Annotated in this window: 53 protein-coding genes, 1 tRNA gene and 1 pseudogene (1 of these 55 cut by a window edge); 15 read left to right on the top strand and 40 right to left on the bottom strand. The window is 70.6% G+C overall.

Translation table 11 applies throughout. The features are described 5' to 3' along the window. From IF55_RS32775 to IF55_RS32715, 13 genes are all read right to left on the bottom strand, one after another. Positions 1–120, bottom strand: the 5' end (the start) of a protein-coding gene (locus IF55_RS32775; protein WP_211270076.1) for a response regulator. It extends 579 nt beyond the left edge of the window; 120 of the gene's 699 nt are visible here — the first part of the coding sequence; it begins with the start codon at positions 118–120; its stop codon lies off the left edge, out of view. A 32-nt stretch (positions 121–152) separates the two neighbouring features. Next, a complete protein-coding gene (locus IF55_RS32770) occupies positions 153–1,478 on the bottom strand; it encodes a histidine kinase (RefSeq protein ID WP_030889062.1) in 1,326 nt (441 codons plus the stop codon). A 75-nt stretch (positions 1,479–1,553) separates the two neighbouring features. Continuing rightward, positions 1,554–2,456, bottom strand: a complete 903-nt coding sequence (locus tag IF55_RS32765; protein ID WP_048832961.1) for an alpha/beta hydrolase — start codon at positions 2,454–2,456, stop codon at positions 1,554–1,556. 2 nt (positions 2,457–2,458) lie between these two features. Continuing rightward, the gene (locus tag IF55_RS32760) at positions 2,459–3,757 is read right to left on the bottom strand and encodes a kynureninase (protein ID WP_078645654.1); all 1,299 of its coding nucleotides are present in this window, start codon (positions 3,755–3,757) and stop codon (positions 2,459–2,461) included. Between the two features lie 53 nt (positions 3,758–3,810). Then, positions 3,811–4,785 (bottom strand): tryptophan 2,3-dioxygenase family protein, encoded by a 975-nt coding sequence (locus IF55_RS32755; RefSeq protein WP_030889075.1) that lies wholly within the window; start codon positions 4,783–4,785, stop codon positions 3,811–3,813. A 224-nt stretch (positions 4,786–5,009) separates the two neighbouring features. Next, entirely contained in the window at positions 5,010–5,423 is a 414-nt protein-coding gene (locus IF55_RS32750) for a DUF3151 domain-containing protein (RefSeq protein ID WP_030889078.1), read from the bottom strand. A gap of 171 nt (positions 5,424–5,594) precedes the next feature. After that, positions 5,595–7,187, bottom strand: coding sequence for a DHA2 family efflux MFS transporter permease subunit (locus tag IF55_RS32745; protein ID WP_030889081.1), 1,593 nt, complete (start codon positions 7,185–7,187; stop codon positions 5,595–5,597). Between the two features lie 160 nt (positions 7,188–7,347). Continuing rightward, complete coding sequence (gene fbaA, locus IF55_RS32740; RefSeq protein WP_030889085.1) at positions 7,348–8,370, bottom strand: class II fructose-bisphosphate aldolase; 1,023 nt, start codon at positions 8,368–8,370, stop codon at positions 7,348–7,350. A gap of 218 nt (positions 8,371–8,588) precedes the next feature. Further along, the gene (pyrE, locus tag IF55_RS32735; protein WP_030889087.1) at positions 8,589–9,128 is read right to left on the bottom strand and encodes an orotate phosphoribosyltransferase; all 540 of its coding nucleotides are present in this window, start codon (positions 9,126–9,128) and stop codon (positions 8,589–8,591) included. Positions 9,129–9,185: 57 nt separating this feature from the next. Then, positions 9,186–10,007, bottom strand: a complete 822-nt coding sequence (locus tag IF55_RS32730) for an aldose epimerase family protein (protein WP_030889091.1) — start codon at positions 10,005–10,007, stop codon at positions 9,186–9,188. Positions 10,008–10,302: 295 nt separating this feature from the next. Next, a complete protein-coding gene (locus IF55_RS32725) occupies positions 10,303–11,160 on the bottom strand; it encodes an SRPBCC family protein (protein WP_342668364.1) in 858 nt (285 codons plus the stop codon). A gap of 142 nt (positions 11,161–11,302) precedes the next feature. Beyond that, the gene (locus tag IF55_RS32720; RefSeq protein ID WP_030889097.1) at positions 11,303–11,953 is read right to left on the bottom strand and encodes an NAD(P)-dependent oxidoreductase; all 651 of its coding nucleotides are present in this window, start codon (positions 11,951–11,953) and stop codon (positions 11,303–11,305) included. An 80-nt stretch (positions 11,954–12,033) separates the two neighbouring features. After that, on the bottom strand, positions 12,034–12,693 hold the full coding sequence (locus IF55_RS32715; RefSeq protein ID WP_048832960.1) for a DsbA family protein: 660 nt from the start codon (positions 12,691–12,693) through the stop codon (positions 12,034–12,036). A gap of 73 nt (positions 12,694–12,766) precedes the next feature. On the opposite strand from IF55_RS32715, the gene IF55_RS32710 reads away from it, so the two are divergent. Further along, a complete protein-coding gene (locus IF55_RS32710) occupies positions 12,767–13,720 on the top strand; it encodes an AraC family transcriptional regulator (protein WP_030889104.1) in 954 nt (317 codons plus the stop codon). Positions 13,721–13,871: 151 nt separating this feature from the next. Here IF55_RS32710 and IF55_RS41540 read toward each other — a convergent pair whose 3' ends face one another. The 3 genes from IF55_RS41540 to IF55_RS32695 all read right to left on the bottom strand — a co-directional run bounded on the left by IF55_RS41540 (position 13,872) and on the right by IF55_RS32695 (position 16,970). Continuing rightward, entirely contained in the window at positions 13,872–14,180 is a 309-nt protein-coding gene (locus IF55_RS41540) for a chaplin family protein (protein WP_398245544.1), read from the bottom strand. Positions 14,181–14,421: 241 nt separating this feature from the next. Next, the gene (locus IF55_RS32700) at positions 14,422–14,940 is read right to left on the bottom strand and encodes a DUF2617 family protein (RefSeq protein ID WP_030889112.1); all 519 of its coding nucleotides are present in this window, start codon (positions 14,938–14,940) and stop codon (positions 14,422–14,424) included. Positions 14,941–15,755: 815 nt separating this feature from the next. After that, the gene (locus tag IF55_RS32695) at positions 15,756–16,970 is read right to left on the bottom strand and encodes an aminotransferase class I/II-fold pyridoxal phosphate-dependent enzyme (protein ID WP_078645650.1); all 1,215 of its coding nucleotides are present in this window, start codon (positions 16,968–16,970) and stop codon (positions 15,756–15,758) included. A 515-nt stretch (positions 16,971–17,485) separates the two neighbouring features. Between IF55_RS32695 and IF55_RS32690 the strand changes: the two genes are divergently transcribed. Further along, positions 17,486–18,691, top strand: a complete 1,206-nt coding sequence (locus IF55_RS32690) for a hypothetical protein (protein WP_030889117.1) — start codon at positions 17,486–17,488, stop codon at positions 18,689–18,691. A gap of 55 nt (positions 18,692–18,746) precedes the next feature. Here IF55_RS32690 and IF55_RS32685 read toward each other — a convergent pair whose 3' ends face one another. Beyond that, positions 18,747–19,289: a YbjN domain-containing protein gene (locus tag IF55_RS32685; protein ID WP_030889123.1), complete on the bottom strand. Its 543-nt coding sequence runs from the start codon at positions 19,287–19,289 to the stop codon at positions 18,747–18,749. A gap of 96 nt (positions 19,290–19,385) precedes the next feature. After that, complete coding sequence (gene clpB, locus IF55_RS32680) at positions 19,386–22,028, bottom strand: ATP-dependent chaperone ClpB (RefSeq protein WP_030889126.1); 2,643 nt, start codon at positions 22,026–22,028, stop codon at positions 19,386–19,388. Between the two features lie 202 nt (positions 22,029–22,230). Here clpB and IF55_RS32675 point away from each other — a divergent pair, with 202 nt between their 5' ends. Further along, entirely contained in the window at positions 22,231–22,812 is a 582-nt protein-coding gene (locus IF55_RS32675; RefSeq protein WP_030889129.1) for a Uma2 family endonuclease, read from the top strand. A 25-nt stretch (positions 22,813–22,837) separates the two neighbouring features. Further along, positions 22,838–23,242, top strand: coding sequence for a pyridoxamine 5'-phosphate oxidase family protein (locus IF55_RS32670; RefSeq protein ID WP_030889132.1), 405 nt, complete (start codon positions 22,838–22,840; stop codon positions 23,240–23,242). 65 nt (positions 23,243–23,307) lie between these two features. On the opposite strand, the gene IF55_RS32665 is transcribed toward IF55_RS32670, so the two are convergent. Genes IF55_RS32665 through dnaK form a run of 4 tightly spaced genes read right to left on the bottom strand, consistent with a single transcriptional unit; the run spans position 23,308 to position 27,543 of the window. Then, positions 23,308–23,775: a heat shock protein transcriptional repressor HspR gene (locus IF55_RS32665; RefSeq protein ID WP_030889135.1), complete on the bottom strand. Its 468-nt coding sequence runs from the start codon at positions 23,773–23,775 to the stop codon at positions 23,308–23,310. 1 nt (position 23,776) lies between these two features. Further along, positions 23,777–24,967: a molecular chaperone DnaJ gene (dnaJ, locus tag IF55_RS32660; protein WP_030889138.1), complete on the bottom strand. Its 1,191-nt coding sequence runs from the start codon at positions 24,965–24,967 to the stop codon at positions 23,777–23,779. Between the two features lie 42 nt (positions 24,968–25,009). Beyond that, positions 25,010–25,684 carry a nucleotide exchange factor GrpE gene (gene grpE / locus IF55_RS32655; RefSeq protein WP_030889141.1) on the bottom strand — a complete coding sequence of 225 codons (675 nt, stop codon included), beginning with the start codon at positions 25,682–25,684 and terminating at the stop codon, positions 25,010–25,012. After that, the gene (gene dnaK, locus IF55_RS32650) at positions 25,681–27,543 is read right to left on the bottom strand and encodes a molecular chaperone DnaK (RefSeq protein ID WP_030889144.1); all 1,863 of its coding nucleotides are present in this window, start codon (positions 27,541–27,543) and stop codon (positions 25,681–25,683) included. The genes grpE and dnaK overlap by 4 nt, the downstream gene beginning before the upstream one ends. A 399-nt stretch (positions 27,544–27,942) precedes the next feature. Here dnaK and IF55_RS32645 point away from each other — a divergent pair, with 399 nt between their 5' ends. The 3 genes from IF55_RS32645 to IF55_RS32635 all read left to right on the top strand — a co-directional run bounded on the left by IF55_RS32645 (position 27,943) and on the right by IF55_RS32635 (position 31,543). After that, positions 27,943–30,219 (top strand): (Fe-S)-binding protein, encoded by a 2,277-nt coding sequence (locus tag IF55_RS32645; protein WP_030889147.1) that lies wholly within the window; start codon positions 27,943–27,945, stop codon positions 30,217–30,219. A 132-nt stretch (positions 30,220–30,351) separates the two neighbouring features. Then, a complete protein-coding gene (locus IF55_RS32640) occupies positions 30,352–30,936 on the top strand; it encodes a Uma2 family endonuclease (RefSeq protein WP_030889150.1) in 585 nt (194 codons plus the stop codon). 109 nt (positions 30,937–31,045) lie between these two features. Beyond that, positions 31,046–31,543, top strand: coding sequence for a MarR family winged helix-turn-helix transcriptional regulator (locus IF55_RS32635; protein ID WP_030889152.1), 498 nt, complete (start codon positions 31,046–31,048; stop codon positions 31,541–31,543). An 88-nt stretch (positions 31,544–31,631) separates the two neighbouring features. Here the strand turns inward: IF55_RS32635 and IF55_RS32630 are convergent, their stop codons facing one another. Both IF55_RS32630 and IF55_RS32625 read right to left on the bottom strand, forming a co-directional pair. Then, on the bottom strand, positions 31,632–32,522 hold the full coding sequence (locus IF55_RS32630; RefSeq protein WP_211270074.1) for a hypothetical protein: 891 nt from the start codon (positions 32,520–32,522) through the stop codon (positions 31,632–31,634). A 264-nt stretch (positions 32,523–32,786) separates the two neighbouring features. Next, positions 32,787–33,500 carry a tRNA-dependent cyclodipeptide synthase gene (locus IF55_RS32625; protein WP_030889157.1) on the bottom strand — a complete coding sequence of 238 codons (714 nt, stop codon included), beginning with the start codon at positions 33,498–33,500 and terminating at the stop codon, positions 32,787–32,789. Positions 33,501–33,986: 486 nt separating this feature from the next. Between IF55_RS32625 and IF55_RS32620 the strand changes: the two genes are divergently transcribed. Both IF55_RS32620 and IF55_RS41015 read left to right on the top strand, forming a co-directional pair. After that, the gene (locus IF55_RS32620) at positions 33,987–34,547 is read left to right on the top strand and encodes a hypothetical protein (protein WP_030889160.1); all 561 of its coding nucleotides are present in this window, start codon (positions 33,987–33,989) and stop codon (positions 34,545–34,547) included. A 303-nt stretch (positions 34,548–34,850) separates the two neighbouring features. Continuing rightward, positions 34,851–34,991 (top strand): annotated as a pseudogene (locus IF55_RS41015) (helix-turn-helix domain-containing protein); the annotation flags it as partial. A 231-nt stretch (positions 34,992–35,222) separates the two neighbouring features. On the opposite strand, the gene IF55_RS38975 reads toward IF55_RS41015, so the two are convergent. The 6 genes from IF55_RS38975 to IF55_RS32610 form a co-directional block, all read right to left on the bottom strand. Further along, complete coding sequence (locus IF55_RS38975) at positions 35,223–35,360, bottom strand: lasso RiPP family leader peptide-containing protein (protein ID WP_106980521.1); 138 nt, start codon at positions 35,358–35,360, stop codon at positions 35,223–35,225. A gap of 740 nt (positions 35,361–36,100) precedes the next feature. Continuing rightward, entirely contained in the window at positions 36,101–36,244 is a 144-nt protein-coding gene (locus IF55_RS38970) for a lasso RiPP family leader peptide-containing protein (RefSeq protein ID WP_106980520.1), read from the bottom strand. Positions 36,245–36,588: 344 nt separating this feature from the next. Further along, the gene (locus tag IF55_RS38965) at positions 36,589–36,732 is read right to left on the bottom strand and encodes a lasso RiPP family leader peptide-containing protein (RefSeq protein ID WP_157854533.1); all 144 of its coding nucleotides are present in this window, start codon (positions 36,730–36,732) and stop codon (positions 36,589–36,591) included. A 215-nt stretch (positions 36,733–36,947) separates the two neighbouring features. After that, a complete protein-coding gene (locus tag IF55_RS32615; protein ID WP_030889163.1) occupies positions 36,948–37,154 on the bottom strand; it encodes a DUF397 domain-containing protein in 207 nt (68 codons plus the stop codon). A 27-nt stretch (positions 37,155–37,181) separates the two neighbouring features. After that, complete coding sequence (locus IF55_RS37895) at positions 37,182–37,382, bottom strand: DUF397 domain-containing protein (protein WP_078645647.1); 201 nt, start codon at positions 37,380–37,382, stop codon at positions 37,182–37,184. Positions 37,383–37,393: 11 nt separating this feature from the next. Then, entirely contained in the window at positions 37,394–38,245 is an 852-nt protein-coding gene (locus IF55_RS32610; protein ID WP_030889166.1) for a helix-turn-helix domain-containing protein, read from the bottom strand. 239 nt (positions 38,246–38,484) lie between these two features. Between IF55_RS32610 and IF55_RS32605 the strand changes: the two genes are divergently transcribed. Together IF55_RS32605 and IF55_RS37890 are read left to right on the top strand one after the other, a co-directional pair. Beyond that, positions 38,485–38,973, top strand: a complete 489-nt coding sequence (locus IF55_RS32605; RefSeq protein ID WP_037966618.1) for an ATP-binding protein — start codon at positions 38,485–38,487, stop codon at positions 38,971–38,973. Positions 38,974–39,077: 104 nt separating this feature from the next. Continuing rightward, positions 39,078–40,244: a Yip1 family protein gene (locus IF55_RS37890; RefSeq protein WP_245661598.1), complete on the top strand. Its 1,167-nt coding sequence runs from the start codon at positions 39,078–39,080 to the stop codon at positions 40,242–40,244. Positions 40,245–40,469: 225 nt separating this feature from the next. On the opposite strand, the gene IF55_RS32595 is transcribed toward IF55_RS37890, so the two are convergent. The 4 genes from IF55_RS32595 to dcd all read right to left on the bottom strand — a co-directional run bounded on the left by IF55_RS32595 (position 40,470) and on the right by dcd (position 43,487). Further along, positions 40,470–40,892, bottom strand: coding sequence for an SRPBCC family protein (locus IF55_RS32595; protein WP_030889173.1), 423 nt, complete (start codon positions 40,890–40,892; stop codon positions 40,470–40,472). An 82-nt stretch (positions 40,893–40,974) separates the two neighbouring features. Continuing rightward, positions 40,975–41,985, bottom strand: a complete 1,011-nt coding sequence (locus tag IF55_RS32590; RefSeq protein WP_048832959.1) for an aldo/keto reductase — start codon at positions 41,983–41,985, stop codon at positions 40,975–40,977. A gap of 341 nt (positions 41,986–42,326) precedes the next feature. Next, on the bottom strand, positions 42,327–42,836 hold the full coding sequence (locus IF55_RS32585; protein WP_030893155.1) for a phosphoribosyltransferase: 510 nt from the start codon (positions 42,834–42,836) through the stop codon (positions 42,327–42,329). A 75-nt stretch (positions 42,837–42,911) separates the two neighbouring features. Next, entirely contained in the window at positions 42,912–43,487 is a 576-nt protein-coding gene (gene dcd, locus IF55_RS32580) for a dCTP deaminase (protein WP_030893157.1), read from the bottom strand. Between the two features lie 603 nt (positions 43,488–44,090). Between dcd and IF55_RS32575 the strand changes: the two genes are divergently transcribed. Beyond that, positions 44,091–44,164 (top strand) — tRNA-Gly (locus tag IF55_RS32575). A gap of 179 nt (positions 44,165–44,343) precedes the next feature. Here the strand turns inward: IF55_RS32575 and IF55_RS32570 are convergent. After that, on the bottom strand, positions 44,344–44,823 hold the full coding sequence (locus IF55_RS32570) for an ASCH domain-containing protein (RefSeq protein ID WP_245661596.1): 480 nt from the start codon (positions 44,821–44,823) through the stop codon (positions 44,344–44,346). After that, positions 44,820–46,892, bottom strand: coding sequence for a GNAT family N-acetyltransferase (locus IF55_RS32565; RefSeq protein WP_030893162.1), 2,073 nt, complete (start codon positions 46,890–46,892; stop codon positions 44,820–44,822). Before IF55_RS32565 ends, IF55_RS32570 begins: the two co-directional genes overlap by 4 nt. Positions 46,893–47,201: 309 nt before the next feature. Between IF55_RS32565 and IF55_RS32560 the strand changes: the two genes are divergently transcribed. Continuing rightward, positions 47,202–47,879, top strand: a complete 678-nt coding sequence (locus tag IF55_RS32560; protein ID WP_030893164.1) for a hypothetical protein — start codon at positions 47,202–47,204, stop codon at positions 47,877–47,879. 235 nt (positions 47,880–48,114) lie between these two features. Then, positions 48,115–49,347, top strand: a complete 1,233-nt coding sequence (locus IF55_RS32555; RefSeq protein ID WP_030893165.1) for a DUF4365 domain-containing protein — start codon at positions 48,115–48,117, stop codon at positions 49,345–49,347. A gap of 146 nt (positions 49,348–49,493) precedes the next feature. Here the strand turns inward: IF55_RS32555 and nhaC are convergent, their stop codons facing one another. From nhaC to IF55_RS32540, 3 genes are all read right to left on the bottom strand, one after another. Next, positions 49,494–50,975 carry a Na+/H+ antiporter NhaC gene (nhaC, locus tag IF55_RS32550; RefSeq protein WP_048832958.1) on the bottom strand — a complete coding sequence of 494 codons (1,482 nt, stop codon included), beginning with the start codon at positions 50,973–50,975 and terminating at the stop codon, positions 49,494–49,496. Between the two features lie 202 nt (positions 50,976–51,177). Then, entirely contained in the window at positions 51,178–52,356 is a 1,179-nt protein-coding gene (locus IF55_RS32545; protein ID WP_030893169.1) for a DmpA family aminopeptidase, read from the bottom strand. Beyond that, positions 52,353–53,099 carry a GntR family transcriptional regulator gene (locus IF55_RS32540; RefSeq protein WP_063764080.1) on the bottom strand — a complete coding sequence of 249 codons (747 nt, stop codon included), beginning with the start codon at positions 53,097–53,099 and terminating at the stop codon, positions 52,353–52,355. Before IF55_RS32540 ends, IF55_RS32545 begins: the two co-directional genes overlap by 4 nt. A gap of 523 nt (positions 53,100–53,622) precedes the next feature. On the opposite strand from IF55_RS32540, the gene IF55_RS32535 reads away from it, so the two are divergent. Beyond that, positions 53,623–54,669, top strand: a complete 1,047-nt coding sequence (locus tag IF55_RS32535; RefSeq protein WP_078645645.1) for an asparaginase — start codon at positions 53,623–53,625, stop codon at positions 54,667–54,669. 138 nt (positions 54,670–54,807) lie between these two features. Here the strand turns inward: IF55_RS32535 and IF55_RS32530 are convergent, their stop codons facing one another. After that, positions 54,808–56,019 (bottom strand): Shedu anti-phage system protein SduA domain-containing protein, encoded by a 1,212-nt coding sequence (locus IF55_RS32530; protein WP_078645643.1) that lies wholly within the window; start codon positions 56,017–56,019, stop codon positions 54,808–54,810. Positions 56,020–56,164: the final 145 nt, after the last annotated feature.

Here is a 56,164-nt window from a genome sequence, read left to right as displayed (position 1 = left end):
GTCCGGCTGGGCGTTCAGCAGCACGGAGAACCCCTCGCGGACCATCATCTGGTCGTCGACGATGAGCACCCGGATGATGCCGTCCGTGCTGCCGCCGTTCCCGCCGCTCGTCCCGACCATGTCTCTTTCCCCGCCCATGACACCCATGCCGTTCACTCCGGTTCCGCCGCGGCCTCGACGGGGATGAACGCCACGACCTCGAAGCCGCCGTCCTCCGTCGCCCCCGCCGTCATCTCGCCGCTGAGCATGGTCACCCGCTCCCGCATGCCGAGCATCCCGTGGCCCGAGCCCGGCGAGGGCTTGGCCAGCCGGTTCGCCGGACCGTTGACGATACGCAGCCCGAGCCCGCTCATCACGTACGACACCTCGACGCGCGCCTCGGCGCCCGGCGCGTGCCGCAGCGTGTTGCTCAGCGCCTCCTGCACGATGCGGTACGCGGACAGCTCCACGCCCTGCGGCAGGGTGCGCACCGCGCCCGTCGTGACGTGCTCGACCGTCAGCCCGGCCGCCCGCACATTGTCGATCAGCGAGCCGAGGGCGGCGAGCGTCGGCTGCGGGGCCTCGGGGTCGACCTCGCCGAACGCCTCCGGATTCTCCGACCGTACGACGCCGAGCACGCGGCGCAGCTCGGTGAGGGCCGAGACGGCGTTCTCGCGGATCGTGGCGAACGCGGCGGCCAGCTCGGGCGGGGTCTCCTCGACCCGGTACGGCGCGGCCTCCGCCTGGATGGCGACCACCGACATGTGGTGCGCGACCACGTCGTGCAGCTCGCGGGCGATCGTGGTCCGCTCCTCCAGTACAGTGCGGCGCGACCGCTCCACCTCGGTGACGGCGGCCTGCACGGCGACCTGCTGCTTGGACTCGCGTACGCCGCGCAGCCCCACCACGATCAGGAGCATGGCGCCGAGGACGATCAGGAGGGCCAGGGTGTCCGGCGACCACCTGCTGCCGTGGAACGGGATGCCGACCGCGACGATGACCGCGAGGGTGATCAGCCACATCTCCCCGGCCGCCCGGGGCCGGAGGCGGCACGCGACGATCAGCATCACGGCCCCGTAGGAGATGATGCCGGCCGGGGTCCACGGCCAGAAGGACTGATAGCCCGACCACAGCGACATGGGGACGGCCGCGGCGAGCGCCAGCCACCACGCGCCGACGGGCCGGAGGAGCACGACGGCGAGCGGCACCCCCGTCAGGAACACGTTGAGCAGCCCGGAGAGCCCGGCGCCGAGGGCCAGGAACGGCATGAACGTCACCAGGAAGGCCGCCGCCAGGAACAGGGCGTGCGGCACCCAGCGCGCGTAGGCGACGGCCTTTCGCGGCACGTACCGCAGCAACGGGTGGTCGTCGGCGAGCGGCGGGACCGGGCGGTACGCGAACGCGTGCGTGACCAGGTCCTCGCGGATCGTGTGGAACATGCCCCGCACCACCCGGATCTCACTGGTCGCGCCGTTCGGCCGCTGATAGGTGTCGTTCACATCAACCAAGGTAGACAGGGCTCGCGATCGCCGTCGTCCCCGCTGGTGAGGATCTGTACGGGTCCGCCTCAAGTACTACGCGCCGCCCCCGACGCGCCCCGTGGGCCGCCCGCGAGCGTCCTGGAGGGCGGCCAGGAACAGCGCGAAGGCGTCCGTACCGGGCGTGACGGACGCGTAGTGGCCGACGCCGGGCAGCTCGTGGAGGACTACATCGCCGGCGCTGCCGGCCGCCGCGGCGGTGTAGCGGCGGGAGACGCCCACGGGCACGTCCGGGTCGGCCGTGCCGTGCAGGATGACGACGGGGGCGCGGGGCGGCAGCAGCCGCGCGGGATCGATCTCGGCCTGGGCCCCGCCAGCGGGGGTACGGGCGTCCGCACCCCTCAAGAGACCCGCCACCGCGTCGTCGCTGAGCCGCAGCTCCCGCGCGTAGGCCAGATCCGCTACGGGCGCCAGCGCGACGACCCGGTCGACGCGCGGGGCCCGGCCCGCCTCCCGCCAGCGGCTGCCCGCGGGGAGGCGGTGACGGGAGGCGGCCCAGAGGGCGAGGTGGCCGCCGGCGGAGTGCCCGGCCACGACATGGCGCGCGCCGCGGCCCCGATCGGCGCTCCGCGCCGCCTCCGCCGCGCCCGCCTCCACGGCCCCTACGACGTCGTCGAACGTCCCCGGCCGGCCGCCGCCACCGCCCACCCGCCGGTACTCGGCCAGCGCCACGGTCACGCCGTGGCGCGCGAGCGCGGCGGCGGCGGGCGAGAGGTGCGTACGGTCGTACGCCTGCCGCCAGAAGCCGCCGTGCAGCAGCGTCACCACCGTGCCCGGCCCGCCGCCGCGCGCCGGGCGGCCGTCGTAGACGTCGATGACCTGCGAGGGGTGCGTGCCGTAGCGGACCGTCCGGTCGGGCGGTACGGGCGCGAGCGCGAGCAGCGCGTCCTCTTCACCGAGGGCTGCCGCCCCGGCCTTCGGCCCCGGCTCGTCCGCCATGGTCAGCCCTCCGCCGCGCCGCCGGTCAGCACCTCCGCCAGTACGCGCGCGGCGCGCTCGGCGTCGGCGAAGCGCGTGTAGAGCGGGGTGAAGCCGAAACGCAGGACGTCGGGGCGGCGGTAGTCGCCGACGATGCCGCGCCGGATCAGCTCCGCCATGACCTCGCCCGCGTCCGGGCAGCGCAGCGCGACCTGGCTGCCGCGCTCGGCGTGCGCGGCCGGGGTGACCGATTCGACGAGGCCCGCCGGGACGTAGGCGGCGACGCAGCGCAGGAAGAAGTCGGTGAGCGCCAGGCTCTTGGCCCGTACGGACTCGATGGACACGCCGTCCCATACGTCGAGCGCCGCGTCCAGCGCGAGCATCGAGAGGATGTCGGGCGTGCCGACCCGGCCCCGCGCCGCGCCCTCGGCGGGCGCGTAGCCGCTCGCCATCGCGAACGGGTCCGCGTGCGAGTTCCAGCCGGGCAGCGGCGAGTCGAAGCGCGGCTGGAGGTCGCGGCGCACGTACAGGAACGCGGGCGAACCCGGCCCGCCGTTGAGGAACTTGTACGTGCACCCGACGGCCAGCCCCACCCCGTGCGCGTCCAGCTCCACAGGAAGTGCCCCGGCGCTGTGGCACAGATCCCACACCACCGGCACCCCCGCCGCGTGCGCGACCGCCGTCGTACCGCCCAGATCCCGCAACCGGCCCGTCCGATAGTCCACATGGTTGACGAGCACAGCCGCCGTCCGCGCCCCGACAGCACCCCCGATGTCCCCGGCGGGCACCGGCCGCACGACACAACCGGTCATCCGGGCGGCCGACTCGGCGATGTAGCCGTCGGTGGGAAACGTGGCGGCGTCCACAAGGATTTCGTCCCGGTCGGAGTCACCGCCGCGGGCGGGGCCGCCACCGGCCCCCGAGCCCCCGTCGAGGGCCGCGAGCCCCCCCGACCTGGCGATGCGTACGGCGGCGACGACCGCCTTGAACACGTTGACGCTCGTCGAGTCGCCGACGACCACCTGGCCCGGGGCCGCGCCGAGGAGCCGGCCGACGCGGTCGCCGACGCGTTCGGGGGCGCTCCACCAGCCGCTCTCGTCCCAGGAGCGGATGCGCAGCCGTCCCCACTCGTGCTCGACGACCTCCGCGAGCCGCCCGGGCACGGCGCGGTGCAGCGCGCCGAGGGAGTTCCCGTCGAGGTAGGCGACCTCGTCGAGACCGTACCCCGCGAACTCCGCGTGCTTGTCGCGCAGCACGTCGCTCTCATCCAGCTTCGCGGCCTCGGCCCGCAGCTCCATGGCGTCCGTCCCGGTCTCATGCATGGGGGCCCGCCCCGGTCTCGGGCATCACGCCCGTCCCGGCGTCGGGCTTGGTGTCAGACATAGCTGCGCGCCGTCCACAGCTCGGGGAAGACGTTCTTCGCGGCGCGCTTCTCCAGCCAGGCCACCCCGGCGGAACCGCCCGTGCCCGTCTTCGCGCCCATCGCGCGCCGCGTGGCGAGGAGATGGTCGTTGCGCCAGCGCCAGACCAGTTCGGCTATCTCGGTCAGGGCCTCCCCGAGCCGCACCAGCCCACCGGCCCCGGCGGGGCCCATGGCATCCAGGGCGGAGCCACCGGCGGAGCCACCAGCGGAGCCGCCGGCCGCCGAGTAGATCTCCTCCCAGACCCGTTCCACGGCCTCGTCCGGCTCGTAGCGGGCCGTCCGGTCCCGGTCGAGGACCGCCGCCGGGATGGCGAAGCCGCGCCGCGCGAGGTAGCGCAGCACCTCGTCGTACAGGCTCGGCTCGGCGATCGCCTTCTCCAGTTCGGCGAGTTCGCGCGGAGCGCCCTGGTGCGGGACGAGCATGGAGGCGGACTTCTCGCCGAGCAGGAATTCGAGCCGCCGGTACATCGCCGACTGGAACCCGGAGCCCTCGCCGAGCGCCGCCCGGTAGGAGTTGAACTGGCCGGGGGTCAGATGCGCGATCGGCTTCCAGGACGCGTTGAGCGATTCGAGTTCGTACGTGGAGCGCTTCAGCGCGGCCAGCGCGCCCGGCAGGTCGTCCTCGCGCAGCGCCTGGGCCGCGGTCTGCCACTCGTGGACGAGGACGGTGAACCACAACTCCATGACCTGGGTGGTCACCAGGAAGACCATCTCGCCGGGGTCGTCGGAGAGGGGCTGCTGGAGGTGGGTGAGGACGGACGCGTGCACGTAGTCCTCGTACGGGGTGGTGCTCTCGGCGCCGATGCTGAGGTCGGGCTCGAAGCGCGCGGCGGGATTCTCCGACACGGGCGGCGCGGAGGCGGGGCTCTCGGGCGCGTAGGCGGAGCTCTCAGGCGCGTAAGGGGACGCCTCGGATTCGCGTGACATCGCTGTCCCTTCGATGCTGCTGCCGGGTAGCGGTCCGCCCCTTTCCTGTCGTCCTCGGAGCCCCGGTCCCCTCTCGGCCCGGCGCACCGGGCCTCCGCGCATCATGCGTCGCCTCGTGCGATCCGGCAAGACCAGCAAGACCAGCAAGAGGTGACGGCGGTGGTGCGCCGGGCGCCCGGTGCCGCGGGCCGCCCGGCGCGTCCCCGTCGCGCGAGGGGCCGGTGTCAGCCCAGCGTGTCGGCGGCCGTCGGGGACGAGTCGCGCAGGAACGTCGAGCAGCGCTCGTACTCCTCCTGCTCGCCGATCGACTGCGCGGCCCGCGCCAGGGCGTGCAGCGCGCGCAGGAAGCCGCGGTTGGGCTCGTGCTCGAACGGCACGGGGCCGTGGCCCTTCCAGCCGGCGCGGCGCAGCGCGTCGAGGCCGCGGTGGTATCCGGTACGGGCGTACGCGTACGACTCGACGACACGGCCGGCCTCGAACGCCTCGTCGGCGAGCTGCGCCCACGCGAGCGAGGACGACGGGTACTTCGCGGCGACCTCGGAGGGGGCCGCGCCGGTGGCGAGCAGCTCGCGCGGTTCGGGGTCGTCGGGCAGATGGGTCGGGGGCGGTCCCCCGAGCAGGTTCTCGTGAATGGACATGAGCCCCAGTCTGCCTGGTGCGGGCGGCCACGGGGCGGTTGCGGGTCATGTCCGTACGACAGACCGGACCGCCGCCGCGCGCGTACGGCCGCCAGTCCCCGTACGTACGGGTCCGAGGGGCCGTACGAGCGCCCGCGACCGTACGATCCCCGCTCGCCACCGGCCCCGCCGTCAGTCGTCTTCGGTGCCGGGGTCGAGCGGCGGGGCGGTCACGCCGCAGTGGTACGTGCACTCCGGATGGCACATCCGGGGCTCGGCGGCCACCGGCTCGGCGGGCGCGGCCGGCTCACCGGCCGCCGCCCCCGCGGGTGCGGACTCGGCCTCGGGGGCTTCCTCGCCGCCCCCGAGCTCCTGCCGCACCGCGAACCAGCCGATCAGCGCGGCCACCACCAGCGCCCCCGCGCACATCGGCATCGCGCGCCGGAAGGTCGCCCCGAACTGCGCGGGGTCCCGGTAGGCGTCCGGGCCCATGCCCGCCAGGAGCGGCAGGGCCGCGACGGCGACGAGCCCCGCGGCTCGTGCGGCGGCGTTGTTGACGCCGCTGGCCAGCCCGGCGCGGCCGACGTCGACGGAGGCCAGCACGGTCGCGGTGAGCGGGGCGACGAGGACGACCATGCCCAGGCCGAGCACGATCAGCGCGGGCAGCACGTCGCGCCAGTACGCGGCCCCGGGCGTCACCCGCGTCATCAGCAGCATCCCGGCCGCGCACAGCAGCGGCCCGACGGTGAGGGGGACGCGCGGCCCGATGCGCTGGCCGAGTTCGCCGGAGCGTGCGGACAGCAGGAGCATCAGGACGGTCGTCGGGAGCAGCGCGGTCCCGGCGGCGAGCGCCGAGTATCCGGCCACGACCTGGAGTTGGAGCACGGAGAGGAAGAAGAAGCCGCCGAAGGCGGCGTAGACGCAGACGGTCACGGCGTTGACGGCCGTGAACTGGTGCGAGGAGAAGATGCTCAGCGGCAGCATCGGCTCGGCCCGCCGCCGCTCGACGTATCCGAAGGCGACGCCCAGCAGCACGCCGGCGATCGCCGGGCCGATCACCCAGGGCGAGGCGCCCTTGTCGGGCGCGGCGATCAGGGCGTACGTGACGGCGCCGAGCGCGAGGGCCCCCAGGACGGCGCCCAGCACGTCGAACCGGCCGCGCGCCCGCGGGTCCTTGGTCTCCGGTACGTGCCGCAGGGCGACCGGCACGCAGGCGGCGGCCAGCGGCAGGTTGATCAGGAACACCCAGCGCCAGCCGGCCCCGTCGACGAGCCAGCCGCCCACGAACGGCCCGACCGCCGAGGCCACGCCGCCCAGCCCCGACCAGGCGCCCACTCCCCTGGCCCGGTCGTCCGGGTGGAAGGTGGCCTGGATGAGGGCGAGGGAGCCGGGGGTGAGGAGGGCGCCGCCGATGCCCTGTAGCGCGCGGGCGGCGATCAGCACCCCGGCGTTGGGCGCGAGGCCGCACAGCAGCGAGGCGAGCGCGAACCACACCACGCCGACGACGAAGACCCGGCGCCGCCCGAACCGGTCGCCCAGCGCGCCGCCCAACAGGATCAGCCCGGCGAGCGTGAGCATGTAGGCGTTGACGGTCCACTGGAGCACGGCCAGATCGGCGTGGAGGTCGGCGCCGATCCGGGGCAGGGCCACATTGACGACGGTGCTGTCCAGCATCGCCATCCCGGACCCGAGCACCGCGGTGAGCAGCACCCAGCGCCCCGCGGGCGTGCCGAACCGTACGGCGCCGGGCCCTTCGGCCGCGGGCTCCCTCGGGGCATCGCTCATACAACGATCATCCTCGCCCCGCCCGGAGCGGGCCAGACCAGCGAAAGGGCCCGGTTCCGGCGATCTGCCGGAACCGGGCCCTCGGGCCGCGGGAGCGCGCGTACGGACTGACGGGCGTACGCGGCGCCCTGCCTCAGCTTCGGAGGCAGCTTCGGAGGCGCTACTTGAGCTTGGTGCCGGTGGAGCGCAGGTGGCCACAGGCCTCGGTGACGCGCTTGGCCATGCCGGCCTCGGCCGCCTTGCCCCAGGTGCGCGGGTCGTAGGTCTTCTTGTTGCCGACCTCGCCGTCGACCTTCAGGACGCCGTCGTAGTTGCGGAACATGTGGTCCGCGACCGGACGGGTGAAGGCGTACTGCGTGTCGGTGTCGAGGTTCATCTTGACGACGCCGTTGTCCAGGGCGGTGAGGATCTCCTCCTCCGTGGAGCCGGAGCCGCCGTGGAAGACAAAGTCGAACGGGTCGGCCTTGCCGTACTTCGCGGAGATGCCGTCCTGGAGGTCGCGGAGCAGTTCGGGGCGGAGCACGACGTTGCCGGGCTTGTAGACGCCGTGCACGTTGCCGAAGGACGCGGCCAGCAGGTAGCGGCCCTTCTCGCCCAGGCCCAGGGCCTCGGCGGTCCGCTCGACGTCGGAGACGGTGGTGTAGAGCGAGTCGTTGATCTCGTGGGAGACGCCGTCCTCCTCACCGCCGGTCGGGGTGATCTCGACCTCAAGGATGATCTTGGCCTTGACGGCGGCGGCGAGCAGTTCCTGGCCGATGGCGAGGTTGTCGTCCAGGTTCTCGGCGGACCCGTCCCACATGTGCGACTGGAACAGCGGGTTCTGGCCGGCGGACACGCGCTCCTGGGAGATGGCGATCAGCGGACGGACGTAGCCGTCGAGCTTGTCCTTCGGGCAGTGGTCGGTGTGCAGCGCGATGTTCACCGGGTACTTCTTGGCGACGACATGCGCGAACTCGGCGAGCGCGACCGCGCCCGAGACCATGTCCTTGTTGTACTGGCCGCCGAGGAACTCCGCGCCACCCGTGGAGATCTGGATGATGCCGTCGCTCTCCGCCTCCGCGAAGCCGCGCAGCGCCGCGTGCAGAGTCTGCGTCGAGGTCACGTTGATGGCCGGGTAGGCGAACTTGCCTGCCTTCGCCCGGTCGAGCATCTCGTTGTAGACCTCGGGGGTTGCGATGGGCATCTGTCCGCTCCTTGTGATGTGCGGGTGGGTTTCTGGCCCTGACCTAGGAGTTTGCTGGCAATTCCAGCGGGTGGGTGACGTCCTCGTCGGGGCCCATCTTTCCAGACTCCACCATTTGCTCCACACGGCGGACACTCCGGACGTACGAAACGGGCTGAGCGTTTCACGTGAAACGCTCAGCCCGCCCAAGAAGCCCCAGGTCAGCGCCTGGTGTCGGCTCAGCTCAGGCCGAGGTCGTCCAGGGTGTAGCCCGTCAAGTAGCGCAACCCGGCGCCCTCGATGGCCGACGCGGCGCTGCGCTCGACGATCGTCGCGACGGCGACGACCTCCGCGCCCGCCTCACGCGCCGCCTCGACGGCCGTCAGCGGGGAACCGCCGGTGGTGGAGGTGTCCTCGACCACCAGCACCCGGCGGCCCTTGATGTCCGGGCCCTCGATGCGGCGCTGCATGCCGTGCGTCTTCTGCGCCTTGCGCACCACGAAGGCGTCCAGCTTGCGGCCACGGGCGGCGGCCGCGTGCAGCATCGACGTGGCCACCGGGTCGGCGCCGAGGGTGAGCCCGCCGACCGCGTCGAAGTCCAGGTCGGCCGTCAGGTCCAGCATGAGCCGGCCGACCATCGGGGCGGCCTCGGCGTCCAGGGTGATCCGGCGCAGGTCGATGTAGTAGTCGGCCTCCAGACCGGAGGAGAGGGTCACCTTGCCGTGGACCACGGCCTTGTCCTTGATCTGCCGCAGCAGCTCGTCACGCACGTCGCTCATACCGATGAGCTTACGGTCCTGCGCCGGGCGCTCGCGCGTACGGCCGCTCGCTCTCGCTCAGGACAGCGTCCGCCAGGTCCACGTCGTGGAGATCTCCAACGGGTCGATGGGGGTGACCAGGCGCGGCAGGGTGTTCACCCCGTTCGGCGGCCCGGACTGCGGCTCGACGCAGATCGCCTCCTGCTGCTCGTCGTAGACGACGACCCACTCGGAACGGCTGGTCACCTTCAGCTCCAACTGCCCCGGCCAGGTGAGCGTGACATCGACGCCGTCGGACATGCCGAAGCAGTCGTCCCAGGGGCCGGGGAGCGGGTCGATGCGGCGCCCGGTCGGCAGATGGTCGTCGCCGCGCTCCTCCTGCCAGTCGGGGGCGAAGTCGATACGGGCGTCCTCGCCGCCGAGGTTCCGCAGGAACCAGGGGTGCCAGCCGGCTTGCGCCGGGAACGAGTCCTCGGTCGCCTCGACGCTCATGGTCAGCGTCACCGAGTCCTCCGCCAGCTCCACCAGTTGGGTGACGCGGCCGGGGTAGGGCCAGGGGTCGGCCAGGTCATAGGTGAAGGCGGCGCTGGACGCGTCCTTGCGGACCGTGCGCCAGGCGGTGTTACGGCCGGTGCCATGGATCGCGTGCGGCGGGGAGTTGACCGGGAGCTGGTGGCGCTCGCCGCCGTTGCGGAACTGGCCGAGGGCCGTGCGGCCGCACCAGGGGACCATGGGGAAGGAGCCGTATTTGGCGCCTTGCCGCAGGATTTCCGTGCCGTCGATGCGGAGGCTGCCGATGCGGCAGCCGTTGTCGGGGAGGACGGTCAGCTCGGCGCGGCCGGCTACCAGCTTGACGCCGGGCGCCTCCGGCGGGGTTTCCGTTGTGTTGTGGGTGCTCACACCTCGACCCTAGGCCAGGCTCAGGCGCCGCTGGGCTGTTCCCCTTGTCGCTTGCGTCGGATGTCGGCCGCGGGCTCGTTGCGGCTGGGCGCGCCATTGACTGGCCGTCGGCTGCGGGTCCGTTGTGGCTGAGCGCGCAGTTCCGTCGGCCGCCCGTTCATCGTGGCTGGGCGCGCAGTTCCCCGCGCCCCTGGGGGCCCGGACCCGACGTCGGCCGCCCGTTCGTTGGGGCTGGGCGCGCAGTTCCCCGCGCCCCTGGGGGGCTCGGCCTGGGTGGGGGCTCGGGGCGGTGGGGTTATTTTCGGCGGCGGAGGGCTCGGCCTACTACTACGGCGGAGGCGAGGACTACGGCGGCGGCGGGGGCGGCCCAGCGGAGGGTGGCGGTGGAGGCGAGGGTTTCGGGGGCGGGGACGGGGGCGTAGCGGCCGCGCGGCGGGGCGTGGTCGACCTCTTCCGCGCTGCGGCCGATCATCGTGCGGCGGGCGTGCGCGGCCTCGGCCGGCGGCTCGCCCGGCGCGGGCACGGCGACGGAGGCGATGATGCTCTCCTCCTCGTCGGCCCCCAGCGGGTCGTTCGGGCCCAGGACGTCATCGGCGTCGTCGGCCTCATCGACGTCGTCCGCGGCGTCCGCGTCCAGCGACGGCGGCGGGATCTCCGTCTCGAAGACGCTGGGCTTGCGGGCCGCCGCCTCGGCGGCCACGTCCTCCGCGAACGCGTCGCCCCACCGGTCCAGCAGCCGCCGCGCCGTCGTCTCGGCCGTCTTGGGGTCGATGTCGGCGAGCCTGCCGCCGCTGCGCACCGTTCCCTGGCACCGCAGCCGCGTACCGCCCGCGGCCGGCTCGGGGGTGAGCGTCAGCGTGAACGCGGCCTCGCCGGAGCCGCGGACCTCGGCGCCCTCGCCGGTGATCTCGTACGAGCCGGAGCGCTCGGCGAGGCGCAGCGTGCCGCGGTAGGTGATGGTGGAGCCGCCGATCCGCAGGCGCAGCCGCCCGGTGACGGGCCCGGCGGACGGTCCGCCGGACGCCCCACCGGCCTCGGCACCGGCCCCGGCCCCGGCATTGGCGTCCGGCTGGAAGCCCGGCAGGCAGCGCGCGAGCCGCGCCGGGTCCGAGAGCGCCCCCCGGACGGCCTCGGCGGAAAACGGAACGAACACCTCATGCTCCATAGCCACCGAGCCTACCCACCATGTCCGCGCCGGGTGCCCCGCCCGACGGAACTTTCCCGCCACACGCCTCCGACGGCGTACAACGGCCGTCGCGCCAGGCGCGGACCGGCGGGCGGCGGGCGGCGGGCGGTCAGTCCGCGACCGTGAAGCGCTCCCCGGTGTGCTGCGGCTTCTCGACCTCGTCGATGAGCGCGACGGCGTAGTCCTCGGCGGAGATCCGGCTGTTGCCGGACTCGTCGACGACGAGGTCGTCGAGGGCGGTGCGGTACGTACCGGTGCGCTCGCCCGGCTCGATCGTCGCGGCGGGGCTGACGTTCGTCCAGCGCACGTCTTCGACGGTCCGGTAGAAGTCCAGCGCGTCACCGTGGGCGTGCATGATCTGGAGCAGGAACTCCGGCAGCCCCTCCGCGTCCCAGACCTGCTTGCCGTCGGGGGTCCGCAGGGACCCGGCGCCGCCGACCGTGATCAGCCGGGGAGCGGCGTCGCCGAGCGTCCGCACGCCGGCGACCAGCGCCTTCGCGGCGGGTTCGATGGTCGCGAGGTGGCCGGGTCCGTCGCCGCCGCCGACCGCGCTGATCACCACGTCCTGCCCGGCGGCCACGTCGGCGACCGACGCCGGGTCGAGGACGTCGCCGGTGGCGACGGTGAGCCGCTCGTGCGTGTCGGTGATCTTCGCGGGGTCGCGGACGACGGCGGTGACCTGGTGGCCCCGGTTCAGCGCCTCGCGCAGGACGCGGCTGCCGATGGTGCCATTGGCTCCGAAGAGGGCGATCTTGGCCATGAGGGGTTCTCCTTAGTGATGGTGAGGGTGAGGGTCAGTGATTCGTGAGGGTGGGGGTGACGTCTCGTCGCCTGGCGGCGTCAGCGCTGGTCGAGAGCCTGGTCGAAGGCCCGGGCGAGGTCCCGCGCCGAGGACATGGGGCCGCCGATCCGCCGCACTCCGGCGGGGGTGTGGAGCAGCAGCGTCGGGAAGCCCTCGACGCCGAGCCGGCGCACCTGACGGAACTCCTCCTCCGCCGCCCGCCGCGTGGCCGGGTCCGCGTAGGCGGCGGTCGCCGCGTCGGCGTCCAGGCCGAGGGCGGTGGCGACGGCGGCCAGGGTGTCCGGTTCGGACAGCGAGCGCCCGTCGCGGTACCAGGCGGCCTGGAGGGCGCCCGCGATCTCCAGTGTCCGCTCGGGCGCCTGCCGCCGCAGCGCGACGAGCGCGGTGGCGGCGTCGGCGGAGTCCAGTACGGCCGTGCCGCGGGCGAACGCCTCGGCGTAGCCGTCGCCGAAGACCGCGCCGGTCAGCTCGGCTATCCGCGCGTCGGCCTCGGGGATGTACGGGTACGCGGCGACCGGCCGCGCCCGGGGCCCGGTGAAGAGCCCGCCGCTGAGTACGCGCAGCTCGATCCGTTCGGCGTTGGCCGCGGCGAATTCGCGGATGGCGGGGCCGAATCCGTAGCACCAGCCGCAGTAGGCGTCGAAGGCGTACGTGAGCTTCGCGCGCTCCATGGCTTCCTCTCCTCCAGTCGTTCTCATCGGACACTCCTTGTCCGTTACGACCACGCTACGAATGCCATACCTCGCCAGCCAGGTACGCTTGCGACCTGTCATGGTGAAAAAGCGACACGACGCTCCCGAGCCCCAGAACGCCGACATCATCGAGCTGGCCTACCAGGCCCCGCCCGGCACCCCCGCCGGCCTGGAGGTGATGACCTTCGCCGAGCTGCGCGCCCGCGCCCCCGAGGGGCTGCTGCGCCGGCCGCAGCGGCTCGACTTCCACCAGTTGCTGATCGTGCGGTCCGGCGCGGCCACGCACACCGTGGACTTCACCGGCTACGCGCTCGGCCCCGGCTCCGTTCTGTGGGTCCGACCCGGCCAGGTGCAGAGCTTCGACGCGGCGAGCAGCGGCGACGACAGAGGCGAAGCCGATGCCGCCCACGGCGACACCGTCAACGGATACGTCGTCCTCGCCCAGCCCGGTTTTCTGCCGTCCGGCACCGCCGCCGCGGCCAAGGCCGAGGACCCCTTCCGCCCCGTCCTGTGGCAGCCCGTCGGCCCGGACCTCGCGGCGGTGGACCGGGCCGTGGACCATCTGGCCGCCGAGTTCGGCTGCGGCCGCGGTCTGCCCGCCGAGGTGCACACGGAGGTGCTGCGGCACCTGTTCACGGTGCTGGTCCTGCGTCTCGCGCATCTGACGGCCCCGGTGGGCAGCAGCGTGCCCGCGCCCGGCGAGACGTTCGAGCGGTTCCGGGCCGCCGTGGAGCGGGGGTTCGCGACCAGCCACCGCGTCGCCGATTACGCCCGTACGCTCGGCTACTCCCCGCGCACCCTCTCCCACGCCTCCCTCGCGGCGGCGGGGGTGGGCGCCAAGGAGTTCATCGACCGCCGGGTGGTTCTGGAGGCCAAGCGGCTGCTCGCGCACAGCGAGCTGCCGGCCGCCAGGATCGCCGACCGGCTCGGCTTCGACGACGCGGCCAACTTCTCCAAGTTCTTCACGCACCGCGCGGGGCTGTCCCCCGGCGCGTTCCGCGCCTCCCTCAAGCCGGGCCCCTCGGGAGCCTGACGACACGGCGGCGGCGCCCACCGCGAGGAGCGGTGGGCGCCGCGGGGGCGCGCGGAGCGCGCTGCCGGCAGGGCGCTGCCGAGCCAGTCAGGCTCCGAGCCCGTCAGGCGTCAAGCCCGCCAGGTGTCGAGCCCGTAAGGCTCCGAGCCCGTCAGGCGCCGACGCAGGCGTTGCCGGAGGCCGGGTTGAGCAGGCCGACGATGTCGATGGTGTTGCCGCAGACGTTGACCGGCACGTCGACCGGCACCTGCACCACGTTGCCGGAGATCACGCCGGGCGAGCCGACGGCCGCGCCCTTGGCGCCGGCGCCGTTGTAGTGACGTCCGTGGTGGCGGCCGTACCCGTAGCCGTGGCCGTAGCCATGGCCGTGGTGATAGCCCTGACCGTGGCCGTACCCATGGCCGTACCCGTGACCGTGTCCGTGGTCGTGGGCCGAGGCCCCGCCAGCGGAGCCCACCATGGCGGCGGCCGCGGCGATGGTCAGGACAGCGGTCTTGACGATTCGCGACATGACACTGATTCCTTACGTAGCCGTACGTGGGGAGGGAGCACCGTTCTCCGGCGGGAGAACAGACAAAACCCGATACGACCAACTTTCTGCACGGGAACAGCGGATCGACGCGCACGCAAACGGGTGATCTCTGCACATCGGCTCAACCGACAATGTGCCGAACCCGTCGGCCGCCGGGCCGGCGCACGGCTCACGTCGGCACCGCCAGCCGCACCGCCACCCGTGTGCGCGTCGCGACGAGCCGCCCCTCCTGCGGATAGGCGTGCCACGTGCGCCAGCTCACCTGGCCCTCATGGCGCTGGGCGAGCATCGCGGTGAAGGCGTGCGGGCTGCCGGGGAAGGTGCCGGCGAGGCCGTGCGGATGGTCGGCGACCAGGGCCAGCAGCTCCTGGGCGCGCCCCGCGAAGGAGCCGCGCGACAGCGTCTCGACGCGCGCCGCGAATTCGTACTCCCAGTCGCCCACGCGCTTCGCCACCCCCAGCGGCAGCGGGGTGCTGCTGCCGGGCAGACAGGCCACGGTCTCCGAGCAGCTTCCCTCCGCGCCGTCGAGAAGTACCTGGTGGGAAGCGCCGAGCAGGCGCAACTGGACGGTGGCCCCGTCCAGTTGGAGGTCGAGGTCGGCCAGGGATGGCAGGGGGTCCTTGCCCAGGCACCACGCGAGGTCGGCGGCGCGGGTATCGGTATAGGGGGTACTGAGGGTGGTGAGCATGGGTCGGCTCCGCAAGCACGCAGTGGAAGGTGGGCCGGCCCGCCCCGGAGGAGGACCAGGGTGTTCGAGTACGCCGGCTCGTGCCCACGTGGGGTCCGTGGGGTCCGAGGACTGTGATTCCGAGGATTTGTACTCTCATCAAGAGGGAATCATGAAATGCACGGCGCCCACAGCGTTTTTACCCATCTTCGCCGGGTTTCCATCCCCGCGAGGGCTGCCCAGCTCAATTGTTCAACACCGATGCGCCCGGCGGACTTTGAGTCCACCGGGCGCGTTGACGGCCGGGCCGTCGCCTTCACGGAATCGGCTGCCCCGTGTCAGCCGTTCCCTCCCCCCTGTCAGCTACTTCCGCAACCGCCTCCCCCGCCGCACGAGGAGCTGCTGCCCCCGCCACACGAGGAGCTGCTGCCCCCGCCGCACGAGTGGTGGCTGCCACCGCAGGAGTGGTGCCCGCCCCCCGACCCGTGGTGGCTCCCGCCGTCAGAGCCCCCTCCGTCCAGCACTCCGCCGTCCGATCCCCCGCTGTCCCCGGCCCACCAGCTACCGCCCCCGGACGCAGCCCCCCGGCTGTACGTACGGCGGTGCGCCCCGCTCCGGCCCGGTGACCGGGTGCGGCCGGCCAGGACGCCGACCAGCGTCAGTCCCGCGATCGCGATCAGAGCCGCGATGAAGATCGCCATGACTGCCCCACTCCCTCCCGCTTCGAAGCGAGACCCCCCCGCTCCGTGCCTGCCGGGTTTGTGCCCGTACCCGCCTTACGGCAAAGCAGAGTTGAGCAAGACCAGAGGTTCACGGCGAACCAACATGACGGGGCGTCAGGGCGCCGCGGCGACGAGCTGCTTCACGGCCGTACGCAGGGAGTCCTCGCGCTTGCAGAAGGAGAACCGCACCAGCCAGGTCGGGGCGTCCGCGCCCACGTAGAAGGCGGCGGTCGGGATCGCCACCACCCCGGCGCGCGCGGGGAGTTCGCGGCAGAAGCGCACGCCGTCGCCGTGGCCCCACGGCCGTACGTCCGCCTGGACGAAATAGCCGGCGTCCGCGTGGAACGGGCGCAGCCCGGCCTGGGCCAGGCCCTCGCCCAGCAGATCGCGGTTGCGGCGCAGGGTGGAGCGCAGCCCGGCGGCCCACTCCTCCACGGAGCCGAGCGCCCGCGCCAGCGCCTCCTGGTACGGCGTGCCGGAGGCGTATGTGAGGAACTGCTTCGCCGCCCCGACCGCGCCGACCAGGGCGGCCGGGCCGCAGACCCAGCCGATCTTCCAGCCGGTGACGTTGAAGGTCTTGCCCGCCGAGGAGATCACGAGGGTCCGTTCCCGCATGCCGGGCAGCGCCGCGAGGGGCAGGTGGCGGGCGCCGTCGTCGTACACGAGGTGCTCGTACACCTCGTCCGTGACGGCGATCAGGGCGTGGTCGCGGCAGACCGCGGCGACGGCCTCCAGCTCGTCGGCGGTGAACACCTTGCCGGTCGGGTTGTGCGGGGTGTTCAGCAGCAGCACGCGGGTGCGGGGCGTCACCGCGGCGCGCAGGGCGTCGGCGTCGAGGACGAAGGCGTCCCCGTCGAGCGCCAGCGGCACGCCGACGAGCCGGGCGCCGGCCAGCCGGGCGTCCGCCGCGTACGCGTCGTAGCAGGGGTCGAAGGCGATGACCTCGTCCCCGGGGTCGCAGAGCGCGAGCAGGGTGGCGGCGAGCGCCTCGGTCGCGCCGGTGGTCACGAGCACCTCGCCCTGGGGCCGGTAGTCGAGCCCGTACCGCCGGAGCTGGTGCGCCGCGACGGCCTCGCGCAGCGCCGGCGCGCCGACGGCCGGCGGGTACTGGTTGCTGCCCGCGAGCACCGCCCGCGCCACGTCCTCCAGCAGCGCGGCCGGGCTGTCCAGCTCGGGCACGCCCTGCCCGAGGTTGACCGCGCCCGTGCTGCGGGCGAGTTCCGTCATCTCCGTGAACACCGACGTGCCCATCGCCCGCACCCGCTCCGCCGGGCTCCACCGCGCCGAGCCCACCGCGCCCCGCGCGCCGCCCTGCCCCCTGCTGTCCATACGGTCCCGCTTTCCCGAATCGTTCCCGAGTCGTTCCCGAGTCCTGTCCCTGTCCCGCCCGACGACCGGCCCCCGGCCCACCGGGCCCTGCTGCCCTCACGATAGGCGGGCACATGCGGGCTCCGGGACAGCGCGCGGACACGACCGGAGGCCGGTACGGGCCGGGGCCGGGCCGCCACCCGAGTCGGACGGGAGGCCGGTACGGGCCGGGGCGCGTACGAGCCGAGTGCTGCCGCCCGTACGGACCGGGGCCGCGTACGCCGCGCGAGGCCGGGCCCTCGTCCAGGCGAGGCCGCGCCCTCCTCCAGGCCGGACCCGGGACCCGGCACAGGTCGCACCCGTTGTCACGCCGCCACGCGGCCCCCCGCGGCCGAGTGGGTGCAGGAGCCCTACGGACGGCCGACACCGGTCGCGCGTCCGGCGGCGGAGCCGCAGAGTCGGGGTGCCGGGCGCGGTCGCCGTGGGGATGGGGGGCCGGCCCGTACTCGCAACCGCCCCCGCACCGGAGGTGAGCCGTGTCGGCCGACACCGCAATGCCCGTACGAGCCCCGGAACCGCAGCCGGCCGACGGCGCGAGGATGACCCGCCGGAGCGAGCGCGTCCGGGAGGCGCTGCGCCGGGCGGCGCCCGCGCTCGGGCTGTACGCCGCCGCGCGGCTGACGGGGCTGCTGACGATGGCGGCCTGGGCCTGGTGGATCGGCCGGCATCCGCGGACCACGCTCGGGCTGGCCTGGGACGGCACCTGGTACACCGGCATCGCCCGGAACGGCTACGGCCAGGTCCACCCGGGCGCCGGCTGGGCCGGGCTGCACTTCAGCGACGTGGCGTTCTTCCCGCTCTTCCCCGGCCTCATGCGCGGCGTGGCGACCGTCCTGCCGATCGGGCTGATCAACTCCGGACTGCTGGTCGCCTGGGCCTCGTCGGCGGCCGCGGCCTGGGGCCTGTACGCGGTCGGCGAGCGGCTGCACGGGCGCCGCGCGGGGACGCTGCTCGTCCTGCTCTGGGGGCTGCTGCCGCACGCGATCATCGAGACGATGTCGTACACCGAACCGCTGATGACGGCGCTGGCCGCCTGGTCGCTGTACGCGCTGCTGACCGGCCGCTGGGTCTGGGCCGGCGGCCTCTCCCTCCTCGCGGGCCTCTGCCGCCCCAATGGCATCGCGGTGGCGGCGGCCGTCTGCTGCGCGGCGGCGGTCGTGCTGTGGAAGGACCGCCGGGCCCGCCGGAACTGGCGGGTGTGGACCGGGGCCGCGCTCTCCCCGGTCGGCTGGCTCGGGTACGTGGCCTGGGTCGGCGCCCGGGAGGGCAGCCCGCTCGGCTACTTCGCGGTGCAGCGGGGCTGGGGCTCGCGCTTCGACTTCGGCTACGACGCGTTCATGTTCATCCGCCACCTGGTGATCGGGCTGAGCCGGCTCGGCTACTACGTCACCTTCGCGCTGATCGTCGCCGCGCTGCTGGCGCTCGTCTTCCTCGCGCTCGACCGGCCGCCGCTGCCGGTGTTCGTCTACACGCTGGTGCTGGTCGTCATCGCGCTGGGCGGCTCCAAGTACTTCGCGTCGAAGCCGCGCTTCCTGCTGCCCGCGTTCCCGCTGCTGTTCCCGGCGGCGCTGGCGATGGCGAGAGCCCGGCAGCGCACCGTCGTCGTGACGGCGGGTGCGCTGGCCGGGCTCTCGTTCGGCTATGGGGCGTATCTGCTGCTGGTGGCCCCGATGCCGATGTAGCCGTCCCGCGTGGAGTCTGTCCACAAGCCGGGCCCGCCAAGGCGTACGGGTCCGCTCAGGACTCCTCGTCGCCGGGCTTCGCCTCGCCGTCGCCGTCGCCGTCGATCTCGGCCTCCAGGCCGAGCTGCTCGACGAGCCACTTGTCGAACTCGATCGAGGCGCGCACCCAGCTCACCGTGGAGGACACGAAGTGCTCCAGGGAGACGCCCACGCCGATCAGCATCTGCGCCTCGCCGATGAGGCGGACGCTGCCGTCGTCGTTGGTGTGCGTGTAGACCTTCGGCCACAGGGTGCGGCGGTTCCAGTCGTCGATCGCTTCGAGGAGCTTGGGCTTCTCCTCAATGGCGTGCGGCCGGTCGTAGAAGGTGCGCACCGAGAAGACCTGCTGCTCCTCCTCGCCGCGGAACATGAAGTACGTGCGGAACTGCTCCCACGGCGCGGCGAGGTCGCCCTCGTCGTCGACGACGTACTTCAGCTCCATCTGTTCGAGGAGCTGCTTGACCAGGTCCTGGTCGGGGATGACGGGGCCAGTCGGGCCCGCCTCCTGGGGTTCGGGCTGGCCCCCGAAATTCGGAATCGAGGACGGGTCGATGCTCACCGTGGTTTTTCCCTTCATACGGTTGCCGCCATCCTCTCCCACACCCGCCCCGTCCTGGCAAGCCCGGACGGGGCGGGTGGTTCCGGAAGCGGCCGTTCAGGCCACGGCCGCGGCCGAGGTGACCGTCAGCCCCTCCGTGCCGGGCTCCCGGTCGACGCGGACCGTGTCGCCGTCGCGGACGTCGCCCGCGAGGATCGCGCGGGCGAGCTGGTCGCCGATGGCGGTCTGCACGAGGCGGCGCAGCGGCCGGGCGCCGTAGGTGAGGTCGACGGCGGCGTCGGCCTCGCCGGCGTCGTGGCCGAGGTTGGCGAGCCAGGTCAGCGCGGCGTCCGTGACCTCCAGGGTGAGCCGGCGGTCGGCGAGCCGGCGCTGGAGGTGGTCGATCTGGATGCGGGCGATGCGCTGGAGCTGGTCGGTGCCGAGGGCGTGGAAGACCACGAGGTCGTCCAGGCGGTTCAGGAACTCGGGGCGGAAGGAGGCCCGTACGGTCTCCAGCACCTTCTCCTTCTTCTCGTCCTCCTTGAGCAGTGGGTCGACGAGGAACATCGAGCCGAGGTTGGAGGTCAGGATGAGGATGGTGTTGCGGAAGTCGACGGTCCGTCCCTGGCCGTCGGTGAGCCGCCCGTCGTCGAGGACCTGGAGCAGGATGTCGAAGACCTCGTGGTGGGCCTTCTCCACCTCGTCCAGGAGCACGACGGTGTACGGGCGCCGGCGCACGGCCTCGGTGAGCTGGCCGCCCTCCTCGTACCCGACGTAGCCGGGCGGGGCGCCGACCAGCCGGGCGACGCTGTGCTTCTCGCTGTACTCGCTCATGTCGATGCGGACCATGGCCCGCTCGTCGTCGAAGAGGAAGTCGGCGAGCGCCTTGGCCAGCTCGGTCTTGCCGACGCCGGTGGGGCCGAGGAAGAGGAAGGAGCCGGTGGGCCGGTCGGGGTCGGCGACGCCGGCGCGGGTGCGGCGCACGGCGTCGGACACCGCCCGTACGGCCTCGTTCTGGCCGATCAGGCGCTTGCCCAGCTCGTCCTCCATGCGCAGCAGCTTCTGCGTCTCACCCTCCATGAGGCGGCCGGCGGGGATGCCGGTCCAGGAGGCGACGACGTCGGCGATGTCGTCGGAGCCGACCTCGTCCTTGACCATCGAGTCCTTGGCGGTGGCGGCGGCCTCCTGCTCGGCCTCGGCGGCCGCGGCCTCCTCCAGCTCGCGCTCAAGGCCGGGGATCTCGCCGTAGAGCAGCTTGGAGGCGGCGTCGAAGTCGCCGTCGCGCTGGGCGCGCTCGGCCTGACCGCGCAGCTCGTCCAGCTTCTCCTTCAGCTCGCCGACCCGGTTGAGGGACTGCTTCTCCTTCTCCCAGCGGGCGGTGAGGCCGCGCAGCTCCTCCTCCCGGTCCGCGAGGTCGCGGCGGAGCTTGTCCAGGCGCTCCTTGGAGGCGGGGTCGGACTCGTTCTTGAGGGCCAGCTCCTCCATCTTGAGCCGGTCCACGGAGCGCTGGAGCTCGTCGATCTCGACGGGCGAGGAGTCGATCTCCATGCGGAGCCGGGAGGCGGCCTCGTCGACGAGGTCGATGGCCTTGTCGGGGAGGAAGCGGGAGGTGATGTAGCGGTCGGAGAGGGTGGCGGCGGCGACCAGGGCGGAGTCGGCGATCTGCACCTTGTGGTGCGCCTCGTACCGGCCCTTGAGGCCGCGCAGGATGGCGATGGAGTCCTCGACGCTGGGCTCGGCGACCAGCACCTGCTGGAAGCGGCGCTCCAGGGCGGGGTCCTTCTCGATGCGCTCGCGGTACTCGTCGAGGGTGGTCGCGCCGACCATCCGCAGCTCGCCGCGGGCCAGCATGGGCTTGAGCATGTTGCCGGCGTCCATGGCGGAGTCGCCGCCGGCGCCCGCGCCGACGACGGTGTGCAGCTCGTCGATGAAGGTGATGATCTGGCCGTCGCTGGACTTGATCTCCGCGAGGACGGTCTTGAGCCGCTCCTCGAACTCGCCGCGGTACTTGGCGCCGGCCACCATCGCGCCGAGGTCGAGCGAGACGAGCCGCTTGTTCTTCAGCGACTCGGGAACGTCGCCCTTCACTATCCGCTGGGCCAGCCCCTCGACGACGGCGGTCTTGCCGACACCGGGCTCGCCGATGAGGACGGGGTTGTTCTTGGTGCGCCGGGAGAGGACCTGCACCACGCGGCGGATCTCCTGGTCCCGGCCGATGACCGGGTCGAGCTTGCCCTCGCGGGCGGCGGCCGTGAAGTCCGTACCGAACTTCTCCAGCGCCTTGTACGTGCCCTCCGGGTCCGGATTGGTCACCCGCTGCCCGCCCCTCGCGGTCTCGAACGCGTCCAGCAGCTTCTTGGCGGACGCCCCCTGCTGGTCCAGCAGCTCCCCGGTCTGGCCGCCCTTGGCGGCGAGGCCGATGAGCAGGTGCTCGGTGGAGATGTACGCGTCGCCCAGCTCCTTCGCCCGCTGCGAGGCGTCGGCGATGACGGCCAGCAGGTCCCGGTTGGGCTGCGGCGGCGCGACGGTGGAGCCCTGCACGCTCGGCAACGCCGCGAGCTGCCGGTCGGCCCCGGTCCGCAGCACCACGGCATCCGCCTCGACGGCCGCCAGCAGATCCAGGACGTTCTCGTTCTCCTGGCCGGTGAGCAGCGCGATGAGCAGATGCGCCGGCGTCATGTCCGCGTGCCCCGCGGACACAGCCCGGTCATTCGCGGCGCTCAGCGCCTCCCGGCTCTTGTTCGTCAGCTCGGCTTCCACGTCGGCGTACTCCTCCTCGTGCTCGACTCACATACCGTCCTGCCTACTACAGCATGCAGTAAGTTGAGTCTATTCCACTCAACCTCGAAATCCGGCACGTCCGAACAGATCCACGCTTCCCTTACGAGTGAACCGGTCGGATGATCCCCTCACCACCGCTGGCAGCGGGCCATGCTGGCCATCACTGACAAGGAGGTGCAGCATGACGGCTATGGCACATGCGCCGATGCCCACCGATGACGAGATCCTCCTGGACTACTTCCTCGCCCTGGAGCCCCCGCAGGGATTCCGGGCCGAGCTCATCGACGGGAGAATCTTCGTGTCCCCAGCTCCGGACGGAGACCATGAAGACGCCATCGACATGATCCTCTCGCAGGTCTACGAACTCTCGAAGACCAAGATGCAGGCGTCCGGCAACAAGGGTCTGGAGCTGGCCACCTGGGGGGCCTCCCCCAAGGACCGTGTCATCCCCGATATCACTTTCGCCCCTCGGGAATCACGGCTCTTCCGGGGCGCTTCCTCCTGGATGCCCAGCGACGGCGTCGCCATGGTCGCAGAGGTCACCTCCACGAAACCGGACGGCGACCGAAAGGCCAAGCGCCTCTCCTACGCCCGCGCCGGCATCCCGCTCTACCTGCTCGTGGACCGCGAGAAGTCCACGACCGTCCTCTTCAGCGAGCCGAAGGACGGCGACTACACCGAGACCCACCTGGTCCCCTTCGGGAAGCCCCTCCCCCTCCCCGCGCCGTTCTCCTTCGACCTGGACACGTCCGAATTCCTCTGACGGGCGTCCGCATACCCTTCCTCCCATGGCCCACGATCTTCGCGACCCCGCCCCCGAGTACCTCGAATTCTGGCGGGAACGCCATGTCTGCACGCTCACCACGCCGCGCCCGGACGGGAGCCCGCACGTGGTGCCCGTATGCGTGACGTACGACCACGAGGCCGGGATCGCGCGGATCATCACGCGCGGGGGCAGCGCGAAGGCGGCGAATGTGCGGGCGGCGGGGGCGGAGGGGGCCTTGGTCGCGGTGTGTCAGTTCGAGGGGAAGCGGTGGGCGACGCTGGAGGGGGTGGCGGTGGTGCGGACGGAGGCCGAACGGGTGGCGGAGGGCGTCGCGCGGCACAGTGCGCGATACGGCCGTACGCCCGCGCCCAACCCCGAGCGCGTCGTCATCGAGATCACCGTGACCCGGGCGCTGGGGCGGGTCTGAGCCCCCACACGCGCGTACGACGAAGGGGCCGAGGAGATCTCCTCGGCCCCTTCGTCACCACAGACTCACTCCGGGCGCTTCGGGCGCCAGACCACGAGCGCGCTGGTCTGCTGCACGTCCTGGTACGGGACCAGGTCGCGCCGGTACGAGGCGTGCACCTGCGCCTCGCGCTGCCGCATCGCCGCGGCGGCGCCGTCCACCGCCTGCGAGAGTTCGGCGACGCGCGCCTGGAGCGCGGCCACCTGGTTCTCCAGCTCGATGATCCGCTTGATCCCCGCCAGGTTGATGCCCTCGTCCTGGCTGAGCTGCTGCACCGTGCGCAGCAGCTCGATGTCGCGCGCCGAGTAGCGCCGTCCCCGGCCGGCCGTACGGTCCGGGGAGACCAGGCCGAGCCGGTCGTACTGGCGGAGCGTCTGCGGGTGCAGACCGGACAACTGCGCGGCCACCGAGATCACGTACACCGGCGACTCTTCGGTCAACTGATAAGGATTCGACATAGGAGTGCGCCGGCTGCGCCCGCCTCGGCCGTCCATCTCAAGCTCCCTTCGCGGCCTGGAACAGCTCTGCCCGCGGGTCCTCGTCCGCGGTCGCCTCGCGATAGGACTCCAGCGTGTCCCGCGCCTTGTCGTCAAGGTGCTTCGGCACCGTGACCTCCACGGTGACCAGCAGGTCGCCGCGGGTGCCGTCCTTGCGCACCGCGCCCTTGCCGCGGGCGCGCATCGTACGGCCGTTGGGCGTGCCCGCCGGGATCTTCAGGGTGACGGCGGGGCCCCCGAGGGTGGGGACCTTCACCTCGCCGCCGAGCGCCGCCTCCGGGAAGGTGACCGGCACGGTGACGGTGAGGTTGTCGCCCTTGCGCCCGAAGACGGGGTGCGCGTCGACGTGCACGACCACGTACAGATCGCCGTTGGGCCCGCCGCGCTCGCCCGGCGCGCCCTTGCCGCGCAGCCGGATGCGCTGCCCGTCCGAGACGCCCGCCGGGATGCGGACCTGCATGGTCCGCGACGAGGTGGCGCGGCCGCTGCCCTTGCAGACGTCGCAGGGGTTCTCGGGGATCAGCCCGCGCCCCTTGCAGTCCGGGCACGGGTCGGTGAGCGAGAAGCCGCCGCCCGTGCCGCGCGAGACCTGGCCGGTGCCCACGCACGTCGGGCAGACGCGCGGGGTGCCGTTCTTGTCGCCGGTGCCGGCGCACGCCTTGCACGCCGCCGACGACGACATCCGCAGCGGGACCGTGGCCCCGTCGACGGCCTCGGTGAAGCTGAGCGTCACCTCGGACTCGATGTCCTGGCCGCGGCGCGGCTGGGTGCGCGTGCCCGCGCCGCCGCCGCGGTTGAAGAGGCCGCCGAAGACGTCCCCGAGGCCGCCGCCGAAGCCGCCGGCCCCGCCGCCCTGCGGTCCGCCCTGGGCGCCCCCGAAGAGGTCGCCCAGGTCGAAGTTGAACGTTCCGCCGCCGCCCTGGCCGCCGGGCCCGGCCCGGAAGCCGCCGTTGCCGAAGAGGGTGCGCGCCTCGTCGTACTCCTTGCGGCGCTTGGGGTCCGCCAGGACGTCGTTCGCCTCGGAGATCTCCTTGAAGCGGTCCTCCGCCTTGGCGTCGCCCTTGTTGGCGTCCGGGTGGTACTCGCGGGCGAGCTTCCGGTACGCCTTCTTGATCTCCGCTTCGGTGGCGTCCTTCGGGACGCCGAGGACCTTGTAATAGTCCTTCTCGACGAAGTCCTTCGTGCTCATCCCCGACGTCCCTCCTCCCGGGCGCTGTCCTCTTGCCGCGCGTCAGCCCTCTTTCGGGCCACCGCTCTCCTCATCCGCGCCGTCCGTGTCGCCGGCGCCCGCGCCGGCCCCGTCATCGCCCTTGGCCTGCGCGCCGGGCTGCGGCTCGGCGACCGCGACCCGGGCCGGGCGGATCGTACGCTCCCCGATCCGGTACCCGGGCTGGAGGATCGACACGCACGTGGTCTCGGTGACATCGGGCGCGTAACTGTGCATCAGGGCCTCGTGCACCAGCGGGTCGAAGGGCTCGCCCTCCTTGCCGAACTGCTGGAGTCCCATCTTGGCCGCCACGGTCTCCAGCGACTCGGCGACGGACTTGAAGCCGCCGACCAGCTCGCCGTGGTCCCGGGCCCGGCCGATGTCGTCGAGCACGGGGAGCAGTTCGGCCAGGAGGTTCGCCGTGGCGATCTCCTTGACGGCCGCCCGGTCCCGCTCCACGCGACGACGGTAGTTCTGGTACTCCGCCTGCAGCCGCTGGAGGTCCGAGGTGCGCTCGTTGAGCGCCGTACGGGCCTGGTCGAGCTGCGCGGTCAGAGCGATGTCCTGCTGTGCGTCCCCGGCCGGGGCCGCCGGGTCCGCCTTGTCGGCGGAACCGGCGCCCTGCGCCGCATCGTCAGGGGTTGCGGCGTCGGAGGGGACGTCGGGCTTCTCCTCGAAGCCCGGGGTCTCCTCCGTCACGCCGCACCGTCCTTCTTGGGCTTCTCGTCGTCGACGATCTCGGCGTCCACGACGTCGTCATCGGCCTTGGCCTGCTGCTCGCCACCGGCGGCAGCACCCTCGGCGCCCGCGGCGCCCTGGGCGGCCTGCGCGTCGGCGTACATCGCCTGGCCCAGCTTCTGGCTGACCGCGGCGACCTTCTCGGTCGACTCGCGGATCGCGGCCGAGTCCTCGCCCTTGAGCTTCTCCTTCAGGTCGGCCACGGCGGTCTCGACCTCGGTCTTGACGTCGCCCGGGACCTTGTCCTCGTTGTCCTTGAGGAACTTCTCCGTCTGGTAGACGAGCTGCTCGCCCTGGTTGCGGGTCTCGGCGGCCTCGCGGCGCTTGTGGTCCTCCTCCGCGTACTGCTCGGCCTCCTGGCGCATGCGGTCGACCTCGTCCTTGGGCAGCGAGGAGCCGCCGGTGACGGTCATCCGCTGCTCCTTGCCCGTGCCGAGGTCCTTCGCGGCCACGTGCATGATGCCGTTGGCGTCGATGTCGAAGGTGACCTCGACCTGCGGGACGCCGCGGGGGGCCGGCGGCAGACCGGTCAGCTCGAACATCCCGAGCTTCTTGTTGTACGCCGCGATCTCGCGCTCGCCCTGGTAGACCTGGATCTGCACGGACGGCTGGTTGTCCTCGGCCGTCGTGAAGATCTCGGACCGCTTGGTCGGGATCGTGGTGTTGCGCTCGATGAGCTTGGTCATGATGCCGCCCTTGGTCTCGATACCGAGGGACAGCGGGGTGACGTCGAGCAGCAGGACGTCCTTGACCTCGCCCTTGAGGACACCGGCCTGCAGGGCGGCGCCGATGGCGACGACCTCGTCCGGGTTGACGCCCTTGTTGGCGTCCTGGCCGCCGGTCAGCTCCTTGACGAGCTCCGCGACGGCGGGCATACGGGTCGAGCCGCCGACGAGGACGACGTGGTCGATCTCGGACAGCGAGATGCCGGCGTCCTTGATGACGTTGTGGAACGGCGTCTTGCAGCGCTCCAGGAGGTCCGCGGTGAGCTGCTGGAACTGCGAGCGGGTGAGCTTCTCGTCCAGGTGCAGCGGGCCCTCGGCGGACGCCGTGATGTACGGGAGGTTGATCGTCGTCTCGGTGGACGAGGACAGCTCGATCTTCGCCTTCTCAGCGGCCTCGCGGAGGCGCTGGAGGGCCATCTTGTCCTTGGACAGGTCGACGCCGTGACCGTTCTGGAACTGCTTGACCAGGTAGTCCACGACGCGCTGGTCCCAGTCGTCGCCGCCGAGGTGGTTGTCGCCGTTGGTGGCCTTGACCTCCACCACGCCGTCGCCGATCTCAAGGAGCGAGACGTCGAAGGTGCCGCCGCCGAGGTCGAAGACCAGAATGGTCTGGTCGTCCTTCTCCAGCCCGTAGGCGAGGGCGGCCGCGGTCGGCTCGTTGACAATACGCAGGACGTTGAGGCCCGCGATCTCGCCGGCCTCCTTGGTGGCCTGGCGCTCGGAGTCGTTGAAGTACGCCGGGACGGTGATGACCGCGTCGACGACCTTCTCGCCGAGGTACGCCTCGGCGTCGCGCTTCAACTTCTGCAGGATGAAGGCGCTCATCTGCTGCGGGTTGAAGTCCTTGCCATCGATGTTGATCTTCCAGTCGGTGCCCATGTGGCGCTTGACCGACCGGATGGTCCTGTCGACGTTGGTGACAGCCTGGCGCTTGGCGACCTCGCCGACGAGCACCTCGCCGTTCTTGGCGAAGGCGACGACGGACGGCGTGGTCCTGGCGCCCTCGGCGTTGGTGATGACGGTGGGCTCACCGCCTTCGAGAACACTGACGACGGAGTTCGTCGTACCCAGGTCGATGCCGACCGCACGTGCCATTTCGATCCTCCTGCTGACTTGAGTGGAACAGGCTCAAGAGTGCAACACCGATTCAAACCTGTCAACAGACCTGAGTCTGTCTCGCTCAACTTTTATACGGGGCTTATAGTCAGCGCGGCGGGGCGACACCTCTTGGGGCGCCCCCCAAGTGCCCTTCGAACGCCGGGCGGAGCCCCGGAGGGGGACGGGAAGGGTCCACTGGGCGACACAGATCACCGGCCGGGCGGCTTCATGGTGCCGCGGATACTGGGTAACCTCAGCGCAGACCCAAAAAGTTACTGCTTAGTAATCCCGGCGGCCGCCGGTATTCCGCAGCAGTCCTCAGCAAACCCCAGCAATCCCCGTAGTCCCCAGCAGTCCCCAGTAGTCCCCGCTCTCGCAGGCCCGAGGAGCCATCCCATGCAACTCGCCGCGATCATCGTGTCGCTGGTCCTCATCGTGGTGGGCGTCGCGCTGTTCGGCCGTGCCATCGCGCAGATCTACCGCTTCGTGAGGCTCGGCCAGCCCGTACCCGCCGGCTCCCGGACCGACGACCCCAAGCAGCGCACCCTCACCGTGGTCAAGGAGTTCCTCGGCCACACCCGCATGAACCGCTGGGGCGTCGTCGGCGTGGCGCACTGGTTCGTGGCGGTGGGCTTCTTCTCGCTGCTCCTGACGATCGTCAACGCCATCGGCCAGCTCTTCCAAGCGGACTGGATCCTGCCGGTCATCGGCGACTGGGCCCCGTACAACGTCTTCGTCGAGTTCCTCGGCCTGATGACGACGCTCGGCATCCTGACCCTGATCGTCATCCGGCAGCTCAGCCGCCCCGGCGCCGCGGGCCGCAAGTCCCGCTTCGCGGGCTCCAACTTCGGCCAGGCGTACTTCGTCGAGGCCGTCATCCTCATCGTCGGCGTCTGCATCCTGACGCTGCACGCCCTGGAGGGCGCTCAGCACCACGTGGACGGCTACGAGGCCTCCTTCTTCGCCACGTACCCGCTGGTCGCCGCCTTCAAGGGGATGAGCCTCGGGGCGCTGCAGAACCTCACGTACCTCTTCGCGATGATCAAGATCGCGACCTCCTTCATCTGGATGATCACGGTCGCGCTCAAGACGGACATGGGCGTGGCCTGGCACCGCTTCCTCGCCTTCCCCAACATCTGGTTCAAGCGCGAGGCGGACGGCGACGTGGCGCTCGGCGCGCTCCAGTCGATGGTCAGCGGCGGCGAGCCGATCGACTTCGAGGACCCGGACGAGGATGCGCAGTTCGGCGTCTCCCAGGTCGAGCACTTCTCCTGGAAGGGCATCCTCGACTTCTCCACTTGCACCGAGTGCGGCCGCTGCCAGTCCCAGTGCCCCGCCTGGAACACCGGGAAGCCGCTCTCCCCCAAGCTCCTGATCATGGCCCTCCGGGACCACTCGCACGCCAAGGCCCCGTACCTGCTGGCGGGCGGCGGCAAGGACGAGGAGGGAAACGAGAAGGCGAGCGCGGAACAGCTCGCGGACGTGCCCGCGGCGGCCCTCGCCGAGGCCGAACGCCCCCTGGTCGGCACGCTGGAGGAGAACGGCGTCATCGACCCCGACGTCCTGTGGTCCTGCACCACGTGCGGGGCGTGCGTGGAGCAGTGCCCGGTCGACATCGAGCACATCGACCACATCGTCGACATGCGCCGCTACCAGGTGATGATCGAGTCCAGCTTCCCCAGCGAGGCGGGCACGATGCTCAAGAACCTGGAGAAGAAGGGCAACCCCTGGGGCCTCGCCAAGAAGCAGCGGCTCGCGTGGACCAAGGAGGTCGACTTCGACGTCCCCGTCGTCGGCAAGGACGTCGAAGACCTCACCGAGGTCGACTACCTGTACTGGGTCGGCTGCGCGGGCGCCCTGGAGGACCGCGCCAAGAAGACGACGAAGGCGTTCGCCGAACTCCTCCACATGGCCGGCGTGAACTTCGCCATCATGGGCGGCGACGAGGCGTGCACCGGCGACTCGGCGCGCCGCCTCGGCAACGAGTTCCTGTTCCAGCAGCTCGGCCGGCAGAACGTGGAGATGCTGAACATGGCCTTCGGCGAGTCCGACGGCGAGGACGGGGAAGAGGCCGTCAAGGTCGAGAAGTCCAAGAAGAAGATCGTCGCGACCTGCCCGCACTGCTTCAACACGATCGCCAACGAGTACCCGCAGCTCGGCGGCGAGTACGAGGTCATCCACCACACCCAGTTGCTCCAGCACCTCGTGGACGAGGGCAAGCTCGTCCCGGTGACGCCGGTGGAGGGCCTGATCACCTACCACGACCCGTGCTACCTCGGCCGCCACAACAAGGTCTACACCCCGCCGCGCGAGATCATCGCCAAGGTGCCCGGCCTGCGCAACGAGGAAATGCACCGCCACAAGGAGCGCGGCTTCTGCTGCGGCGCCGGCGGCGCCCGCATGTGGATGGAGGAGCGCATCGGCAAGCGCGTCAACAACGAACGCGTCGACGAGGCCCTTTCCCTCAACCCCGACATCATCTCCACCGCCTGCCCCTTCTGTCTCGTCATGCTCACCGACTCCGTCAACGGCAAGAAGAACGAAGGCCAGGCCAAGGAGTCCACCCAGGTCGTGGACGTGGCGCAGCTCCTGCTGGAGTCGGTCAAGGCCCCGTCCGACCCGGCCGGCGAACCGGAAAAGGCGGACGAGCCGGAGCCCGAGCCGGTGAAGTAGGGCGGCAGCGCGTACGCCCGTACGCACGGCCCCGACGGCCGGTCCTCGCAGTGTGCGGGGACCGGCCGTTGTCGTAGGGGGGTGCGACGATGAGCACCACTGAGTTCGCTCCCCTGGGACGGAGTTCGGATCGTGAATCACGCCTACGCAAAGGCACGCGCCGCTGCCGACGAACTCCTTGAGCACGTCCCCGACGCCGTACGGGGCATGGAGATCAGAGGACGCCGCCTGATCCTGAGGGTGTCTCAGTCGGGCACCCATGAACTGACGGTCTGGAAGCTGCGGCGACAGCTCGATCAACAGATCCCGGACAGCCTGGCGGCCCATACGGGCGGAGGCGTGGAAGACGCCTCGCTCGGTCTCCTGTGCAGCCCGGATCTCATCGTCCTGCCGGAGGCCGCGATGGACACGCCGGGCGGCTTCCACCCTCGGGACCTGCTGCTGACCGGCGAGATCGTCGCTCACTCCGCACACATCGACGAGTACGCGTGGAAGACGCGCGCCTATGGGGCCATGGGCATCCCCCTGTACCTGTTGGTCGACCCTCGCCAGGGGACCGCAGCGGTCATGTCCGACCCGGGCCCCGGCAGCGACGGCGACCCCTGCTACCGGTCCCGCCACGACTACGCGTACGGAGACACGGTGGCCGTCGGGCCATGGACGATCGAGACGGCGGAACTACCCCGGTACGGCCCCCGGCGCGGACCATTGTCTTGACTTGAACCTTGGTTCAACTTTTAGCGTCGTCGTAGAGCTGATCGCGAACGAGCGCGAGATGCCCTCGGGTCATGCCCGAGCCGCCGTGAAACCGTGAAGGTGAAGCCATATGTCTACGCCCACCACACCCGCGACCGCCGTGTCGACGACACCCGACCCCGATATGTCGGACGAGGAGCTGGCCTGGCAGCCGATCGGCTACTGGAGCGGAGTCGCGCACCAAGCGGTCATCACGTACATACGGGACGCGATGGCCCGGGCGGGCATCACTCAGCCGCAGTGGTGGATTCTCAACCAGGTGGAGGGGGCCCCAGCGGGGCGGACGCGGGAGGAGTTGGAGGAGGCGCTCGCGAACGTGGCCGGCGATCGGTACGAGATCTACCGGTCGGTCGACATCATGCTCCACCGGGAGTGGCTGGTCACCGCCGAGGACGGCCGGCTGCGCCTCACGGACGCCGGACGCGCCACCAAGGCCCGTATCAAGGAGCGCGTCATAGCGATCCGCGGCGAGATGCACGACGGCATCACCGACGAGGAGTACGTGGCCGCCCTCAAGGTCCTGCGCCGCATGATCCGCAACACGGGCGGGTCGGAGGGGTGGCACTGACGGCACCGACGGGGGGTTGGCGCTTCCGCGTCCGGCGGGCGGGGGCCCCGCCGGACGCGGCCTCTGCGGTGACCTCCGCGGCGGCCTCTCAGCCCGCGGTGCAGTGCTTCTGCGCGTCCACGCGCACCTTGCGGCCGGTGAACTCCTCCACGATGGCGACGTTCTCCGGCGCGTAATTCGTCGCCTGGATCTTGTCGGCGTCCTTGCTGCCCAGCTTCCCGGTGTAGGGCGCGGACTTGTCCATCCAGTAGGCCGTCCGCAGGAACTGCGTCAGGACCAGGTCGCGCAGTTTCGGCTCGGCCTTGATCTTGGCCCAGTAGTCGGGGTGCCGGTCCTTGGCGACGCGCAGGTAGAGCAGCAGGTACCGCAGGTTGGTGGCGGCGATGTCACGGGCGTTGCTGGCCCCGATCCCCTTGATGTACTCCTGAACCACCGTCACCGCCGGCAGCCCCGTCAGCCCGGCGTTCTGCTCCGCCAGCACCCCCTGGAGGAGGTATTCGCCCTGCGTCCTGTCCCGCAGGTACGTGTCGTCCATGGACGCGGTGAGCCGGTCCTTGATCAGCGGCAGGATCTCCTTGCGCGGGAAGCCGCCGTGCACCGGCACCGTCAGCGCCTGCTGCCCGCCGTTGATCCACGCCGCGATGGACACGTCCCACTTGGTACGGGACGGGTCGAGGTCCCACATGTGGGTCTCCTCGTGGATCGCCACCATCATCGACTCGGCGAACCCCTCGAAGCTCCGCTTGTTCACGAACTGGTCCCAGTACTTGTCCTTCGCCTGCGCGACCGCCAGCGCCTCCCCACTGGGCCAGCGCCGCTTGTAGACGGCCTGGAGGGTCCGCATCCAGTTCGAGGAGTTGAAGGCCGCCTTCAGGTCGCTCACGTCGGCGGTGGGCTGGGACGGTTCGCCGTAGCAGTAGGGCTCGGCGGCGGGCCGGAGGCTACGCCCGGTCGCCTCGGCGGGGCCGGCCGCGGCCACGGTGCCGGCCCCGAGGGCCAGGACGAGACAGGCGGTCAGCAGGCGGGGCGAACGGTGGGGAGAACGACAGGGGGAACGACGGGGAGAGTGTCTACGGCTCACGAGGACCTCGTCTCGAAGCAACGTATGGGGGGGTTGGGCGGAAACGGGCGCCGCACCGCCCGCCACCCGTCGAAGCTACTGCCCCGCACGCCGCACGCCCACTGCCATCCCCCGATAGCACTCGGGCATAGCCTCTCCGAACTCCGAACTCCGAACTCCCGCTCATTCACCAGAACTTGGCCGCACGACCAGGAACCCCTGTGCCGGATTGATCTCCACGGAGGAGATCTCGCGCCCGTCCAGCAGACAGTGCGCCAGCTCGAATGGCTGGTGATAGACGAACACCGACGACTTCACATGGAAGATCGACGGACTGTCGATCATAAAAGGCATTTCAGCTACCACGTAGTCCAGCGCGTGATCGATCTGCCGGTCGTCGGGCTCGTCCCCCGTCAGCCCGCGTACGGCCTTCCGGCTGAGTTCCCGGGCCGGCCGCCGCAGCCCCGGGTCCGTACGGCACCCCTGGCCGACCTGCGCCCGCAGATGCCGGTAGGCGGGGCGGTCGAGCAGTTCGGTCCAGGTGTGCAAGTAGTGGTCCGGCAGGTCGATGCCCGCGGCCAGCAGCCCTTGGCGCGCCGGCCCCCGGAGCTTCTTGCGCGCCTGGTGCAGCCGTCGCTCGGCGTGCCCGGGGTCCCACCCCGCCGCGGTGAGCGTGAGCATCGCCTCGTCGCCGGGGATGAACACATCCACCGTGGCGAACCGCCGCGCGGCCCATTCGGTCAGCGACCGTATGAGGCCGGATTTGTAATAGCTGTTGAAGGGCGAGAGTCCGATCAGAGCGTGTTCGGCGGCTTCATATATCCGCGCACAGTTGTCGGTGTACGGAGCAACGTCGAACGCCGTCTGTTCAACGGTTTTTGGGGTGGTGGTGGTCATGCGCGCACGCCCTATTCCTCGCGGATTTCACCGGCCGCGATAGCAGCCGGCCGTACTCGGTGGTCGTAGTCGGTCGTAGTCGGTCGTAGTCAGTTGCCCCCTACGGAGAACCGGACCGAGCCTGCGCGATCTTGCGATCAACTAGCCACATCGCGAGGGAAGTTAGGGACGCTGGAACACGTAACCCCCACCTGAACAGCCAAAACGCATAACCCCTGGTACGCCCGGCTGGAACGCCCGCAGCCCGCGACGGAAGCCGCCGGGCGGCTTCAGACAGGCGCCGGCCCTTAGTGGTCGGCTCCGTAAATCCTTCGGGGGTTGACGGCCGACGACTGATTCGTGAACGTGGCCGCTACGGTCACAAAGCCGCGCCTTTTCCGCCTTCGTCGACCTGGCCAGGGCCCTTGTCCGCTGCCGATGCGCCCCCTGACGAGGAATGTCCAGCAGCAGGTACAGTCACCGCGAGCCGATCGAACCGGGGGCAGTTTGGACAGCTCAACCAGCCAGATCATCGTCGCGGTCCTTGGCATCGGCGGCACCCTCGCGTCCGCCCTGCTCACCCAGCGCAGAGCCGACCGCGCCAGAGCCCGGGAGCTGGAGCACGCACGGCAACTCCAGCAAGACGAACGTGAGTACGCCACTCGCCAGGCTCAGCTTGAGGCTCGGCGCACGTGCTACGCCACTCTCAGCGCCGGTACTCGCGACGTGGCCAACGTGATGACGAAGGTCCTCCACGCCCTGGAGAGGGGTGAGGTGAGCGAGGACCTGCGGTCGGAGCTGGACCGGGCACGCCGCGACCACCGTTTGCGTCACGCCGAGGCCCAGATGGTGCTGCCCGACACCGTGATGCCGGCGGCCAGCACGGCAAACCGCCATCTTGGCGATCTTTACGGCCTGCTGATGCGGCTCGATAAAGGCACGGCCGAGCAGGGAGAGACTCTAGGAACCGCCTGGGAGAGCATGAACAAGCTGTGGGCCCCCCTCTGGAAGATGCGCCATCTCATGCGTGTCGACCTCGGGATCACAGCACCCGAACAGGACCCGTAGAAGAGACGCATCTTCCCGTAATCCGGGTTCAGGCACGGGCACTTGGTGGAGGACGGCGGTGTGGGCATGCCGCGTCCCGCCCGGTCCGCGTCCGGCCACGGCATTTGGGCTCCTTCGCTGCGGCGGGCGGGGCAGGCTGCGGGTTGCCCGTGATCCACTTCAGCGGATCGGTTCGCCTGCCATGCCTGTCCGTACCGCCTGCCCGCACCGCCTGTCCGATAGCCCCCAGTGCCGCCGAACGCACACGGTTGAAGAAGATGGCCTACGGCCACAGGACCGGGCACCGGCTGCGGGTGCGCGCAGGTGGTCCTGCATGCCGCGCGCGGTCGCTCCAACGCGCACATCGCCCGGGAGACGGGGCTGCATTGGGACACCGTGCGCCGTTGGCGTGGCCGGTTCGCCGAACAAGGCCAGCCCGGGCTGAAGGACCGCCAACGCTGCGGCCGCCCGGCCTCGTTCACACCGTTCAGGAAGCCTGCGACCGGCTCGACGCCGTATTCAGCCGACGCACCTGAATATCCCGTACGAACCGGGGCCCCCGCTCCCGCCAGGCAGCGGGTGACGCGGGGCGTAACTCGCCGCCGCGCAGGCGACAGGCGCCGGCCCGTACCGCGCATACGGCCGGACACCGGCGCCGCGCCTCAACCGGCGGCTACCGCGGCGCCACCGCGGCCGTCAGAACAGCCTGCGGGTGCCGCCGCCCTCGGGCCAGGTCTCCCCGACCCCCCGGGTGAGTTCGGCGAAGTCGCCGGCCTCGACCAGGACGGGGGTCTCGTAGACGTCGGCGGATTCGATGTGCAGCGTCTCGCTCATCACGTTCACCTTCCGATCCATGCGGGCGGCGAAGCCCGCCCGCTACAGAAAGTGACGCATACGGACACCTCGACGCACTAGACCCGCCCGCCAACATCACGCCCACGAGTGACCCCAACCCATAAACCCAGCACGTCAGAGCGGCCCACCCCGCACCCACGCCCATCCCGCCTCAACGCTCAGCGCCCCTACCCCGGCATCGCGGAGAGTAATCGCGTGAGGTTCCCGGTCAGGGCTGCCGCGAGGCCGGGGAAGGCGAGAAGGCGGGGGGACGAGGCCGCACCGGCGGAGCCAGGCCAGGCGTGTGTGGGGGGAGAAGTCGCCTTGTCCGCGCGGAGTTTGACCGGTCGGCGCCGCCGTGGACCGCCGGAACGAGTCGCGGGTATCCCGCAGATCATCGGCTTCAGCGCCAGGGTGTCGTTCGTGTTCGCCGCGAACACCGCTACGGCGAGCGGGATGCCCTGGCCCTCGGACAGCACACGCAGCTTGCTGCCCTTCTTGCCCCCCGATCAGCCTTCACCCTACGAGGGCGGCCCAGGCCATGTCGGCGAAGTGGCCAAGCGGTCCGCACGGTCACCTTCCGATCCATGCGGGCGGCGTGCGTCGCGCCGGCACGTGGCCGCAGCCCGGGGCCGATCCGGACAAGCGACGGGTGCCGGGCCCGTACCGCACGTATCGCACGTACGGCCGGGCGCCGGCACCCGCGCCTCAACCCGCGTACTGCGGCACCGTCCTGGCGATCACCAGTCGTCGCCGTACCGCGTGCCACTGCCCTCGGGGGCGCCGTACCCATAGCCCTGGGTTAGTTCGGCGAAGTCGCCGGCCTCGGCCAGCACGGGGGTCTCGTAGACGTCGGCGGATTCGATGTGCAGCGTCTCGCTCATCACAGTCACCATCCGATCCATACGGGCAGCAGTTCCAACCGCTACACACAGTGACGCACACGCGACGCACTAGACCCGCCCGCCAACACCACGCCCACGGGTGACCTCCAGCCCATAAACTCAGCACGTCAGAGCGGTCCGCCCCTCACTCGCACCCATCCCGCCCCAGCGCATAGCCCCTCCACTCAGGAATTGCGGAGAGTAATCATGTGAGGTTCGCGTACGGGCGGCCCCCTCGGGCCCAGCACGTCCCCGGACAGACGACGGGCGCCGGCTCGTACCGCACATGCGGCCGGACACCGACGCCCGCGCCTCAACCGGCGGCTGCTACGGCACCGGTCCGGTTAGTGGGACAAGCCGAACCGGGCGCCACTGCCCTCGGGGAAGCGGATGCCGCGGCCCTGGGTGAGTTCGGCGAAGTCCCCGGCCTCGGCAAGCACGGGGGGCTCGTAGACGTCGGCGGTTTCGATGTGCAGCGTCTCGCTCATCACGTTCACCTTCCGATTCACGTGGGCGGCGAATCCACCCACTACAGAAAGTGACACACGCCGCACCTGCCGAATGCTAGGTGCCCCCTGCGAACTCCATGCCCACGAGTGACCCCCAGCTCCCAAAACTCAGCACGTCAGAGCGCCTCGTCCCCCACTGGCCCCCGCCCCGCCACAGTCGCGTTGCGACTCTGCCCGGCCATTGCGGAGGGTAATCACTTCAGGCTCCCGGAGCCAAACTCCCCCGTTTTCACGCTCCGAAGGAGCGCCCGAAGGGCGTTCGCCGTAGCGGTCACCATGACGCCGGGCGCTTCGCTTTCCCGGAGCCACACCACTCCGTGGGCGGCGGCCAGTTGGAGGCAGTTCGCTCCGTCGCCGCCGCCGGAGAAGGAGGTTTTCTGCCAGTGCGTGTGCTCAGCCATTTCCTCACCCCACACCGCTCTCTGGTCTCACACTCGGTGGCCTGAACCGCTGGCCTTTACAGTCCGCAGGAGCGCGTGAAGCACGGCCGGCGTAACGGTTATGACTTCGCCGGGAGCATCGCTCTCTCGAAGCCACACCACGCCATCAACGGCGGCCAGTTCGACACAGCTATTACCGTCTCCCCCGCCAGAGAAAGAGGACTTCTGCCAGTTGAGACCAGCGGACATCGCTACGCCTTTCACACTTCTCGCATCAAACAGTAGATGAAGTCCCGCGATTTCGCGGGGCTTAGGGACGCTTCTTCCACCTTACGGAACAGGACCCGAAGTCTGGCGATCTGGGACTGGGCGTCCAGGTGCGCCGTGCCATGCGGAGCATCTCGCACGACGGTGTCGAGTTGAGGAACAGCCCCGCCAGCATGAATCATTGAAGACGACGCTCCTGAGAACCAGTCCACATCGAAGGGGATGACTCGAACCGTCACATTGGGCCGTTCCGATTCGTCGAGGACGTGCTTCAGTTGATCGCGGGCGATCAGGCGATCTCCGACTCTGATGCGCAGCGCGGCCTCATGGATCACCGCCTCAAACTCGGTCGGCGATTCGCGACCGACGACAACGCGCCTTCGCATGCGGTGCGCCACCCGTGGCTCAAGTTCGCTAGCGGGCAGCTCTGGCACGTTGTACGAGAACACCGCCCGCGCGTAGCTCTCCGTCTGAAGAATTCCCGGAACGTGGACGATGTTGAGATCGCGGAGAAAGGTGGCGTGGTGTTCCAACTCCGCCAAGTCCAAGAAGGCCGGCGGCAGAACGCCCCGGTACTCCTCCCACCACCCCCGCCCGCGCTCCGTCGCCATCGCCGCCAACGCATCGATCAACTGACCGTCCGCACAGGCATAGTGGGATGCCAATCGGCGCAGGCGCTCCTCGCTGATTCCCGCCCGCCCGGACTCCATCTGGCTCATCTGGATCGGGTTGGTCCCCAGCAGCCCCGCGGCCTCGCGCGCGGTCATGCCTGCCGCCTCGCGCAGCTTTCGCAGTTCCGTACCCAAGCGCTCCTGACGTGCGGTGGGCTGTCTCCTCGGCGGCATGCGTTCCCTTCTTCGTAGCTGACCAAAGTCTGCCGCGCTCCCGGCACTTGGGTCCATTCACGTCTACGAGGGAACCAGCGGGCTTAAGCTTGCGACGGCAGAACCTTAGGCCCTACTGTACGTAACGCGCCACTCACACAGTGCGCGCCGACAAGCCGGAACCACACCACCCCCACGCGCCCAGCGCAGCGCCCCGGCGGGCCGGTGATCCGGTGCCCCCCACCGTACGGAGAATCCGCATGACGACGAACTCCGCTCACGAAGACGAGACTTGGGACTACACCCTCTACGTCCCGCACGACGACCGCGCGGCGGCCGTCGCCCGCGCGACGCTGCGGGCGGTTCTCGCCCTGCACGACCTCACGCACCTCACCGACCGGGCCGAACTGCTCGCGACCGAGCTGCTGTCCAACGCGCTGCGGCATACCGACGGACCGGCGTCGATGCGGCTGTGGTGGTCGGACGGGAAGCTGCGGATCGGGGTGTGGGACACCGATCCGCAGCCGCCGCGCGTGCGGGCGGTCGTCGACCTCGCCGCCGTGCCCGAGGCCGGCGAGGAGGACGAGACGGGGCGCGGGCTCCAGCTCGTGACGCTGTGCTCGGACGACTGGGGGTGGTACAGCCTCGGGGAGGAGTTCTTCGGGTTCAAGGGCAAATACGTGTGGTGCGAGCTGTTGGGCGGGCCACCGTTGGCCGCCGTCGCGGCAAGGCGGCTGACCAGCGCGTAATCCCCCCGGATTGTCCCTTAGGGGATGTCACAGCTCGGCAGCAATGCCGGGGCTGCCGCCCGGGCCCGGCACCGTGGTTCGGCGGAACGGGTACGTTCGAAAGCGTGGCTGGATTCAGGATCGGACGCGGACGGGATGACTCCCAGTCCGCGCAGCAAGGGCAGCAGCGCCCCGGGCAGCAGCAGCAGTACCCGCCCCCGGCGCAACCGCCGCACGGGCGGCAACCGGGCCCGTACGACGGCAGGCAAGGAGGTGGTGGCGCTCAGGGCCACGGCCCAGGCCCAGCTCAGGGCCAGCAGTGGCAGCAGTCGCGGGGCCACGGCGAGCCGGAGTACTTCGGCGGCCCGCCGACGGCGTACGGGCAGGGGCCGGGACAGCCAGGGCCGGGGCAGCCGGGGCCGGGCCCGAACCCGCCCCACGACCCGCGTTACGGGCACGGCCAGGGACAAGGCGGCCAGGCGGACAGCCCCGGCCATACCCAGCAGTTCAACGTGGGCGAGGGCCCCGGTTCGTACGACCCGTACGGCGGGGGGCGGGCCCCGTACAACGACGGTTCGTACGGCGGCGGCTCGTACGACCGGGGGCCGGGCCCGGGCCCGTACAACGGCGGCGGGTACGACGGCCGCCCGTACGACGACGGTCCGTACGACGACGGCGGGTACGGCGGCGGCGACGGCTACGACGGCGGCAACACCTACCGCGCCGGGCAGGCACCGCCGCCGCCCGTCGGGCCGAAGCTGCCGTGGAAGGAACTGCTGAGCGGCCTCGTGCTGCGGCCGTCGGCGACCTTCTGGCAGATGCGCGACCACACGATGTGGCCGACCGCGATCACGGTCACCTTCGTCTACGGCCTGCTCGCCGTCTTCGGCTTCGACAAGGCGCGGCAGGACGTGCTGAACGCCACGCTGTCCAACAGCATCCCGTGGGTGCTGACCACAGCCGTGATCGTCGTCATCGCGAGCCTGATCCTGGGCGCGGTGACGCACACGCTGGCGCGGCAGCTCGGCGGCGACGGGGCGTGGCAGCCGACGGTGGGCCTGTCGATGCTGATCATGTCGATCACGGACGCGCCGCGGCTGCTGTTCGCGATGTTCCTGGGCGGCGACAGCCCGTTCGTGCAGGTGCTGGGGTGGGCGACGTGGCTGGCGGCGGGGGCGCTGTTCACGTCGATGGTGAGCAAGTCGCACGATCTGCCGTGGCCGAAGGCGCTGGCGGCGTCGGCGATCCAGTTGGTCGCGCTGCTGACGATCATCAAGCTGGGCACGTTCTGACGCGCGGAGCGGGTGAGCGGAGCGCGCGTACGAGGTGATGCGCATGCGGTGACGCGTACGCGACGACGGCGCCGGCGGGAGGGAGACCTCCCCCGGCGCCGTCGTTTTTGTACGGCCGTCCGCTCGGCCGGTCCGTATGCGCCGGGGCGGGTGTACGGGCGGGGGCGGGCGTACGGGCAGGGGCGGCGTACGAGCAGGGGCGGGCGTACGGGCGACGGCCGGGCCTCAGCTCGCGGCCAGTTGCTCGCGGAGGGCGTCGAGGCCGTCGCGGTAGATGCCGGTGAAGAGCTCGACCACCTCCTCGTCGCTGGCGCCGTCGGCGTTGAAACGGCCGGACCACTGGACCTCCGCGACATCGTCGCGGCCGGGGACGGCGTGGACGCGGATGGTGGAGACGTAGCCATTGACGGGGAACGGGGCCTGGAGGATGGCGTAGCTGTAGTGGCGCTCGTACTCGCTGAAATCCACCAGGCGCTCGACGATGACCTCGCCGTCCGGGTTGCTGAGCCGGCGGACCCGGCCGCCTTCGAGCGGAGTGCTGTCGGGGATGTACGGGAGCCAGTCGGGCAGCGCGTCGAAGCCGCCGATGAGGCGCCACACCCGGTCGGGCGAGGCGGGGACGACACGGCTGACGGAGGTCGAGGCCATGGTCTTTCTCCTGGATCTTTCGTGGGGGGAGGGGGCGGGCGGGGGCCCGGGGGGATCGGGCGCCAGGCGCCGTCCGGGGGCGTCAGGCGCCGTTGGGGAGGGGGGCGGCGGGGCTGACCAGGCCGGCGGCGCGCAGGTCGGACCAGAACGCGTCCGGGATGCGCTCTTCGAGGGCGGCGGCGTCCTCGGCGATGCGGCTCGGGCGCGAGGCGCCGACGACGGCGGCGGCGGTGACCGGGTGGGCCAGGGAGAACTGCAGGGCGGCGGCCTTCATGCTGATGCCGTGCTTCTCCACGAGGGTGTTGAGCTTCTTGACGTGCTCGATGACCTCCGGCGGGGCCTGCTGGTACTCGAAGTGCGCGCCGCCGACGAGGACGCCGGAGTTGTACGGGCCGCCGACGACCATGTCGACGTCCTGCTCCTGGGCCATGGGCAGCAGGCGCTGGAAGGCGTGCTCGTGGTCGAGGAGGGTGTAGCGGCCGGCGAGGAGGAACCCGTCGGGCTGCGGCTCGTCGAGGGCGAGGGTCAGCTCGATCGGCTCGGTCTTGTTGACGCCCAGGCCCCAGGCCCGGATGACGCCCTCGTCGCGCAGGCGCGACAGCACGCGGAACGCGCCCGTACGGGCCTCCTCGAACTTCTGCACCCACAGGTCGCCGTGGAAGTCCTGCGCGATGTCGTGGACCCAGACGATGTCGAGGCGGTCGGTGCCGAGCCGCTTGAGGCTGTCCTCGATGGAACGCTCGGTGGCGTCGGCGGTCCACTCGTGCAGGATCTTGTTCGGGTTGCCGTGCTCGAAGATCCCGCCCTTCTCGCCGAAGTCGGGTTCGCCCTCCTCGACCTCGTCGAGGACGACGCGGCCGACCTTGGTGGAGAGGACGTACTCGTCGCGGGGCTTGTCGGCGAGCGCTTCGCCGAGCCGCGTCTCGGAGAGGCCGGCGCCGTAGACGGGGGCGGTGTCGTAGTAGCGGATGCCCTGGTCCCAGGCGGCCTCGACGGTGGCGCGGGCCTCGTCGTCGGGGATCGCGCGGAACATGTTGCCGAGGGGGGCGGCGCCGAAACCGAGGCGGCCGGGGAGGATGTTCTTGAGCGTCATGGGGGTGCTCTTTCGGGTGGAGGTTCGCGCGCACTCATAGATAGATGCGCAAGCGCCTTACATGCATTGACAATAATTGCACACGCTGGCTAATGCAAACGCGTGGCCGCGCCGCGCACGCCGTATCGGGCTGTTCTGTATGTCACACCTCCACCGTCACTCCGGGGCGGCGGGGTGGCAAAGGGGAGAAGGGGGCTCCCCGGAAACGACGACCGCCCCTGAACCCGGGGGCGGGTTCAGGGGCGGTTAGCCGTACGTACGCACGTACGAGCGGCGAGGCGCGCCCTACAGGGACATGCGCTGCGGCTCTGCGAGCTGCGGGCTGCGGCTCTGCGGGCTGCCTACAGAGCGTCCTTGGAAGGCGTGACCGGAGTGCCGGACTTGCGGCAGGGGGGAAGTACGGACCAGGGGAAGTTGATCCAGTCCGCGGTGCGCTTCCAGACGTACTCGCACTTCACGAGGGACTGCGGCTTCTCGTAGATCACGGCGCAGCGCACATCGGCGACGTGGCCGGCGCAGAAGTCGTGGACGAGCTTGAGGGTCTTGCCGGTGTCGGCGACATCGTCGGCGACGAGGACCTTCTTGCGACTGAGGTCGACGACGTTGGGGACGGGCGGCAGCATGACCGGGAGGTCGAGGGTCTCGCCGACGCCGGTGTAGAACTCGACGTTCATGACGTGCAGGTTCTTGACGTCGAGGGCGTAGCCGAGGCCGCCGGCGACGAAGAGGCCGCCGCGCGCGATGGACAGGATGATGTCCGGCTCGTACCCGTCGTCGGCGATGGTCTGGGCCAGCTCGCGGATGGCTTCGCCGAAGAGCGGATACGTAAGGTTCTCGCGCTTGTCACTCACTGCCGTGCTCTACCTGTTCCTGTTCCTCGGCGATTGCCGCGCTCGCGGCCGTGGCGATTGCCGCGCTCGCGGCCCTCAGACCTGGGTGCGGTGGAAATTCTGGAAGGAGCGGGAGGGCGTGGGCCCGCGCTGCCCCTGGTACCGGGAACCGTACTTGGCGGAGCCGTACGGGAATTCGGTGGGCGACGTCAGCCGGAACATGCAGAGCTGGCCGATCTTCATGCCGGGCCACAGCTTTATCGGCAGGGTGGCGACGTTCGACAGCTCAAGGGTGACGTGCCCGGAGAAGCCGGGGTCGATGAAGCCCGCGGTGGAGTGCGTCAGCAGGCCGAGGCGGCCGAGGCTGGACTTGCCTTCGAGGCGGGAGGCGACGTCGTCGGGGAGGGTGACGACCTCGTACGTCGAGGCGAGCACGAACTCGCCGGGGTGCAGGATGAACGCCTCGTCCCCCTCCGGCACGACCTCGCGCGTCAGATCCGGCTGCTCGACGGACGGGTCGATGTGCGGGTACCGGTGGTTCTCGAACACCCGGAAGTAGCGGTCGAGCCGCACATCGATGCTCGACGGCTGCACCATCGACTCGTCGTACGGTTCGATCCGCACCCGGCCGTTGTCGATCTCGGTCCGGATGTCCTTGTCTGAGAGAAGCACCCCACGAGGGTACGCGCACGCCGCGGGCCCGGCCCAATCGGACCGGGCCCGCGAGCCGCCCAGACGCGGCTCATAGCTGCTCGCCCACTGCTGCGCGACCGCCACACCTCCGGCTGCCGCTCTCCGGCCGCCGATGCGCCGACGGCCGCTCCTCGCCGACGGCTCCTCGCCTACAACTCTTGGCCTGCCGCTCCCCGCCTACCGCTCTTCGGTGGCGATGGGCACGGAGTGCCGGAGCCGGGCGCACCGCGGACAGCGCAGAAGCCGCCCGGGGCCGATCCGTCCGGCGTTGAGGTGCTGCATCGGGAACGAAGCGGTGCTGAACACGTGCCCTTCGGCACAACGGACGACGGTGCGCTCCATCGAGTCCCAGTCCCTTTCCCCATGTACGTGAAAGACAAAAGCCACATTAGGGGATAGACCAGACGGTCCCGCACGCGGCACTCCGACCAACCGCCGCGCCCACACCGTACGCCCCAACTCCCGCACCCCGCAGCCGCATCCCCCTCCCCCAACACCAACAAAACCCCACGGCAAATGCGCCGAGGGGCAGCCATGGGGTACAGTGTGCGACGGTACGAAGCACCGATCCGGTCGCTTCGCGCGGGTGTAGTTTAATGGTAGAACATGAGCTTCCCAAGCTCAGAGCGCGAGTTCGATTCTCGTCACCCGCTCCACGACAAACCCCCGGGCCAGCGGCCCGGGGGTTGTTTGTTGTCCGGGCCGCTTCGGTTCGATTCGGGGTCGCGCACCACCTCCGCACCACTCGTGCGCCGTTCGCGCATCGTGCCCGCACGCGGAGGGCCGGCGGGCCAGGTCGATAAACCGGCGGGCCGGCCGCTGGCGGTGCCCCGGCCTACGCCAGGGCAGGCTCTCCCAGGATGCCGCGCAGAAGCGCGCCTGTGGCCGGTGAGGCTTCGGCCACCTGCCGTAGCGCTTCGCCCTGGAGATACCGGTAGCTCTGCGGCGGGTGGAATGTCCCGGCGGCGCGCAGGGCACTGAGCGGCACCGGCTCATCGAAAGGCTGGGGCGCTTCAAGGGTGAGTCCGCTGGCCTGAGTGGCACCGCTCATGTATGCGTCGAACTCCCCGCGACTGATGCCGGTTCGACTCCGATGAGCTCGCCACACCTCCCGGGGGGAACCGACGCTGACCGCCGCGATGCGCGCCAGCCCCACCAAGGCCATCGTGGGGGAGGTGGCATAGAGGACGACAGTCGTGCCACGTGGCGCGGCGACGCGCTGGCGACGCACCTCGACCGTCTTGCTGCCCGCCAGGATCGCGGTGGCGAAGCGGGGGTGTACGGACAGCAGCATCGCGCGGTCCAGTTCGTTCACGTCCTTCGGTGTCCCTCTTCGTATACCGCCTGGAACAACTTGTTGCTGATCTTCGACAGCGACATCAGCGAAAACTGTAGTCCCAGGCTGCCGGCCAGTGAGTTCAATCGCGGCAGTGGCACCGGCCTCGGGAAGATCTCGGTATCCGAGAACCGCAAGGCCATCGCGTGGCCCGAAGTACCGGCGCGAGCGACAGCGCGTACCTGCTCCCGACCATATACGCCCAGGTGTTCGAATTTCGAGTGCAGGGCATCCGGCGTGTCGATCAGTACCTCGTCCAATCGTGAGCAGCCGATGACCATTTGGCCTGCTTCCCGGGAGGAGCCCTTGCTGACGTACCAGAGCAAGCGAGCCGGGACGCTCTCACCGCGGCGTCCGGAAGAACGGTAGTAGACGTGTTCTCTGCTGATCCCCAACTCGTCCGGGCGGGGCAGCAACGTCGCCGGCACGTTGAACAGTTCCGCCGACCACCGGGGCTCGATCGGCACCAGGAACGACGGCATCAGCGAGTCCATGACCTTCGCCGGCCACCAGGCCCGCTCGACTACGCCGGCTGTCTCGGCCGGCATGCCGGCCGAGAGCGTGGCAGCCTCATCCCGCCCCAGTTCACGGACTGCCTGACCGGCAACGGTCACCACCTCATGGGCCGTCCCGCAGACATCGACCAGCAGGGCCGCCAGCCCGCCATCGTGCGAGAAGAAGCCGTCGTCGCCTGCCGCAGCCTTGGCTGCGGGTGACGGGAAGGGATCGGTGATGCTTACGACTTGAGCACCGCAGTCCCTTCCGAGCCGCTTCAACGCGAACAGCATCTGCCGCGCCAGCGTCTCCTCCAGAGGATGCGCCGCAGTGCGCAGGACCGGCACGGTCAGCGTCCGCCCGTCCGTGGCCCATGCGTAAAGAGCAACGGGACGACCTTCGCCATCCCGCAGCAACTCCCGGTGACATACGGCCGCGTCGCCGGCCAAGGACCGAAGCCGTTGGGCGAACCCCGAGCCGTCGTCCTCACCCGACTGGTCGAAGAACGCCACGAGCTCGGCCTCCGACCCGGCGGGCAGCTCTCCGGCGCGGAACTCCGTGCCCATGAGGTCAGCCGGCCGGTACATCTGGGCCTGCCGCAACTCGTCCACATGAAGCGTCACCACCGACGGCGTGACGATCTTGACTCCGGCCACCTTCCAGGCAGGGTCGGCCAGTTCCAGCAGAGCCGGGTCCCGGGTCGCAAGCACCTGCAGGCCGGCACACGAGGTCTCGGCCACGTACTGCGCACCGCGCAGCAGCTCAGGTTCGCTCGGCAGGCCGTCGGCGGCTGCGGCTGACCCGGCCGCCTGCAGCAGCTCCCGACGCCGAACACCCACTGCCACAGCGTCTGGGGTGAGCTGTCGCACCCCCTGCGAGGCGGCCCGCTGGTGCCTGCGCTCGGCCGCGTCGGCGATATCCCTGATCTCGTACAGCAACTGCGGTGTGACCGCGACTTCGAGGAGATCTGTCAGCCAGCCGGCCTCCAACGCCTGCGACTCCGCCGCTCCGCCTCTGGGCGCCCGGCCCCGTAGGTCGGCGAAGACACCATGGTCCACGGCGACGACCAGAAGTGCTTCGCTCTCCATGCCCGCGAACAGGTCCAGGTGGCCATGGTCCAGCCACCAGCCGTCCAGGATCTCCCCGTCGCGCCCGCGCCCAGGCACCTCCCCTCGCGGAACGAACCCCAGGCTCGTCCACATCTCGCTGATCCCGTAGTCGCGACGGCACTTCGCTCTGATCCCCAGCCGGTCCCGGTGCCTACGCCGGATCTCCTCCACCAGCAGCCGCGCCACCCCCTTACCGCGGTGTTCCCCTGCGACGCACAGGTGCGCCAGCCGCACATGGGGCCTCCGCTTCGGCAGGCCGAACAACGCGTACCCGATGACCTCGCCCTGCTCGACCGCGACGAGCAGTCCACCGTCGCTCGCGTGTTTACGGTACGCAGGCGGTGTGAGCAGCCCCAGCGTCTTGGTGTAGCGGTCGCCCAAGGCCACGGCCGCATCGACTAACGCCGCATCCGTCTCCGCCACCGGCACGATCTTGATCGTCATGCGTCCCCCTCCGGAAGAACTTGCCACTGGGCCACTGGGGCAGGTCACCTCTGGTCTCAGTGCATACAGGGATCAGCGCATACAGGGAAAGGCCCTGGACCAAGCCCCTCGATCAAGGTCAGGGCGAGAGGAGGAGCGTACGGCAGCAGGCACCGGCGCCGATCATTTGGCCGAATGGCGCTCACGGCAGCGGCCGTGCAAGCAGTCCAATAGCCCGAGCCGGGATCTCCGCACCCGTCACAGCCTCATGAACCGGGGCGGGCCAGGCGTTCCCACCGAGTGGTCAGGCCTCCAGCAAAGGATTCCGCGTTGACGCCCGCGAGACAGATATTCCCCATCGGCTCGATCGTCCTGTACATGGGGAACCGCGCCAACGTCATTCACTACGCATCCGACGGCAATATCGAGATACGCATGCTCAACACAGGCAGCGAGTTGACCGTGCCGCCCGACATGCTCACCCAGCTGCCGCCCCAGCCCCAGCCGAGGACTTCCCGGCCCGGGCTGCTCCTCGGCGTAGCCGGCGTACTGGCCCTGGGCCTGTTCTACGGGCTCTCTGACGACGACAACGGCGAGGCCGCGTCATCGACCCCACAAGCTGTGCCGTCGGTAGCCGCATCCCTGTACCCCTTCGAGGAAGTCGACCCATCCGCCTCGGAGGAAGCGGCGCCTCCCTCCGCGCCCGCCTCTCGCTCCAGCGACCCCACGCCGTCCGTCGTCCCCAGTTATGGAGCCGGGGTACCTTCCTGGGTCAGACGCATTCAGGACGTGAAGGCGGCGTACATCCAGCCCGGAAACCCCGAGGAAGAGAACCCCGCCGACCGCCGGGACTCGATTCAGATCGAATTCACCGGCGGCGACGCCGGCTGGCACTGCGTCGCCGCGAGAGACCTGGCCGGGCCCGATTACGGCGTCATCGTCACCACCCCGACGGGCATTGCCGTGGACTCGAACAACTGCCTCAGCGTGAAGCTCGACGGTCCCTGAGACTGTTCGCGTCCGCCCCTCACCTATCACGGGCATTCAGCCGTACGGGCCAAGTGAGCCGCCCCTGAGGGGCGCCCCACAGTCGCATCAGCAGAAAGCGCCGAGGGCGGGGTGCACGGGGCTCGCTGTGTTCCGGTCTCGTCGAGGTGCGACGTCAGAGGCGTGGTGCAGAGTAACGAAGGGCGGTGCCGCCTCGGCCTGCCTATGCAGATGGGGAACGTCCGGAGAGACTTGCATGCCGAAGATCGCCAGAGGGCGGCGCGTGGGCCAGGCCGCGGTCAACGCACTGCGTACGCTGCTCGAAGAGCACGATCACATCGTTCAAGAGATATCCGGGCAGAACGACTTCGGTGAGGACTTCTATGTCACCTTCACCGATAACGGGGACGTCACCAGCGACACGATCAAGGTCCAGGTCAAGGGCGGAGACAGCTGGCGTCGAGGAAATGGCTACGCGGTCCCCGTCGACCGGCATGGTGATACCTGGGCGGACGGCAACATCCCCGTCTACTGCGTGGTGTATGACCCGGCCACCCCGGCCCTGTACTGGGCGAACGCGACCCAGCAGCTCCGCCGCCTGGGCCCGCTCAATCCACCGAAATACATCGGAGTCAGTCCCAACGCAGTGCTCGACGACATCACCATGGGTTCCTTTGTCGCTCAGGCACGCCAATACGTCGGGCGCTACCGGGGCCGGCAGGCCGTCCTTACCCACCTCGGCGAAATGTCCGGGGCCGAATTCGACCCGGGCGACCACGTGCTGCACTTCGTCAACGGGGACGACGAGGACCTCATCTTTTGGAAGGCCCCCGGGGCCACGGTGGCGACGCTGCTTCTCAGCGCCCAAAGTTGGGATCCGGTGTGGGTCAGTCTGGAGTCGCTGGTGCGCTCCGCGCTTCCGGCCCCGGAGGAGGGCGACGACCTCGGCCTTCCGGACTCCGACCTGTGGACAGCTGAGGAACTGGGCCTGAGCCGGACCGAGACCATGTGGGTGGCCGCGTGCTTCATGTCCACACTGCAGGCGGACGAGGGCCCTGAGGACGACCTCATCAGACCTGCCGAGTGCGAAGGGTGTCCCAACTGCACGGAGGAGCACGGGAGGATCGAGGCGAATGTCATTCATGAGTACGTGCTCGCCCGCATACTCGACCGCCTCGGGTCCGAGCCGGACCTCCTTCAGCGCTCAATTCTGGCCATGCGAGAAGACACCGACCTGGAGCCGGAAATCGTCGCAGAACTGGGCTCTCTCGAAACCGAGCCCCGCGTCGTCCGTCAGGTGAACAAACTGAGCCACGCCACGGTGGCGGCAGTCGACGACATCGAACCGGAAGCGTACCGACTGGCCGTCATGTACCTGATCCGTTGCATCTACGTCGGTAGTCCCTCGCTCCCTCTTGACGAACAAGTCCGAATCGACTGGCGCGTCCCTGAGCCCGAGGCATCGACGTCTCAGGGCCGCTCGACGTGAGACCGGACGCTTGTCATCGCAGAAGCGGCCCCGCGCACGCTCACCAAACGCTTTGTCGCTACTGCTCGGGTGCCGTGAGGGTGCTGACGGGGGGGCTCGTGGGCATGGCGCGGGCCCGCGTGGGCCACGGCAGTACGCGGCGCGGGTTACGGGTGTACGGGCTCGGGCGGGGTGTCCGCGGGGTGGGTCGGGGTTGGTTTGCTGCGGGCTATGCCTATTCCGGTGTAGCCGCAGATGATGGCGAAGACGGCGCCGAGGTAGCAGAGGAAGGCGTAGGGCGCGTACGAGAGGGTGGCGACGCCGAGGGCGGTCGACATGTACATACCGGCCTCGCTCCAGGGGAGCAGCGGCACCATCACGGTGCCGGAGTCCTCCAGGGTGCGGGACAGGTTCTTGGCGTCGAGGCCGTGTTCGGCGTAGACGCGCTTGAACCCCTCGCCGGGGATGAGGATGGTCAGGTACGAGGTGCCGGTGGCCAGCGCCACGCCGACCGACGAGCCCACCGTCGCCAGCACGATGCCGCCGGTGCGCCGTACGCGCTTCAGCAGCCGGGCCATCAGTACGTCCATGCAGCCGGCCTCGGTGATGATGCCCGCGAAGGCGAAGCCCGCGAGGCCGATCAGCACGACGTTCGTCATGGAGGCGAGCCCGCCGCGGTTGAGCAGGGTCTGCGCCGCGGCCGGGACCGTGTGCCCGTCGCCGCCGTGGGAGGCGAGCAGGTCGACGCTGAAGCCGGAGGACGCGGCCGTACTCAGGTCGCTCAGGGAGAAGCCCTGCACCACGCCGCCGAGCACCGCCGCGACCACGGACGACAGGATGATCGTCGGCAGCGGCGGCTTGCGCAGCACCGCGCCGGCCAGGACCACGAGCGGCGGCAGGAACAGCAGCGGGTTGAACGTGAACGACTTGTCCAGGAAGTCGAGGAGTTCCTGCGTCGTGTGGCCGGGCTGCTCGACCGAGCCCGTGTGCTGCGTCAGGCCGAGGAAGAAGTAGATGGCCAGCGAGACGAGCGCGGCCGGGACCGTCGTGTAGAGCAGGTGCCGGATGTGCGCGAAGAGGTTGGTGCCGGCCACGACCGGCGCCAGGTTCGTGGTGTCCGACAGGGGGGACATCTTGTCGCCGAAGTACGCGCCCGCCACGATCGCGCCCGCCGTCATGGGCAGCGAGGCGCCCAGCCCGCCCGCCACGCTGATGAGGGCCACACCGACCGTACCGACCGAGCCCCACGACGTACCGGTGAGAGTCGAGACCACGGCGGTGATCAGGAACGACACCGGAATGATCCAGTGCGGATCGATCGCCCGGAGGCCGAGGTCCACCATCATCGGGATCGTGCCGCTGACCATCCACGTGCCGGTGAGCATCCCGATGGATATCAGGATCAGGAGCGCCGGCATCGTCGAGTCGATCTTCCGGCAGATGCCGGCCAGCATCTGCTCCCAGGTCAGGCCGAGCCGCAGGGCGAAGACGCCGGCGAACGAGCCGGCGACGATCAGCAGGATGACGGGGGCGATGTCCAGCCAGACCGTTCCGACGACCAGGAGGGCGATCATCACGACGACGGGGGTGAGGGCCTGGAGGAAGGTCGGCCTGCGCCGGGACGCCTCGGCCGGAGCGGTTTCTGGCATAAGTCGCTCATTTCGGGATGAGGGAGGGTAGGGGGTGGCCAACTGGACGCCGGGGGGGTGCCGGCCGTTCCTGGGGCCCTTTGGGTCCTGTGGTTTTTGTGGGTCTTGTTGTTTTTTTGCGGGCTGGGTGGAGCCTTGTCGGCCCTGTCAGCCTTCTTGTGCCTGTGTCTTGCGCCTTGCGCCTTGTCGCGAAGGGGCGCGGCTACGTTGCGGGATGGTCCGGTGCCCCGGGGCGTACGCGGAGTGTCGCGTCGCCGATGAGGCCGGTCACCGTTTCCGCCGGGAGCGCGGGTGCGTGGTGGCCTCGTACGCCGGTCACCGGGCGGGCCGCGAACAGCGAGCCGAGTACGGCCTCTTCGGTGGCTTCGGCGACGGCCCGGAAGAACCGGTCGATCAGGGGGCCGTCCTCGGCGAGGGCCGAGGCGGCGCGTACCGGGCCCGCCGGGCGGTGCGGCACGCGGTGCGTGGTCGACCAGGCGAGGGCGTACTCGCCGCTGCCGTGCTGGACGATCCCGCCGGTACGGGCCAGGCCGACCGTGGCCCGTTTGGCCATCCGGCGTAGCTGGCGGGCGTCGGCCGGGGCGTCCGTGGCGATGAGGACGACGCAGGACCCGGCGCCGCGCGCGAACTCGGCCTGCTCCCTGGCCTGGTGCGGGGTGAGGGTACGGCCCACCGGGACGCCGAGTACGGTCAGGTCCTCGGCCACGCCGAAGTTGGCCAGGACCAGGACGCCCACGGTATAACGGGCGCCGGTGCCGTCGCCTGTGCCCTCGCCCGCCTCGATCAGGCGGGAGCTGGTGCCGATGCCGGCCTTCCAGCCGAAGGCCACCATGCCGGTGCCCGCGCCCACGGCCCCCTCCGGCACCGGGCCGTCGGACGCGGCCGACAGCGCGTCGAGCACGTGTTCCGGGCGTACGTGCAGGCCGCGGATGTCGTTGAGCCAGCCGTCGTTGCACTCGAAGACCGCCGGGTTGACGGTGCCCGTGGTGGTGCCGATCTCCGGGTGCCCGTCCAGCGCGTGCCGGACCAGCCCCTCGAAGGCGGCGCCGACGCCGAGCGTGTTCGTGAGCGCCAACGGCGTCTCCAGCACGCCCAGTTCGGCGATCTGGCTCAGGCCGGCCGCCTTCCCGAACCCGTTGACGACCTCCAGGCCCGCGACCGGCTTCTCCCGGAAGACGGAGCCGGGCGCCGGGACGACGACGGTGGCCCCGGTACGTACGGGCGTCTCGGCGTCGTGGTGGTCGAGCGTGACGTGGCCGACGCGGACGCCGGGCACGTCGGTGAGGGAGTTCGAGGGGCCGGGGGGCAGGGTGCCGGGGGCGATGCCCAGGTCGCGGGGGCGGGGCTGGGACTGGGGGCGGGGGCGGGGCGTGCTGGTCATGGTGCGGTACGTTCCGTGGTTTCGGTGCGTTCCGTACGCCGCGCCTCCGGCGCCCCTCCGCCTCGGGCTTCGGGCTGCTCGGACTGGCTCGACTGCTCGGACTGCATGGAATGCAGCAGTTGGGTTTCCACGAGGCCGAGGTGGGCCTCCATCAAGCTGGCCGCGAGATCGGCGTCGCCGGCGGCGACCGCCTCCGCCATCGCCTCGTGGTCGGCGAGCGAGGTCTCCGTGTGAGAGGTCCGCGAGGTGAGGCCGCTGCGCAACACGATCACCTGCTGTTGCACCAGCCACACCTGTTCGGCGATGCGCGGGCTGTGCGCGGCTTCCATCAGCGCGCGGTGGAAGTCCAGGTCCAGGTCGTACAGCAGCTTGCGCCCCGCCTCGCGGGCCTTGCGGGAGCGTTCGCACACCCTGCGCAGGCGGGTGACCTCCTGCGGCCGACGGCGCTGGGCGGCCATGCGGGCCGCGGCGCATTCGAGGGCCGCGCGCAGTTCGAAGAGCGCCGCGACGTCCTCGGGGCGGGCGGCGAACACGGCGGCGCCCTTGTTGGGCACGTGGACGAGCAGGCCGTCGCTCACGAGCTGCCCGATGGCCTCGCGCAACGGGCCCCGGCTGATGCCCAGGTCGCGGGCGATCTCGACCTCGTTGAGGCGGGTGCCGGGCGGGAGCACGCCGGTGAGGATCTGCTCGCGCAGCATCTCCACGACTTGTCCCGCCAAGCCGCGGTGGACCAGGCCGGTCATGGAAACCTCCCAGGGGCGAGGGGCCGGGCGGGCCGGTGCGGGGTGCTCGGCTCGCGGTGCGGTGCTCGGCTGACGCGCGCGCCGCCGTCGAAACGCACGCGGTACCACGGCACCGCGGCACTGAGCCGGCGCGCGTCACGAACCGTCGACGGTCACCGAACCGCCGCCAGTCAGCGCACTGTCACCAGCCACCGAACCGCCGGCAGTCACCGAACCGCCGACGGCCACTGAGCCGCCGGCAGTCACCGAACCGCCGACGGCCACCGAACCGCCGCCAGTCACCAAACCGCCGCCAGTCACCGAGCCGCCGACAGTCCCGAACTGTCGACAGTCACCACAAAGAGGTGGTGACAGACGACAGTGGACAGGCGGGACGGGCCGGATGTCAACGGTTATCGGCGACCGTCTTTCATCGTGGTCGACCCGTCGACAGGGGCGCGGAAAACTGATAACTGTCGACAGTTCGACGGGCGCGGGAACCTTGGCTCGCCCCGCGCCGACGACCGAAGGGACGAGGACGACCATGACCACCGCAGACGCAGACACCGCGGCACCCGAGGACTCCGCCGCACCCCCCTCACGGGCGGCGGAGCTCGCCTACCCCGTGCTCGCGGAGGTGTGGCGCGGCGACTTCCTGGAGTCCGTGCACCACGGATCGGTCGTGTGCCTCGACGCCGACGGCAAGGCCGTACTGACGGCCGGCCCGGTCGATGTCCCCATGTACCCGCGGTCGTCCAACAAGCCGCTCCAGAGCGTCGGCATGCTCCGCGCGGGGCTCGACCTCGACGGCGAACTCCTCGCGCTCGCCTGCGCGAGCCACTCCGGCGAGGCGTTCCACCTCGACGGCGTACGGCGCATCCTCGCGGGCGCGGGCCTGACGGAGGACGCCCTGCAGTGCACGGCCGCGCTGCCCATCGGCGCCGAGTCGCAGCCCGCGCACCTGGCGGCGGGGCTCGGGCCGAGCCGCATCACCATGAACTGCTCGGGCAAGCACGCCGCGATGCTGGCCACGTGCGTGGCGGCGGGGTGGTCCGTGGAGAACTATCTCGACCCCGAGCACCCCCTCCAACTCGCCCTGCGCGCGACGCTGGAGGACCTGGCCGGGGAGAAGTCGACGTCGGTCGGCGTCGACGGCTGCGGCGCGCCGCTGTTCGCGCTCACGCTCACCGGTCTGGCGCGCGCCTTCGCCAAGATCGCGACGGCCCCCGCGGGCAGCCACGAGGCGCGGGTGGCCGCCGCCATGAACGCCCACCCCGAGTACGTCGGCGGGACCGGCCGCGACGTCACCACCCTCATGCAGGCCATACCCGGCGCCGTCGCCAAGGACGGTGCCGAGGGCGTCTACGCCCTGGCCCTCCCCGACGGCTCCGCCATCGCCCTCAAGATCGCCGACGGCTCGCAGCGCCCCCGCCCCGTCGTCATGACAGCGGCCCTGCGCCACATCGGCGTCCCCGTAGCCACCGACACCCGCCTCTCCGCCCTCACCACGGCCCCCGTCCTCGGCCACGGCCAACCCGTAGGCGCCGTACGCCCCTCAGCAGCCCTGGCCCACCCCACACCCGCGCCCTGACCGCCCCTACGAAGGCCGCCGCCCCGACGGCACGGGCGCGGGCGAGGACATGCACAGGAAGCACTCCGTCACTCGCGCCCGGCGAACCCGAACTCCCCTCACCGAGGATTCTTCGCGGTCGGGGGGAGCGGCTCAGCACTACGCCGAGGACGCCCTGCCCAGGGAACGCTCGGCGTTGTCGACGAGCTCCTTGTAGGTGAGCACCTCAACTCGATTCACATGGGTATTGAGAGTGCGAAGTGCCTCGTTGATCGCCTCCTCCGGCACCGAGGGCTGTACCGAGGGGTGTCCGATCAGCACCATCGCACTGGCCCGGCGCGTTTCGATACCAAGCTCTTCGCGGAGCCGGTGACGGTTCTCGTCCAAGCCGACCAAGTAATTCACCGCTTGGCCGACGGCGTTGTGCACTTCAGAGGTGGGTACCCAAGACCCGCGATATTTCTTCACCAGATGCCCGGCCAGGCTGGCGGCGCGCTTCAGTTCGACCACGTGCAACGCGCCGTCGCCACGGATCAAGGGAATGTCCACCTCGTTCCCCGGCACCAGCCTGCGTTGAGTTGCTTCTCCAACGAACCGCCCGCCGAAGATCCAGTGCTGCCCCTCCAAGGCACGCTGAAGCGCGTATTCGGAAGCCGTGGCGTCCTCCACAACCTTGCGCAAAGCCGCCAGGCCGGACGATCGCCGTTGCAGCTCCTTCGCTCTGAGAACCATCTCCCCCTCCGTGTCGGCGGCAAGGAGAGCGACAGCTTCCGGCGAGGCGACAATCCGGCGAGCAGCCTCCGCCGGGTCCTCGATGTCGATCCGTTCCCGCAGCACGCGCTCCAGCCACACCGCGATCTCGGCCCGCCCACGGAGAACGCGATACCGGCCTGGGCGGTCCTCCGGCGCGTCCAGATACCGCGCGTCCTCGGATAGCGATCCGAAGTACGCAATCAGATCGCCTACGTCGGCGTCGGGGTGCTCTTCCGCATACTCACGGCTCGCTTCCGCGAGGCGCCCGAACTGGTGACATAGCAGTTCGCTAGCACCATTCCGCAAGTTCGTATTGCGTACACCATCTTGGAACAGGCGATACCGGTCATTAAGGTCCGGCTGGAGAATGCGCCCCTCGGCGTAGTCCAAAGAGTCTTGGACCAGACGGACGACCTGCCACTCGCCAACGTCTGCCGCACTTCGGCGAATCGCTTCCAGCATCTGGATCAGGGCCTTCCCTCCCCTGCGATGCGCTCTACTGCCGCTGTTCATGTATCTCCGCGCCGCCGCGAGGGCTTCCCTCACGTCCGGATCGACGGCCGCATCCAATACATGCTTGAGTTGCATATCTAAAGAGAAGTCTGCTCTAACGGTCATACGGCGAGTCTGACCGAGGGAACGGGCAAGGGTGTTCTGGACCCGCCTAGGTCGTTTCTGATGGCTCTTGTCGGGCGGGGTGGATCAGGTCTCGGCCCGGGCAGGCGTCGGGCATGGTGCGACGACATGAACTGACCGATGCGCA

It is taken from the genome of Streptomyces varsoviensis (assembly GCF_000718635.1).
In the GTDB taxonomy this organism is placed as follows: domain Bacteria; phylum Actinomycetota; class Actinomycetes; order Streptomycetales; family Streptomycetaceae; genus Streptomyces; species Streptomyces varsoviensis.
Note: the sequence above shows the minus strand (reverse complement) of the source record. Positions and strands in the feature narration are given on the sequence as shown.

What these genes read in the sequence shown, in the direction of transcription:
- IF55_RS32765 (WP_048832961.1), bottom strand. Translation starts at nt 2,456, where the DNA reads ATGGCGGACGAGCCGGGGCCGAAGGCCGGGGCGGCAGCCCTCGGTGAA.
- IF55_RS32760 (WP_078645654.1), bottom strand. Translation starts at nt 3,757, where the DNA reads ATGCATGAGACCGGGACGGACGCCATGGAGCTGCGGGCCGAGGCCGCG.
- IF55_RS32755 (WP_030889075.1), bottom strand. Translation starts at nt 4,785, where the DNA reads ATGTCACGCGAATCCGAGGCGTCCCCTTACGCGCCTGAGAGCTCCGCC.
- IF55_RS32750 (WP_030889078.1), bottom strand. Translation starts at nt 5,423, where the DNA reads ATGTCCATTCACGAGAACCTGCTCGGGGGACCGCCCCCGACCCATCTG.
- IF55_RS32745 (WP_030889081.1), bottom strand. Translation starts at nt 7,187, where the DNA reads ATGAGCGATGCCCCGAGGGAGCCCGCGGCCGAAGGGCCCGGCGCCGTA.
- fbaA (WP_030889085.1), bottom strand. Translation starts at nt 8,370, where the DNA reads ATGCCCATCGCAACCCCCGAGGTCTACAACGAGATGCTCGACCGGGCG.
- pyrE (WP_030889087.1), bottom strand. Translation starts at nt 9,128, where the DNA reads ATGAGCGACGTGCGTGACGAGCTGCTGCGGCAGATCAAGGACAAGGCC.
- IF55_RS32720 (WP_030889097.1), bottom strand. Translation starts at nt 11,953, where the DNA reads ATGGCCAAGATCGCCCTCTTCGGAGCCAATGGCACCATCGGCAGCCGC.
- IF55_RS32715 (WP_048832960.1), bottom strand. Translation starts at nt 12,693, where the DNA reads ATGAGAACGACTGGAGGAGAGGAAGCCATGGAGCGCGCGAAGCTCACG.
- IF55_RS32710 (WP_030889104.1), top strand. Translation starts at nt 12,767, where the DNA reads ATGGTGAAAAAGCGACACGACGCTCCCGAGCCCCAGAACGCCGACATC.
- IF55_RS41540 (WP_398245544.1), bottom strand. Translation starts at nt 14,180, where the DNA reads ATGGTGGGCTCCGCTGGCGGGGCCTCGGCCCACGACCACGGACACGGT.
- IF55_RS32700 (WP_030889112.1), bottom strand. Translation starts at nt 14,940, where the DNA reads ATGCTCACCACCCTCAGTACCCCCTATACCGATACCCGCGCCGCCGAC.
- IF55_RS32695 (WP_078645650.1), bottom strand. Translation starts at nt 16,970, where the DNA reads ATGGACAGCAGGGGGCAGGGCGGCGCGCGGGGCGCGGTGGGCTCGGCG.
- IF55_RS32675 (WP_030889129.1), top strand. Translation starts at nt 22,231, where the DNA reads ATGACGGCTATGGCACATGCGCCGATGCCCACCGATGACGAGATCCTC.
- IF55_RS32670 (WP_030889132.1), top strand. Translation starts at nt 22,838, where the DNA reads ATGGCCCACGATCTTCGCGACCCCGCCCCCGAGTACCTCGAATTCTGG.
- IF55_RS32665 (WP_030889135.1), bottom strand. Translation starts at nt 23,775, where the DNA reads ATGGACGGCCGAGGCGGGCGCAGCCGGCGCACTCCTATGTCGAATCCT.
- dnaJ (WP_030889138.1), bottom strand. Translation starts at nt 24,967, where the DNA reads ATGAGCACGAAGGACTTCGTCGAGAAGGACTATTACAAGGTCCTCGGC.
- dnaK (WP_030889144.1), bottom strand. Translation starts at nt 27,543, where the DNA reads ATGGCACGTGCGGTCGGCATCGACCTGGGTACGACGAACTCCGTCGTC.
- IF55_RS32645 (WP_030889147.1), top strand. Translation starts at nt 27,943, where the DNA reads ATGCAACTCGCCGCGATCATCGTGTCGCTGGTCCTCATCGTGGTGGGC.
- IF55_RS32635 (WP_030889152.1), top strand. Translation starts at nt 31,046, where the DNA reads ATGTCTACGCCCACCACACCCGCGACCGCCGTGTCGACGACACCCGAC.
- IF55_RS32625 (WP_030889157.1), bottom strand. Translation starts at nt 33,500, where the DNA reads ATGACCACCACCACCCCAAAAACCGTTGAACAGACGGCGTTCGACGTT.
- IF55_RS38975 (WP_106980521.1), bottom strand. Translation starts at nt 35,360, where the DNA reads ATGAGCGAGACGCTGCACATCGAATCCGCCGACGTCTACGAGACCCCC.
- IF55_RS38970 (WP_106980520.1), bottom strand. Translation starts at nt 36,244, where the DNA reads ATGAGCGAGACGCTGCACATCGAATCCGCCGACGTCTACGAGACCCCC.
- IF55_RS38965 (WP_157854533.1), bottom strand. Translation starts at nt 36,732, where the DNA reads ATGAGCGAGACGCTGCACATCGAAACCGCCGACGTCTACGAGCCCCCC.
- IF55_RS32615 (WP_030889163.1), bottom strand. Translation starts at nt 37,154, where the DNA reads ATGGCTGAGCACACGCACTGGCAGAAAACCTCCTTCTCCGGCGGCGGC.
- IF55_RS37895 (WP_078645647.1), bottom strand. Translation starts at nt 37,382, where the DNA reads ATGTCCGCTGGTCTCAACTGGCAGAAGTCCTCTTTCTCTGGCGGGGGA.
- IF55_RS32610 (WP_030889166.1), bottom strand. Translation starts at nt 38,245, where the DNA reads ATGCCGCCGAGGAGACAGCCCACCGCACGTCAGGAGCGCTTGGGTACG.
- IF55_RS32605 (WP_037966618.1), top strand. Translation starts at nt 38,485, where the DNA reads ATGACGACGAACTCCGCTCACGAAGACGAGACTTGGGACTACACCCTC.
- IF55_RS32595 (WP_030889173.1), bottom strand. Translation starts at nt 40,892, where the DNA reads ATGGCCTCGACCTCCGTCAGCCGTGTCGTCCCCGCCTCGCCCGACCGG.
- IF55_RS32590 (WP_048832959.1), bottom strand. Translation starts at nt 41,985, where the DNA reads ATGACGCTCAAGAACATCCTCCCCGGCCGCCTCGGTTTCGGCGCCGCC.
- IF55_RS32565 (WP_030893162.1), bottom strand. Translation starts at nt 46,892, where the DNA reads ATGACGATCAAGATCGTGCCGGTGGCGGAGACGGATGCGGCGTTAGTC.
- IF55_RS32555 (WP_030893165.1), top strand. Translation starts at nt 48,115, where the DNA reads ATGCCGAAGATCGCCAGAGGGCGGCGCGTGGGCCAGGCCGCGGTCAAC.
- nhaC (WP_048832958.1), bottom strand. Translation starts at nt 50,975, where the DNA reads ATGCCAGAAACCGCTCCGGCCGAGGCGTCCCGGCGCAGGCCGACCTTC.
- IF55_RS32545 (WP_030893169.1), bottom strand. Translation starts at nt 52,356, where the DNA reads ATGACCAGCACGCCCCGCCCCCGCCCCCAGTCCCAGCCCCGCCCCCGC.
- IF55_RS32540 (WP_063764080.1), bottom strand. Translation starts at nt 53,099, where the DNA reads ATGACCGGCCTGGTCCACCGCGGCTTGGCGGGACAAGTCGTGGAGATG.
- IF55_RS32535 (WP_078645645.1), top strand. Translation starts at nt 53,623, where the DNA reads ATGACCACCGCAGACGCAGACACCGCGGCACCCGAGGACTCCGCCGCA.
- IF55_RS32530 (WP_078645643.1), bottom strand. Translation starts at nt 56,019, where the DNA reads ATGACCGTTAGAGCAGACTTCTCTTTAGATATGCAACTCAAGCATGTA.